We start from the raw sequence: 56,403 nt of genomic DNA, 5'->3' as shown, positions 1-56,403 counted from the left end.
ACGCTGACGCTCGGGAGCATGGCGAGTAGCAGGGAGGCAAGCAGCGGATTCTTCATGCGGCGGTGGGTCTGAGGCATGACGTCGACTCTCTGTTTCATGGGCGGGATGTCGGTACTGCCGCCGCACGCATCCATGCACCGTGCGGGAGTCGACGACTTTCGCGTCGGCGGCAGCGTTCGGAGAAAGGGGTCCCTGCCGGGAGCGGGGCGTTCCGGGGCCTCGACATCGTCGGTGCAAGACTACGCCGATGTCGATGGGTGGAGCTATGAAAGCCCGGACCTGGAGCGATTGAAAGAGGTCGGCAGATGAAGGTTTTTCATGTCGACAGAAGCCATGGTTATAAGCCGTGCAGGGTCTGGCTTACCGGGCATCTCGCGCGCAAAAAAAAGCCCGGCCCTGCGAGCCGTGAGGGGAGCGGCTGCGCGGGACCGGGCGTTGGAGCGACGTTGTCAGGCGGCGACGGTTTCCTGTTCCGGCTCATCTACCGGCAGGCGAATCAGGTAGTCGAAGGCGCTTAGCGATGCCTTGGCGCCTTCACCCATCGCGATGACGATCTGCTTATAGGGCACCGTGGTGACGTCGCCGGCAGCGAACACGCCCGGCACCGACGTCTCGCCACGTGCGTCCACTTCAATTTCGTGACGCGGCGACAGCTTGATGGTGCCCTTCAGCCAATCAGTGTTGGGCAGCAGGCCGATCTGCACGAATACGCCTTCGAGCGCCACGTGATGATTCTGGCCGCCGGCACGATCGGCGTAGTTGAGGCCTGTCACCTTCTGGCCATCACCCGTCACTTCGGTGGTCTGCGCGCTGACGATGATGTCCACGTTCGGCAGGCTGCGCAGTTTGCGCTGCAGAACGTCGTCCGCACGCAGCTTGCCGTCGAATTCGAGCAGCGTGACATGGCCCACGATGCCGGCCAGGTCGATGGCCGCTTCTACGCCGGAATTGCCGCCGCCGATCACCGCCACGCGCTTGCCCTTGAACAGCGGGCCGTCGCAATGCGGGCAGTAGGTCACGCCCTTGTTGCGGTATTCCTGTTCGCCCGGCACGTTCATGTTGCGCCAGCGGGCACCGGTGGAAAGGATCACCGTCCTCGCCTTCAGCGTGGCGCCGTTGGTCAGGCGCACTTCATGCAGGCCGCCTTCGGTGGTGGCGGGTATCAGTTGTTCGGCGCGCTGCAGGTTCATCACGTCCACGTCGTATTCGTGCACGTGCTGCTCCAGCGAGGCCGCGAGTTTCGGGCCTTCGGTGTAGGACACGGAAATGAAGTTTTCGATGGCCATGGTGTCCAGCACCTGTCCACCGAAGCGTTCGGCTGCCACGCCAGTACGGATGCCTTTGCGCGCCGCGTAGATAGCTGCCGCTGCGCCTGCCGGGCCGCCGCCGACCACAAGCACCTCGAACGGTGCCTTGGCGTTCAGTCGCTCAGCGATGCGCTCATGCGCATTCGTATCCAGGCGTGCAGCGATCTGCTCGATCTCCATGCGGCCAGTGTCGAAGAACTCGCCGTTGAGGAACACGGTGGGAACGGCCATCACCTGGCGCTCGTTCACTTCGTCCTGGAACAGCGCGCCGTCGACGGCGACGTGCGAGATGTTCGGGTTGAGCACGCTCATCAGGTTCAGTGCCTGCACGGTGTCCGGGCAGCTGTGGCAGGACAGCGACATGAACGTCTCGAAGCGGTATTCGCCGTCGAGGTTGCGCACCTGCTCGATGACGTCCTGCGAGGCCTTGGACGGATGGCCGCCGACCTGCAGCAGTGCCAGCACCAGCGAGGTGAACTCATGGCCCATCGGAATGCCGGCGAAGCTCACGCCCACATCGGTACCGACGCGATTGATGGCGAACGACGGCTTGCGTGCCGCCGTGCCGCCAAGGCGCAGCGAGATCTTGTCCGACAGCGGGGCGATATCTTCCAGCAGGGCCTTGAGCTCCTGCGCCTTCTCGCTGTGGTCGAGGGAGGCCAGAAGCTCGATCGGGTGTACGACCTTCTCGAGGTAGGCCTGCAGTTGGGACTTCAGATCGGCATCCAGCATGGTGACTCCGTCGTTTATTCAGGGTGAGCGTTGCCTGCACCCTGGGTTTGCCGGGGTGTTGCGCGTGCTTTCGTATTCGGAAGAGGGACCCGGCAGAACGCCGGGTCCGGTGCGGCCCGATGCAGCGGGCCGCAACACAGTGCTACAGGGTCTAACTTAGATCTTGCCGACAAGGCTGAGCGACGGCTTCAGGGTCTTGTCGCCTTCCTGCCACTTGGCCGGGCACACTTCACCCGGGTGGGAAGCGACGTACTGAGCGGCCTTCACCTTGCGCAGCAGTTCGGCAGCCGAGCGGCCGATGCCGTTGTCGTGGATTTCGCACAGCTTGATCTGGCCTTCCGGGTTGATCAGGAAGGTGCCGCGCAGCGCCAAGCCTTCTTCTTCGATCATGACGTCGAAGTTGCGGGTGATGGTGCCGGTCGGATCGCCGATCAGGGTGTACTTGACCTTCTTGATCGCATCCGAGGTGTCGTGCCATGCCTTGTGTGCGAAGTGCGTGTCGGTCGACACGCCGTAGATCTCAACGCCCAGCTTCTGGAACTGCTCGTAATGATCAGCAAGGTCTTCCAGCTCGGTCGGGCAGACGAAGGTGAAGTCGGCGGGGTAGAACACCACCACAGACCACTTACCCTTCAGCGTGGCATCGGTCACATCGATGAACTGGCCGTCCTTGAAAGCACTGGCCTTGAACGCTTTGATTTCGGTATTGATCAACGACATCGTTGTTTTTCCGTTGGTTGTGGTGAATTGGCAGACAAGAATACGGGAAGGATGGCGATAGGTCTAATTGATAGTTGGCATGATGGTCATTGATGGCGGCTATGGGTGAGCGTCTCCAAGCCGGCCTGCCTTCCCCGTTGGGGTGGCAGGCGCCCATCACACCCCAAGATCTGGTGGCGCCGTGGCGAGGGTGCAACCCGGCGCGACGTTCCGTCCTGGTCTCTCGAGCGCGATTTGCTCCGCGCAGCGATGTGCATGTGCGCATGCAAACGGGCGCGCATTGCACCCGTGCGACAACCGTGCGGAACACGTGTCGGCTAGCAGGCAGAACGTGATCGATGCGTGACGATTTGCGTGTTTGCGCAAGGACGTTGCGCGGATTGTGCAATAGACGAAAGAGATCAGGGTGCAGGATTGACTTCGACCGGTCCGTACTTGTACCTAGATACTTACGGTCAAGCCATGCGACGCCAGCCAGACCTGTGATGCGCGTCGGATGGTCTGGTCGCTTGCAAGCAACTATTCACTTGGCAACGGTGGCTGTGATGGTGGCATTGGCGACGGAATACGTGATCGACGTTCATCACTGGAACGATAGCCTTTTCAGTTTCCGGACCACGCGTGATCCGGGCTTCCGGTTCGATAGCGGCCATTTCGTGATGCTTGGGCTGGAAGTGGAGGGCAAGCCGCTGCTGCGTGCGTACTCGATCGCCAGCGCCAACCACGAAGAACACCTCGAATTCGTCAGCATCAAAGTGCCCGATGGGCCGCTGACGTCGCGCTTGCAGCACCTCAAACCCGGCGACCCGCTCATCGTCAGTCGCAAGCCGACCGGCACGCTGGTGCTCAACGACCTTCGCACCGGCAAGCACCTTTACCTGCTCGGTACGGGGACGGGGCTGGCGCCTTTCCTGAGCATTGTGCGTGACCCGGAAACTTACGAGCGTTTCGACAAGATCGTGCTGGCGCACGGCGTGCGCCGGATCAGCGACCTGGTGTTCGCGGAATACCTGGAGCACGAACTTCCGGGTCACCCCTACCTTGGCGACCTGGTGCGCGAGAAGCTGGTCTATTACCCCAGCGTCACCCGTGAACCATTTCACCATCGCGGGCGTCTTACGGATGCGATTGTCGACGGACGCATGAGCGATGCCGCTGGCCTGCCGTCGCTGAATCCGGAAACGGATCGGGTGATGTTGTGCGGCAGCCAGGCGATGCTGGATGACACGAGTGCCTTGTTGGACGGTCGCGGTTTTCAGGTTTCGCCGCGCACGCGCGAGCCGGGTGACTATGTGATCGAGCGTGCTTTCGTCGAAAGGTGAATGCAGGTGAGCAGGATGCAGTATGGCGTGGCGGTGCCGTCGCAGGCATCGCCCGATGGTGTTCCAGCGGTGCTGTTGCCGGTGACGGCAAGCACATTTGCTTGGCTAAAAACGTCTAGTAAAAACGTCTAGATAGAGACTCCGAAAGCCCCGAGGAGAGTCCGTCGTGTACGATCTGCTACGAACCGTCGATTCACCGGCGCAGTTGCGCGAGCTGGACATGCCGGCGCTGCATCAGTTGGCGAGCGAGTTGCGCGCATTCATTTTGGAGAGCGTCTCCCACACGGGTGGGCACCTGTCCTCCAACCTCGGCAGCGTCGAGCTGACCATTGCGCTGCATTATGTGTTCGATACGCCAGGTGATCGGCTGGTATGGGACGTCGGTCACCAGTCGTATCCGCACAAAATTCTCACCGGCCGTCGCGAGGCGATGGGCGGCATTCGACAGCTTGAAGGCATCTCCGGTTTCCCGCGGCGCAGCGAGTCGGAATACGACACCTTCGGTACGGCGCATTCCAGCACGTCGATTTCGGCGGCGCTGGGTATGGCACATGCCGCGCGCATCCTTGGCGACGCGCGCCACAGCATCGCGGTGATCGGTGACGGTGCACTCAGCGCGGGCATGGCGTTCGAGGCGATGAACAATGCCGGCGTGGCGGAAGACTTGCCCCTGCTGGTGGTGCTCAACGACAATGACATGTCCATTTCGCCCCCTGTGGGTGCGTTGCGGTATTGCTTCGGCCGGCTGATTTCCGGCCGCTTCTACCAGCACGCGCGCAGGGGTGTGCATTACGCGTTGCGGCCCATTCCGCCGATCAGCCATCTGGCATCGCGGCTGGAGTCGCAGATGAAAGGCTTGGTGGTGCCGTCACCCTTGTTCGAGGAGTTCGGCTTCAACTACACCGGGCCGATCGATGGTCATGATCTGGACGTGCTGATTCCGGCGCTGCAGAACATCAAGACGTTGCGCGGCCCGCAGTTCCTGCACGTCATTACGCAAAAAGGGCACGGCTACAAACTGGCCGAGGCCGATCCCATCCAATACCACGGCCCAGGCAAGTTCGATCCCAAGATCGGCTTGGTCTCGTCTGCCAAGGCCGCGCGCAAGAGCTACACGCAAGTGTTCTCCGAGTGGCTGTGCGACGAGGCGGCGCAGGATCCGCGCATCGTCGGCATTACGCCCGCCATGCGCGAAGGCTCAGGGTTGGTCGAGTTTGAGAAGCGCTTTCCTGATCGCTATTTCGACGTTGCCATCGCCGAGCAGCATGCGGTGACGTTCGCGGCCGGCCTGGCGACGGAAGGGCTGCGACCGGTGGTGGCGATCTATTCCACCTTCCTGCAACGTGGCTACGACCAGTTGATCCATGACGTCGCGTTGCAGAATTTGCCGGTGGCCTTTGCGATCGATCGTGCTGGCATTGTTGGCGCGGATGGCGCTACGCATATGGGCGCCTTTGACCTGGCCTACCTGCGCTGCATTCCGAACATGGTGGTGATGGCTGCCTCGGACGAAAACGAGTGCCGCCAGATGCTGCACACGGCCGTGAACCATGATGCGCCATGCGCGGTGCGTTATCCGCGCGGCACCGGGCCGGGCGTGGCTACCGAAGCGGTCATGAGCGTGTTGCCTGTCGGCAAGGGCGAGTTGCGGCGGCACAGTGGAAAAGCACCGGGTCAGCGCGTGGCTATCCTCGCGTTCGGTTCGATGGTGGCGCCCAGCCTTGCCGCCGCCGAAGCGCTGGATGCGACCGTGGCCAATATGCGTTTCGTGAAGCCGCTGGACGAGGCGTTGGTGCGGCAGCTAGCCCAGACGCACGATGCGGTGGTGACCGTGGAAGAAGGCTGCCTACAGGGTGGCGCCGGATCGGCCTGCGTCGAATGCTTGTCCGACACGGGTACGGTGGTGCCGGTACTTCGCCTGGGTCTGCCGGATGAATTCGTCGAACATGGCGATCCGGCCACGCTGCTCAATCACTACGGGCTGGATGCGGAGGGCATTCGTGCTTCCATCCAGCGTTTCACCGACCGGGTGCTGTCTGCCAAGCCAAGCTGCGCCGTCGCGCGGGAGGCTCGTTCTCCATGAAAGTGATTCTTGCCCAGCCACGCGGTTTCTGCGCAGGCGTGGTTCGCGCCATTGAAATTGTCGAGCGCGCCTTGCAGCGTTATGGCGCTCCCGTATACGTGCATCACGAGATCGTGCACAACCGGCACGTGGTCGACGATTTGCGCTCCAAGGGCGCGATCTTTGTTGACGACCTGGCCGACGTGCCGGAAGGTGCACACGCCATTTTCAGTGCGCACGGCGTCGGCCGTTCCGTCGAAGCGTTGGCCGAGCGACGCAGTCTGCAAGTGCTGGACGCGACGTGTCCGCTGGTAACCAAGGTGCATAACCAGGGTCAGCGCTACGCACAGGAAGGGCGCACGGTGGTGTTGATCGGCCACGCCGGTCATCCCGAAGTGGTTGGTACGCTCGACCAGATTCCCGGGCCGGTGGTGTTGGTGCAGGACGTGGGGGAGGCCGAAACGCTCGACTTTCCTGCGGACGCACCGCTTGCCTATGTCTCGCAGACCACGTTGAGTGTCGATGACACGCGGCGCATCATCGACGTGCTGCGCCGGCGCTTCATCAACTTGTCCGGCCCGAGCAAGGGCGACATTTGCTACGCCACGCAGAATCGTCAGAGCGCGGTGCGCGAGCTGGCGGGGCAGGTGGAAGTGATGCTAGTGGTCGGCTCGCCGAACAGCTCGAATTCGCGTCGCTTGCAGGAAATCGCCGAAGAGCTGGGCGTGCCTAGCTACTTGCTTGCCGACGGTGGCGAACTGCGGCAGGCGTGGGTGGCCGATGCGCGTATCGTCGGACTCACGGCGGGCGCGTCGGCACCGGAAGCGTCTGTTGATGATGTACTTCGTGCCTTGCGGCAACTGGCTCCGGTGGAGCTGGTCACCATGGACGGACGCCGCGAGCGCGCGGTGTTTCCTCTCCCGGTGGTGTTGGAGGCCGTGTCATGAACGTGCAGCGCTTGAGCATTCTTGGTTCCACTGGCTCCATCGGCACCAGCACATTGGATGTGGTCGCGCGCCATCCGGATCGCTTCCGCGTGTTTGCGCTCACGGCGCACCGCCAGATCGATCGGTTGTTTGACCAGTGTCGTGCGTTTCTGCCGGAGGTCGTGGTGGTGGGCGATGCCGAGGGCGCCGCGGAACTGAAGCAGAAGCTGCGCGCGGCGCGTTTGTCCACCGAAGTGGCTTACGGTCCGCAGGCGTTGAGCGCGGCGGCTAGCGCGGCGGGTTGCGATACCGTGGTGGCTGCTATTGTCGGCGCGGCGGGGCTTGCCTCGTCGCTGGCCGCGGCACGCGCCGGCAAGAAGATCCTGCTGGCGAACAAGGAGGCCCTGGTGATGTCAGGGGCTCTGTTCATGCGCACCGTGGCTGAGCATGGCGCCACGCTGTTGCCACTCGACAGCGAACACAACGCCATCTTCCAGTGCCTTGGTACGGGCTCGTGTACGGGGGCGGGTGTCGAGCGTCTGATCCTCACTGCCTCGGGTGGCCCGTTCCTGCAGCGTGAGCTGGATACGCTGGATGCCGTGACGCCCGACCAGGCCTGCAAGCATCCGAACTGGGTGATGGGGCGCAAGATTTCGGTCGACTCGGCCACCATGATGAACAAGGGGCTCGAGGTCATCGAGGCACGCTGGCTGTTCGATATGCCGGCGGAGCGTATCGAGGTGCTGATCCATCCGCAGAGCGTGATTCATTCGATGGTCGCTTACGCCGACCAGTCCGTGCTTGCGCAACTGGGCAACCCCGACATGCGCACGCCGATTGCGCATGCCATGGCGCATCCGGATCGTATCGACTCGGGCGTGGCGCCATTGGACCTCACGCGCATGTCCAACCTGAGCTTTTATGCGCCGGATCTGGCGAGGTTTCCGTGCCTGCGGCTCGGCCTGCAGGTATTGCGTGACGGTTGCCGCGCTAGCGTGACCTTGAACGCCGCCAATGAAATTGCAGTGGACGCGTTTCTGCGGGAGCAGATTCGTTTCACCGATATCGCGCGGGTGGTGGAGCGCACGCTCGATCAGCTACCGGCGCTGGCTGCCACCGCGCAGCTGGACGATATCCTTGCCGCCGACGAGCGGGCGCGTGCGACAGCTCACCAAATTATTGCCAAGCTATCAGCGCCGCGCGCTGTCGTAGCAACCATTCATTGATGTGATGCGGAGACGAGTGCGTGAGTGAAGCGATTCAACTGTGGCCTGCTTCGTCCGGTGCGCCGGCACACGCCGAGCCGCTGGAAACCTGGATGCCACGGATCCTGCAGCGCACCGAGCGGGCACTGGAGCATTATCTGCCGTCGGACGATACCGTACCGGCGACGCTGCATGACGGCATGCGCTACGCCACGCTCGGAGGCGGAAAGCGCCTGCGTGCGCTGCTTTGCCATGCGTCGGGTGAACTGGTGGACGCGGACCCTGCGACCCTCGATGGCGCTGCCAGTGCGATCGAAATGATCCACGCGTATTCGCTAGTGCACGACGATCTTCCAGCGATGGACAACGATCTGCTCCGCCGCGGTCAGCCGACCGTGCACGTGCGCTATGGCGAAGCGATGGCGATCCTTGTTGGTGATGGTTTGCAAGCCCAGGCTTTCGCCGTGATCGGTGACATACCGGCCAGCGCGACACAGCGCGTGGCACTGCTGAAAGAGCTCGCGGCCGCAAGCAGCTCACAGGGCATGGTGGGCGGGCAGGCGATCGACCTGGAAAGCGTGGGGCATGTGCTGTCGCGCGATCAGCTCGAACAGATGCATCGGCTGAAGACGGGCGCCTTGTTGCGGGCGGCGGTATTCATGGGTGCGCATTGCGGTGCGTTGGCTATGTCGCCGGAACTCCACTCAGCGCTCGATGGCTACCAGCGCGCCGTCGGGCTCGCGTTCCAGGTGGTCGATGACATTCTGGACGTGACCACCGACGCGGCCACGCTGGGCAAGACGCCCGGCAAGGACGCACAGGACAACAAGCCGACCTACGTGTCGCTGCTTGGGTTGGATGCCTCGCGCAAGTTGGCGGAGGACCTGGGCGAGCGTGCGCGCGCCGCGCTGGCCCCGCTGGGTGAGCGCGCCGCGCACCTCCACGGCCTTGCCGATATGGTGGTGCATCGCATTCGCTGAGCGGGTATCGCGGGGCGCCTCACGCCTCGCGATACCACAGCAGGATCACGCCGATCAGCATGAAGCACGCCGGCCACACGTAGCCGGCAATACGCCCGCCGCGTCCGGGTAGGCGCAACTCCAGCCAGCGCGACCAACCCGCGGCCACGCCGGCCAGCGCCAGCGGTGTGTGGGTTAGTTCAATCAGCATCTGATCTTTCACGTTGGAAATCTGATGACTGTGTGTGAGCAACATGGCGCCGCCCACGGCAACCAGCAGCGGAAAGACCAGCGCCGCGCGCTCACTTTTCAGGCGGCCGGTACGCACCGACCATTCGAACGTGCCAAACAGGATGATCAGCAGTACGAAGAATCGGTGCTGCGCCACTTCCACATCACGCCACGCCACCCACCATCCCTCCTGACCCAGTGGCCATACCTCAGGGTCGGATCGGAGCAGCAAAAAGGCCGCCATAAGCAGGAACAGTAGTGGCCAATGGCGCGCCCATCGCATGCCCGCGCGACTGAGCAAGGCGAGGAAGCCGATCAACAGGACGAAGATACCGGCCCAGTGATGGTTGTATTCGGACCACGCGATATCTTCGGCATTGCGCGGCGGCAGGATGCCGGAACCAGGCGTCGTGGCCGACTGCGTTACTTGGTGATCACGCGCGGCGTCCTGATCCAGTTGGGTCTGCAATTGCGAAATGGCCAGCGTGTCGTGATCGGGTGAACTCAGGCGCGGCCATGCCGGCGCATTGCGTACGGCGATTTCGTGCAGTGTCACGCGATCGGTGGTCAGGTCGACGGCAGGTGGTACGGACGTCAGCGAGGCCGCCGCGAAGAAGATGGTGAAGCCGATGCCGATCTCCACTTCGGCAAAGCGACGCATGCGCGTCACGGAGGCATCGCCTCCCTTGCGCAGGCGTTCGGTGACCAAGAAGTTGCCGAGCCCCAGGCCCAGCAGGCCGATGAACATCGCCACCTTGGCGCCAACCATGACGCCGTAGGCCGTGCCGTAGAAACCCTGCGCGTCGCCCACGTAGAAGATCCACATGGTGATGCCGGACAGCAGGATGCAGGCCACGCCGATCATCGACATACGGGAGAAGCGCGAACCGACCAACCTTATGCCATCCGCGTCCTGCAGGTGGCGTAGTACAACCACAAAGCAGGGAATGGCACCGATCCAGATCGCGGCGCCGAACTGGTGCAGGCCTTCCACGAGCATCAGCAGGGTGTTGTCGTCCAGGCGCGCATAGGCATGCGTAGTGGCCGTGGCGGCGGCCAGTTCGATGAGGCCGACCAACAGCAGTAGCGTGCGCGGAATCGACCGCGCCATGGTGCGTTGGCCCAGGCAAAAGGCGATGGCGAGCGCACAGAGGATCTTGACGCTGGCCGCCACGGCGAACGACGCCTGCATGACGTTGGAGAAGGGCAGGTCGACGGTCGACATCAACACGGATACCTGCAGTGCGGTCGTCGCCAGTTCGGCGAGCACCAGTCCCCAGGCGCTCCAGCGGGTCAGGCGCACGATGCGTTGTTCCAGCGCGTCGCCCTGTACCAGTCGTGAGCTCAGCGGGTGCAGCAGGAACACAAGGAAAAGCAGGCCGCCCAGCGTCATGGACTGGGCGACGATCACCAGTCCATGCAGGATGACGCTCAGGTAGCCAAAGATGTCGACGAGCAGTGCCACGGTACCCCCGTTGGTCAGCGGTGCCTAACGATTGCGATCACGTTGATTGCGGCGCTCAGGGCGCGGGCGTCACGGTGAACGGCAGGTCGCCGCGCGTGATGTGTCCGTCCAGAGCTAGCGCCTGCCAGCGGATGACATAAGCGCCGGGCTTCAGGTCCGTCGCGCTGTCCAGCTCGTTGGGCTTGTCTGCATTGGCGGTAATGGCGAGCGGCGTTTCACTCTTGTCGGCGGCGACGAGTAGCAGTCGTGAGCGCCCCTGGTCGATCTTGCTGTTGTACTTGAGTGTCAGTGCCACGTGACCGGCCGCGACGCTACCGTTGGCCTTGGGCGTGCTGTCGGTGAGGATGGCGTGGGCGCTGACGTTGAGGCTGGCGAGCAGAGCGAGAGTGGCGAACGCGACGCGACGATTGAGTTGCATGCGGTGGCTCCAAAGCGACGGGGATCAAGTGTGGCTGAAGGGTTGTTTGCACAGCCCGATCGAGTAAAGCATGGCGGGCAGGAAGGCGAAGGTGGACAGCAGCACGGCCACCAGACTGAGCAACAGCACGCTGCCCATGCTCGCCGTGCCTGGGTGACGCGCGATGGCCAGGCTGCCGAAAGCCGTTCCCGTAGTGAGCGCAGAGAACAGAATGGCGCGTGCCGTGGGCGAGCCTAGGAACAACTGCATGCCGTGGCGCCAGTTCATTACGAAGTAGACATTGAACGACACGCCCACGCCCAATAGCAGGGGTAGCGCGATGATGTTGGCGAAGTTGATGGCAATGCCGAACAAGCGTGCCAGCAGCGCGGTGAGCAGGACAGACATCAGCAGCGTTGCCAGCACCAGGCCGGCGTCGCGTGCGCGGCGCAACACCAGTATCAGCACAATGGCGATGGCCGCGGTGGCATAGATCGCCGCCTCACGGAACGCAATGAGAATGGTGTCGGCCGCCCTGATGGTATCGACGGCGGAACCTGCGGCATCCGGGGCTTCCTTCTGCACGGCCTGGACGAAATCGCGCAGGCCGGCAGTGCTCTGTGCCTTGGTGGTGGGCGTTACCTGCACGCGGACGCGCCCATCCGGTGCAAACCAATCGCGGCGCAGGTCGTCCGGCAGATTCTGCATGGTGATGGGTGTGGCCGATAGCGAGTCGGCCAACTGGTTGAGTGTGTAGGGCAGGTACTTCGTCAGCGCGTCGTTCGCTGTCGCCATTTGTTGGTCGTTGCCATGGGCCAGTGCAGCCAGTGCCTTGCCGATGCGTCGCAGCGGCGAGTTGGCTGGCAGCTTGTCGGCAACACTGGCGATGCCGTCGCTGGTGTCCTTGGCGGCGTCACGCATCTCGTCGGCGGTAGGTGCTGCGACTTTCTCGCCAGGATTCAGTACGGCATACATCAGGTCGGATGCCTGCTGCAGCTGTTCGAGTTTTTCATCCTGCCCGGTCGGCACAAAGTCGACGCCCGATACCACCTGGGCCACTTCCGGCAACTTGCCCAGCTTCTCACTCAAAGCCTTGGCCTGGGGGAGGTCCTTTGCGAGCACGTCCATGGTGAACGGGTTGGTGTTTGGGTCGTCCATCAGCGAGGTGAGCGTTCGCATTGCCTCGGTATCCGCGCGCTTGGTGTGCAGCGGATTGGCGTCGAACGGGATGGTGGCCGCGCACCAGATGCCGATGACGCCAAGCACGACAAAGACCGTCAGCACGGCTTTGCGGTTGCGGTTTAACCACTTATCCGCAGCGATGCTGCCGGGTAGTGCGACCTCAGCGTGCGGAGAGCCTTTTGCCAGCAGGCGCAGCAGCGCAGGCAGTACGGTGAGTGTGCAGACGAGTGCTAGCAGCATGCCGACGCCGGCGATGATGCCGAGCTCCGCGACGCCGGTGAAGTCGGTCGGTGCGAAGGCGAGGAAGCCGCAGGCCGTGGCGAGCGCGGCAAGCCCGACCTGGCTGACCACGCGATTGGCCGTTTCATGCAGGGAGTCGTCAAACGTACGGTCGCTGTACTGGCGGGCGTGCAGGCGCACGCCGAACTGGATGCCGAAGTCCACCGCGAGGCCGACAAACAGCACGGCAAATGCCACGGAAACCAGGTTGAGTCGGCCGACGGAAAGCGCGGCAAAGCCCAGCGTGTAAATCAGGCCAACCACCAATGTGATGACCACCGGAACGATCAGTCGCCAGGTGCCTAGCGCCAGCACCAGCCAGAACACCAACAGCAGGCTGCTACCGATAGCGATTGGCCCGGCGCGATCGGTCAGCGAGGCGAACTCTTCATCGGCCAACGGCACTGAGCCGGTGTAGTTGATGTGCACGCGGCCCGATTTCACCTCAGGCAGTTCATGGGCCAGTTGCAGCATTGCTTGTGTGGCGGCCTGTCCCGGCTCCAGCGCCGTGTGGTCGAGCACGGGGTGGATCAGGATGAACTCTTGCCCGCCGTTGCTGTTGACCAGATCGGGCGTCAGTAGCGCCTGCCAGGAGAGCGGTGCGTTCTTGCCTGCCACAGCGTCTTCCATGGTTTGCGCGACGTTGCCGAGCGCCGGATCGTACGAGGACAGGTCATCCGCCATGCCGCGACGCACGCCTTCAACCATCAGGTTGATGCCGTTGAACAGGCCGCGTGCGGACGGGTCCTTGGCCAGCGGGCCGAGCAGAGGCTGTGCCTGGAGCATGCTGTCGAGCGTACTTTCCAGTTCATCCTGGGGAAGCAGTAGCAGGCCTTCGCGATTGAAGAAGGGGCTGATGCCCGGCGTGGACGATGAGCGGAAATGTTCCTTGTCAGCCACCAGTTTGGCGTTGAGCGCCTGCGCGGCAATGCGAGCTTCTTCGGGCGTAGGTGCGCGCACCACCGCGGTCAGCGTGTCGCTGAATTGGGGAAACTGGCGCGCAAAGGCGGCGCTCTGTTGCCGCCACGGCAGCTTGTCTGAAAAGAGATGGTCCGAGTCGGTGTCGATGCTCAGGTGCCGCGATGCACCCCAAAGACTCAGCATGACAAACAGAGCGGTCAGCAGCAGGACGACATAGTGATGCCGACCACTGCGGTCCACCGTCCAAACCAGGCCTTTATGAATCGCTTTGAACACGCCGTCGGACCTCCAGGCTACGATGCCGCCGGCCGTACGTCGAGGCCAAGCCTGACATCCGAAAACAATGGTTGAAGATTAGCAGGACCGGGCCGCGTCGCGCGCCAGACCCGCACCTGCCGCTTGTGCCGCCGCGCGCAAGGCGCGTGTCGCCTTGCTCATGCGTGCAGCCAGGGTTGGCAGCTCCATCAGTAGATAAGGGTGACGCAGTAAGGTGGCCAACATGCGCAGGCTGCGAGGGCGGCCCCAGGCATCGATGCTGCTCTGCAGTTCGGCGGGTACGTTGTCCTCGCGCTCGTCGACGATCGCACGCAACACTATGAAGGGTATTCGGTGCTCTGCCGCAACGATCGCGATGGCGGCGCTCTCCATGTCTACAGCAAGCGACTGGTGGCGCTCACGCATCAAACCTTTCGCCTCAACGGAAAGCAATGGCTCGGGCAGGCTCAACAAACTGCCTTGCTCCACCAGCGGAAGATTGGCCGCCGTCAGGCAGCGGATGAGCGATACGCGCCACGCCGGATCGGGCTGGTAGTCATGGCTGCGTTCGTCGAGTACGCAGGACGGGCAGAACAAGGTGCCGCTCCGCAGGCCAGGGGCAAGGCTCCCGGCTACGCCAAACGAGACGAGTGCGCTGGCGCCCGCCTCGATCAGCGCCTGTGCTCCTTCGCGTGCGGCCTGTTGGCCCATGCCGGTGAGGTAGAGGAACTCCCCTGTATCGAGCGTCGACGTTGTGCGCACCGGCACGAATCGGCGCGTCAAGGTGCGCGCTTCGGCGGCCAGCGCTGTCACGATGCCCACGGTATTCGGCGTCACTGGCTCGGCCGCGAGCGCGCCATCAATTGGCGATAACGGGTAAGTGCCCATAGCGGGAAATAAGCGGTGTAGCCGTGATACTTCAGAAAGAACACCCGGGGGAATCCGGGTGCGTTGAAACTGGGGTGATACCAGAGGTCCGCCTCTTGCTCGCCCTGCGGTTGCTGATGGTCGAGCAGCCACTCGATGCCGCGCCGCGCCGCGTCGGATGCATGCTCACCCGCAGCGAACAGGCCGAGCAACGCCCACGCGGTGCTGTGAGGCGTGCTTACGCCGCCGTTGGTGCCGCGCAATTCAGGGTCGAAGAAGCTGTCGTTGGTTTCGCCCCAGCCGCCGTCGGCATGCTGCTTCGCGAGTAACCAGTCAACGGATCGACGAATCCACGGCTGCTGCATGTCTTCGCCGACCAGCGCAAGGCCGGCCAGCACGGACCACGTGCCGTAGATGTAATTGGTGCCCCAGCGCCCCCAGTACGAGCCATCCGGCAATTGTGCGCCACGGAGATACGTCAGGCAGCGTTCGATGGCGGGTTTGTCTTGCGGGCGGCCGAGCACGCCGAGAAATGCCAACACGCGTCCGGAGACATCTTCCGTCGGCGGATCGAGCATGGCGCCATGATCAGCGAAGGGTATTTCGTTGATGTGATAGTGCGTGTTGTTGCGGTCGAATGCCGCGAAGCCGCCGTTGTCGGACTGCATGCCGATAAGCCAATCCGCGGCGCGCTCGATGCGTTCGCGATACACGCCTTCGCGCGGGGTTCCTCGCACGGCGACGTGCAGCAGGCCGGCGACAACGGCGGTGTCGTCGAGGTCAGGGTAGTACGCATTGGCGTACTGGAAGGCCCAGCCGCCCGGCGCGAGATCCGGTGCCTGTTCGGCCCAGTCGCCCTTGAGTTCGAGTTCCTGCAAGGGCGCAAGCCACTCCATGGCGCGGGTCACCGCATCTTGCGTGGCCTCATCGGGCGAGGCGCGCAACAAAGCGAAGGCGGCCCAGCCGGTGTCCCACACGGGTGACACGCAGGGTTGGCAGAACGCGGTGCCATCGTCACGATGCACGATCAGCTTCTGCAACGACTTCAGGCAGGTGGCACGCGCGGGGTGATCTTTGGCGTAGCCCAGCAGATCCATCGCCTCCAGTGCGTTCACCATCGGCGGGAAGATGCCGCCGAGGCCGTCCTCGCCATTCATGCGCGGCAGGAACCATGCTTCGGCGCGCTTAATGGCCTTGCGGCGCAACGAGGACGGTATCAGCGGGTCGCAAGCTCGCCCGAGCTTGTCCAGTACGAGAAACAGCTTGCTGGTGAAGGTAGTCGTGCCGAAGTAGTGGCGCTCCTGGTCGGGCGGCGTCACGAACAATTCGGCAATGCCGATGTTGCGCGGGTTTTTTGCCTTCGCCTTCATCGAGCACAGGATGAACAACGGCACCATCGTGCTGCGCGCCCAGTACGACACCTTGTCGAGGTGGAATGGCGCCCAGCGCGGGAACAGCATGATCTCCACTGGTACGTATGGCGCGGCACGCCACGGCACCTGCCCAAACATGGCGAGCAGGATACGTGTGAAGACGTTGCTCTTCGCCGCGCCGCCTTGGGCCAGGATGGCCTCGCGAGCGCGCCGCATGTGCGGCGCATCGGGCGAATCGCCGGCGGCCTTGAGGGCGTAATACGCTTTGACGGTGCATGATATGTCGAGCTTGCCGTCGTGATACAGCGGCCAGCCGCCATGCGTATCGAGTCGTTGCTTGAGGCGGATGTATCGCGCCAGCTTTTCTTGCAGCACGTCATCGATCTCGTCGATGAAGTGCATCATCAGGATGTATTCGGAGGAAATGGTGCAGTCGGTTTCGAACTCGAAACACCAGTGGCCGTCGGGCCGCTGCCGGGCCATGAGCGCGTGGCGCGCGCGGTCGATGGCCTGGTCGATGCGATCTTTTTTGTGTTGCGGTTGACGCGAGGGGGCTAGGGTAGGAGGCGCCATGGTGGCTGGCGTATCCGTCATAACGATCGTGCGTTCTTGAAGTCCGACGCTCGTCGCCACGGCCACGCTACGTTCCTTGCCTGAGGCACATCCCATTCTGGCCCCAGTGGTGTGAGTGGCAACTTGCGGGCCGCCGCGCCGAACAGGAAGCGGACCGCCGGATCGTACTTGTCGCTGAGGCGCGTCAAGCCGATGGTCTGGGCAACCGCGGCGCGCGAAACCTTGACCTCGGTGCCCGACGAAAAATCCAGGCGATCCTGCAGATTGCGCAGCGTAAGCACGGCAAGGCCGATGCTCCACAGGCAGAACCGACGGAACCCGGCGTGGCGCGCGGGCACGAGCAGGGTGTACTCCACAGCGCGGCAGAGGTGAGAGTGCGCAACGCCGATCAGTTCAATCATGGCGTTGGCGTAGCGGGCATCTTGCTGGCCGGCCGTGAGGTCGCGGAGTTCCACGCCGTGACGCGCAAAGACATCACGCGGAAGCCAGCACACGCCGTGGCTGCGATCTTCCCATTGGTCCTTGAGGATGTTGGTCATCTGCAGGCCCTGGCCGAACGAAATGGCCAAGCGCATCAGCGTGCGTGTCTGCGGAACCAATTCGGGTTCGAAGTCGATAAGCAGCTTGGTGAGCATTTCACCGACCACGCCGGCGACGTGGTAGCAGTAACGATCCATGTCACGCAGCGTCTCCAGGCCTTGCGGGCCGACGACACGCTGGAAGTCGTGCATGCCTTGCGACATCACGCGCAGGCATTCCACGATGGCTTCATGCTGCGTGGGGTTGAAGGTATCGGTGACTTCCAACACCAATGGCAGCCTGAACACCAGATCGCGTTCGCTTTCCGAGGTGGCGCTGGATAGACGTGGCGCGATGTCGGCGGCAAATCCGCGTGCGTCCACGTGCCCGGTGACGGCGCTGACGAAGGCGTTTTCGTAGCGACCCTTTTCTTCCGCGGTGAAAGCGGGCTCGTCTTCGATGGTGTCGGCAATGCGACAAAGCAGGTACGCGTTGGCAACGACGTCGCGCAGTGCCGGCGGCAGCTGCGGGATCGTCAGCGCAAACGTCCGTGAAACCTTTGGAAGAATCGCTTCCTGGTAAGCGCTGGCGTTGCTCGGGGCGACCTCAGCGGCTTGTTTTGCATCGAACATTGGCATGCCTGGGCCTTCTTAGTATTCACATACAGAGAAACCAGCAACGTCGGCATGGTATCACCCTGTCCCTGTGAGACGTAGCCATCTGACCAGAGCAAATGTCTTCGGTTTGTCGAGACGTTCACGCACGTTGAATAGATCACAGCATCCCCAGGGAAAGCGGGTGGGGTAGACGCCTGGCACTGGTGCTGCGCGCCGAGAAATGGCTACGGTGACGGGATGCGATGCCGCCGTGCGCGCTGTTCGTCCATAATGAACCGCAACTCCTCCCCGAGTTCAGGGATAAGCACACTTATGTGTCCAGAGTTTGTGCTGGCGATGGTCGGGCATACCTCGGTATCCAGCCGGTGAGGTCACTGGTTACTGGCGCCACGGGATTTGTCGGCTCTGCCGTCGTGCGGCGCTTGTTGCGCGAAGATCATCGCGTGCGCGTGTTGGCGCGGCGGGGTTCCGACCGGCGCAACCTGCAGGGTTTGGATGTGGAGGTGGTGGAGGCCGATCTTGCCGACGCCGCTTCGCTGGCAGGAGTTTGCGACGGTTGCGATGCCCTGTTTCACGTGGCCGCCGATTACCGCCTGTGGGCACCCAGGCCGCAGGAGTTGTATCAGACCAACGTCGAAGGAACGCGCGCCTTGCTGGAAGTCGCGCGGCGTGCCGGTGTGCCGCGTGTGGTCTACACCAGCAGTGTGGCAACACTGGGCATTCCCAAAGACGGCACGCCCGGCGACGAGGCGACCTCGGTGTCCCTGGCCGACATGGTGGGCCATTACAAACGTTCCAAATTCCTGGCGGAGCAACTCGTCAGCGAGTACGTGGCGCAGGGCTTGCCGGTGGTGATCGTGAATCCGTCCACGCCCATTGGCCCGCGGGATATCAAGCCGACGCCCACCGGGCGCATCGTGCGCGACGCCATGGCGGGCCGCATGCCGGCGTATGTGGATACCGGGCTCAATGTCGTGCACGTCGATGACGTGGCTGACGGGCATTGGCTGGCCTTCCGGAGCGGTACGGTCGGTGCACGTTACGTGCTTGGCGGCACCAACCTTAGCCTGCGCGAGTTGTTGTTTGAGATCGCCGATATTGTTGGCCGCCCGCCACCGCGTTGGCGTTTGCCGCATGGTGCGGTCATGCCGGTGGCCTACGTGGCGGAGGCGTGGGCGAGGCTCACGGGCAAGCCGCCGATCGCCACGGTGGAAGAGGTGCGCATGTCCCGCAAGCGCATGTTTTTCAGCAGTGCCAAGGCCGAGCGGGAGTTGGGTTACGCCGCGGGGCCCGTGCGCTTAGCGCTGGAAGATGCGGTGGCCTGGTTCAGTCTGCACCGCTGACTTTTGCAGCGGTTTATTTCACAAACCGCCTCGCCAGGCGTGCCATGCGCGGGACGAAGGTTGGGCGTAGCAGGCGTTCGTCATAGCCGCCCATGCGGTAGCTGTCCTGCGCCAGGCAAAGGTCGATCAGCTCACCGACCTTCAGATCCAGGCCGATCTGCTCATGCCCGGTCAGGGTGAAGTTGGCGTCCTGCATTTCGCCATTGCCATCCAGCCCCTTGGCGATGCCGATGCGCTCCCAGATCAGGAACAGCCATACGCGCATCACTTTGAGTTCGAAGGCTGGGCGTCGCCACCACGGCAGTCGCTTGCGATACCACGCCACCCAGTTGGCGAAGAACAGAATGTGGCGGGCTTCTTCCTGCATGACCGGTTCGAAGGTTTCCACCAGTTCGGCAGGAAAGTATCCCGTTTGCTTGGCGGACTCGAACAGGCCGAACGCGAAAAAGCTGTCGATGCACTCGCTGTAGCCGGTGACCAGCCAGCCCCACTCGGGGTCTTTCGGCACCTCGTACTCCGGTTCGGGCGCCAACTCGATGCCGTAGGCTGCGACCATCTTGCTGAGCACCACCTTGTGGCGTGCCTCTTCGTCGCCGTCCATGGTGAGGGCTTCGTGCAGCAGTGGGTCGGTCACCGTGTTTGTGTAGGTAGCGACGCGCAGCTTTGCCTTGCCCTCGGTCTGCACGGCGATGTCCCAGATCGGCAGCGAGGTAATGCGGTGCAGGGCATCGGCGCTTAGCGTGGGCCAGTCGATCACAGCCGGCTTGTAGGGGTTGTGCGTGTCCAGCAGCATCCGGCAGAACAGACGCTTGTGGGCATCGGAACCGATCTTGATGCGCCCCGGCTCATTGCCTGCCCAGTGGCGCATGATGTGGTCGGCGGCGGCTACGGCGTCATGGGGCATGCTCACCTCAGTCGATTCACGGTGTCTCGGAAAGCTTTGGCTTGCGGCGCGAGAGCCAACGGCGATGCATGCGATGCGCTTCCGCCCACTGCCACGACAGCAGGGCGGGCACGCCAAAGCCTACTTCGCGGGCACGCTTGACCAGCGACAGTGCAATGGCGGCATCGGCGGGCAAGCCGATGATGTTGCCGAACAGCACCAGCCCGCCTTCCTGCACGCCCAGGCCCGCGGGTACGAAGAAGATGATGTGGCGCACGGCCTGGGTGGTCGCCTCGATGGCAATCGCGTCCCACACGGAAATGGGAAAACCCAGCAACTGCAAAGCCAGCCAGCTTTCGAAGCTGCCCACCACGAAACCACCTACCTGCCATGCGCAGGCTACGGCCAGTCGCGCGGGCTTGCCGTAGAGCTTGCGGACCTCCTCGTCCAGGCGGGCGCCATCCAGCAGCTCGGTGAAACGCGAGGGGCCGCCGAGCAGCTTCTCCGCAAACGTTTCCAGTCGCGAGAACATTTGGCCATGCCGCAGTATCCAGATCAGGCCGATGGGTAGCGGAAGCGTGGCCACCACCGCCCAGATCACTGAATTGAGTGTGCCGATATGGCCCGCCATGCCGATCAGCAGCAACAGGCCCAGGGCAACGAAGACGTATTGGCTGACCAGGGTCAGTAGCACTTCCATGACGACGCTGGCCGCTACGGGCGCACCGTCTAGCCCTCGCCATTTGACCAGGCGGATACCGACGATTTCGCCGCCGATATTGGCAACCGGAAGCAGGCGATTGCACGCCTCGCGCACCGTGGCAACCCAGAACAGGAAGGGCGCGCCGGCACGCCGCTGCGGGTCGCTTGGGGCCAGTAGTGCGCGCCAGCCGAATACGTCCAGCAACAAGGGCAGGGCGTGGAAAGGTAGCAGCCAGAGCAAGGCCCAGCCTGCATGGTCGAAGGCGCCCTCAATGGCTGACCAGTTTTGGTGCGTGACCAGGATGATCGCGGCAACCAACCCGAGCAGTCCGGCGATATAGACGAAGTACTTCATGCGGCCGCCGGATCGCTGAAGCCGGCGCAAAGTTGGCAGTGTTCCGCCACGGCTTGTCGTACGCGTGGCGAAAGCAGGGCGGCCAGTTCGTCGGCATGCCGGTAGTCGGCCATGGCAGGCGTGAGCTCTCCATGGGTAGCCGGATGCAGGTAGATCTCGTTCAATCCGTCGGGTAGTCGTTGCACCACGTCCAGCAGCACCTTTTCGTCCATGGCGCCCGTGTGCTGGATGCCAAATACATGATCGTTGGAGCGTACACCGGCACGGCGCAGCCGGTGGCGCATGAGTGTCAGCCAGGGTTTGAGCCAGGGGCTGGCGTTGGGTTCGGCCGGCCAGCGCACGGCGCGCAGGCCGTAGCTGCGTCCGATGGAAAGCATCAGGGTCAGCACAGTGGGATGAAGATGAAAGTGTTTGTGGGCGTTGACGTGGTCGAGCGGCAAGCCCGTGGCGGCGAACGCTTGGAACTGGGCGCGGATCTCGGCTGCCAGTTGCTCGCGCACATGCGGCAGGAAGAAGAAGCGAAATCCGTCGCGCACCATGTTATCGCCGAAGTTTCCTCGTGCATCGACCAGATCGGGTATGCGTGATGGCGGCAAGGCCGATTGTCCATCCGCGAGCACCAAATGCAGACCCACGGCGAGGCCCGGCATCTGTCTGGCGCGCGCCACGGCATCGGCCACGGCCGGTGCCGTCACCATCAGGCTGGCCGCGCGCAGCACGCCTTCGCGATAGCCACGCTCGACCGCCTGGTTGACGGCGGTGTGCAGGCCGAAATCGTCGGCCGTCACGATCAATCGTGGGCGCGCGGGTGCGGGTGGAGCAGTCATCGGTACAGCGCAGGCCTTGCGGTCATGCCTCGTGTGCGCGCAGGAATCGGAAGAACTCCACGCCTTCGCGCAATCGTCGCTTGGTCATCTCCCAGCTGCCAGCCATTTCCTTCACGATCTCCCAGATCTTGGAGGGCCGGAAATAGAAGCTGCGGTAGAACGTTTCCACGCCGTGGAAAATATCTTCCTTGGAGAGGTGCGGATAGCTGATCATCGCCAGCTGCACGCCCTTCTCGTTGACCAAGTGAGCGGAGTTATTGGGTTCCAGCCAACCGTTCTCGATGGCCTGTTTGTACAGCGAGGTGCCCGGGTAGGGCGCGGCCAGCGATACCTGGATGGTGTGCGGGTTGATTTCCTTGGCGTACTGGATGGTGCGCGCGATGGTTTCCTTGGTTTCACCCGGCAGACCGAGAATAAACGTGCCATGCACGACGATGCCGAGCTTGCGGCAGTTCTCGGTAAAGGTGCGCGCGATGTCGGTGCGCAGGCCTTTCTTGATGTTGTGCAGGATCTGGTCGTCGCCCGACTCGTAGCCCACCAGCAGCAGGCGCAGGCCGTTCTCTTTCATGATCTTCAGCGACTCGTACGGTACGTTGGCCTTGGCGTTGCAGCTCCATGTCCAGCCCATGGCGTGCAGTCCGCGCGCGATGTCGTGCACGCGATCCATGTTGGAGCTGTCGGTGAAGGTGTCGTCGTCGAACATGAGTTCGCGGACTTCGGGCATGTTCTCCTTGATCCACTTCGCCTCGGCCAGCACGTTGGCGGCCGAGCGCACACGGTAGCGATGGCCGCCCACCGTCTGTGGCCACAGGCAGAATGTGCACTTGGATCGGCAGCCGCGCCCGGTGTAGATCGACACGTACGGGTGCATCAGGTAGCCGATGAAGTAGCGTTCGATCTTCAGGTCGCGCTGGTAGATCGGCGCCACGAAGGGCAGATCGTCCATGTTCTCGATGGTGGCGCGCGACGGATTGTGCTGCACGCTGCCGTCGGTCAGCTTGTAGCTGATGCCGGCGATGTCTTTGAAGGCGCGGCCTTCGGCCACTTCCTTGCAGGTGTAGTCAAACTCCTCGCGTGCCACGAAATCGATGGCCTGCGACGCGAGCAGCGAAGCATCCGGTTCCACCGCCACCTTGGCGCCCACCATGCCGATAAGGATGTTGGGGTGACGATCCTTGAGCAGCTCCGCGAATTTCGCGTCGGTGGGGAAGGATGGCGTGCTGGTGTGGATGATCACCAGGTCGTAGGTGCCGGCGATGCCGAGGGTGTCTTCCACCGACAGTTCTTCCACCGGGGCGTCGAGCACGCGCGATCCGGGGACGAGTGCGGCCGGTTGAGCTAGCCAGGTGGGATACCAGAAACTCTTGATCTCGCGTTTGGCTTGGTAACGGGAACCGGCTCCGCCGTCGAAACCATCAAACGAAGGGGCTTGTAGAAAAAGCGTCTTCATGGGATTGCCAAGCTCCTGCAGCAGTTTGTTCTGCGTTTGCAACGAGTGGTTCATCGCACTTTTCGGCCTTGCGTTCATTAAGGATACCGCGATGGCGCGTGGTCGCGCGCATGCAATACCTGTCCTCGCCAATCCACCCGCCAGTGGATCAGCGCACCCGCCCATTCCACCAGCAATAGCGCGTCGCGGAAAGGGGTGAGCCAAAAGTCATGCCACCGGGAAGGTCTTGCGGTGCTCCGCCATGATGCGAGATAGCGCGCCGTGCGCGCCATTCCACCAAAGACTGCAATGACGAGGCAGGGCGCGGATGGCGACAGCAGCAGGGCGAGCAGCAGCACGGGCCAAGTAAAGCAAATGAAACTGAAGATGAATCCCAGCGGGGAGATGGCGCGTATGGTGCGCAGCCAGCGCAATTCATGATGCCAAAGGCTGGCGAGCCGCGTTTCGCTGACATCGGTGCCCACGACCAGGTCACTCAGCACCGTATGCATGCCCAGTTGGCGCGTGCGTTCACCCAGCCAGAAGTCATCCGCAAGGGTGTCCTTCAACGCGTCGAAACCGCCAATCGCCTCTAACGCATCGCGGCGCAGGGCAATGGTGGAGCCAAACGCAAAACGGGTAGAGCCGAAAGCGTGCGCCAGCCTCACGGAAGGTGCGAACCAGTCATCGATGAACAGCTGGCCCAGCCGGGAGCTCAAGGCTGCATGCGATACGCCGTGATAGAGGCACGTCACGATGCCTGCACGCGGATCGTTCAGCGGCGCGGTGACCCGCGAAAGGTAGTCCGGCGTCACGCTGATGTCGCTGTCCGCCAGCACCAGCCAGTCGTGCCGTGCCTGCGCGAGCACGTTCATCAGGTTGCTGACCTTGTGGTTGGCACCGTGCACCATCGGATCGATCACCAGCGCCATGGGCAACTGGGGGAATTCACGTTGCAGTCGCTGCACTACGGCGATAGCCGGATCCTCCGGATCTCGCACGCCAAAGAGAAGTTCATAGTGTGCGTAATGTTGCTCGCAGAAGCCGCGCAGGTTCTCGTAAAGCCTTGGCTCGGCGCCATGCAGCGGCTTGAGAACGCTGACCGGTCGGCTTGCCTGATCGTTCACATTCGCTCGCCGATGCTTGTTCGCACGTTCGCACCGGAACCAGGCCCACAAGCTCAGGCCAGCGTATGCCGTAGCGGACAGGGCGAGTGCGATGCCCAGCCATGACAGCGGTGTTGTAACGGAGGCATAGAACGGCATGAAGTCAGCTCGGACGCGATCTACCATTCCTTCCAAAGTTAATGCATGCACTTTGTGAAAACCTATCTTTCCCGATGGCAGTGGGCTGTTCGGTTTCTCCTGGTATGCGGTCTGTCATGTGGCGCGGCGTTTGCCCAGGCGCCCTCCGGCGACGGCTCCGCTGCTGCGGCCATCACGGGCGACTGGTTGGTGGATAGTCGTGACGCCATCATCCGCATCGAGCCGCAGGGTGATGCCTTTGTCGGCACCATCGTCTGGCAACTGCATGACACCTACGGTCCCGAGGATGGATCGGAGCTCAATGGCAAGACGGTCACGGATCGGCACAACCCCGATCCTGCGTTGCGCTCCCGTCCGTTGACGGGGCTGCGCCTGTTGTGGGGCTTGCGTTATGACGCCGATGCGCATGCCTGGGTGGATGGTCATGTCTATAACTCGGACAACGGCAAGGAATACCACTGCGAGGTTCATGTGCCATCACCCGATCGTCTCGTACTGCGTGGCTACATCGGCATACCGCTGCTGGGCGGAAGCACCACGTGGACGCGCACGCACGAGCCCTTTCCTGCACCGGCAAGCAGCGTTCATTCGACGAATTGACGACGGGCGATGCGGCGCAAATGTTTGCGAGGGACTACTCGGCTTCGCTCATCCTTGCTAGCCTGAGTGGGCATTCGTTTGACGGTCGGAAGCGCGTTACGCCATTTGTGACGAAGATGTGATGACCGGGCGTGTATCGCTGTCCACCGGAAGAGAGAGGTTTGAGCCTTGGCTAGCCGCGAGTTGGACTACAACGAAAGAGTCTGGTCAAGGGACGTGGTTTCCTTCCAGGATGAGCCGCTGGTGCTGGTCGATGAACACGACCGCGAAACTGGCTTCCTCGACAAAGCTGCCGCACACCACGGGCAGGGCATCCTGCATCGTGCGTTCTCGTTATTCGTGTTCAACACGGATGGCGAGTTGTTGCTCCAGCAGCGCGCCGAAGGCAAGCGATTGTGGCCGGGGTATTGGTCCAATACCTGCTGTAGCCATCCGCGTCGCGGCGAGACTATGGAGACGGCTATCCACCGCCGGCTCGGCGAAGAGCTGGGCATGCAGTGCGAGTTCCAGTTTCAGTTCAAGTTTCAGTATCAGGCGCAATTCGATGCGGAAGGTGCGGAACATGAACTCTGCTGGGTGTATGCCGGTCGAACGGATGTGGCGCCTGTCGCCAATATCCATGAGATCGCGGCATGGCGCTATGTGGCGCCGGATGCACTCGATCGCGAGATCGTTGCCCATCCGGAACGTTTCACGCCGTGGTTCAAGATCGAGTGGGATCGATTGCGGCGAGAGCATGCGCATGTGTTCGCGCCGCCGGCGACGCTGGCGTCCTGAGCGCCTATACTTTGGTTCAACGATGTAAACGTCTGGAATTTTGTGGCTCGCGCCGGTGGCGCGGCTCGTAACGATCCATCGATCATCGATGAGGAGATTCCGTTGGGCATTCCTCTTATTCAGCAAACCAAGATCGCGCGTTACATCATCAGCAAGAAGCTGAGCGGACAGAAGCGGTATCCGCTGGCGATGATGTTGGAGCCTTTGTTTCAGTGCAATCTGGCCTGTGCAGGTTGCGGCAAGATCGATCATCCGAAGGAAATTCTGCAGAAACGCATGAGTGTGGAAGACGCCCTGCGTGCTGTGGACGAGTGCGATGCACCGGTAGTGTCGATTCCCGGTGGCGAGCCGTTGATCCACAAGGAGATGCCGCAGATCGTGCAGGGACTGATCGCGCGCGAGAAGTTCATCTACCTGTGCACCAATGCGCTCCTGTTGACCAAGCACATCGACGAGTACACGCCGTCGCCGTACTTCACCTGGTCCGTTCACCTGGATGGGCTGAAGGAGCGGCACGATCAATCCGTGTGCATGGAGGGCGTGTTCGACAAGGCGGTGGCGGCGATCAAGCTGGCGTTGTCCCGCGGTTTCCGCGTCACCATCAACTGCACGCTATTCAATAACGAGAAACCGGAAGAGATCGCCGAGTTCTTCGACTTCGCCATGTCACTGGGCATCGAGGGCATCACGGTGTCGCCGGGTTACAGCTACCAGCATGCGCCGCGACAGGATGTGTTCCTTGGGCGCACGGAAAGCAAGAATCTTTTCCGCGACGTGTTCCGTGTTGGCAAGGAACGCAAGAGCAAGTGGGTGTTCAATCAATCGTCGATGTTCCTGGACTTTATCGCGGGCAACCAGAGCTATCAGTGCACGCCGTGGTCCAATCCCACCTACAACATCTTCGGCTGGCAGCGGCCGTGCTATCTGCTGGTTGATGAGGGCTATGCCAGCTCGTACAAAGAGTTGATGGAAGACACCGCGTGGGACAAGTACGGCGTCGGCATCAACCCCAAGTGCGACAACTGCATGGCGCACTGCGGTTTCGAAGGCACGGCAGTGGATGACACCTTTGCGCATCCGTTGAAGGCCGCGCGCGTGGCGACGTTTGGTCCGCGCACGGATGGCGCGATGGCGCCAGATCTGCCGGTGCTGTACGGCGATCGCAACGACGCAACGGCCATCCATATTCCCATCAGTGCCATCCAGCGTCGGAACCCTTCGCAGGGAGCGGACGCCGGCCACTGATCGATGTGGACGCTTGTCTGCGCCATCGTCCCAGTCCTTATGTGGCTGGGACTGTTGCTCGTGCCGTGGCGACCTTGGAGCACGCGCGAGCATCTTGAGGCCGGTTCACCGTCGGGCTTAAGGCTCGACGGCATCACGGTGCTGATTCCCGCACGCAACGAGGCCGACGTGATCGGTACGACGCTGCGTGGTCTGCAGGCGCAAGGCGATGGCTTGCAGGTCATCGTGATCGACGATCAGTCGACCGATGCCACGGCGGCAGTGGCGAGCGCCTTCTCGAATGTTCGCGTGGTTTCCGGTGCACCCTTACCAGATGGCTGGGCGGGCAAGCTGTGGGCACTGGAGCAGGGCCGGCAACACGTGCGTACGCCGCTGACTTTGCTGCTGGATGCGGACATCGAGTTGCGCCCCGGCATGCTGGCGACCCTGCTGTCACACAAGCAACGCGAGCAGCGACAGTTCGTCTCGATCATGGCGGATCTGCGCCGCACCAGTTTCTGGGATCGCCTGCTGCTGCCCGCGTTCGTCTATTACTTCAAGCTGCTTTATCCGTTCGCCATTTCCAATTCGCGCTCCACGCTGGTGGCAGCGGGGGCGGGCGGCTGCATCCTGGTGGATACGGACATGCTGGAGCGCATCGGCGCCTTTGCCAGCCTGCGTGATGCACTGATCGACGATTGCACGCTCGCGCGTCAGATAAAACGGGCGGGTGGGCGTACCTGGATCGGCTTGAGCCGCGACGTGGTGAGCCTGCGGCCGTACGGCAGTTTCGACTCCATCCACCGCATGGTGGCGCGCTCGGCGTTTACCCAATTGGGATATTCGACCGCGTTGCTGCTGGTGGTGACGTTCCTGTTCCTGCTGGCTTACGGTGTGCCGCTGGCCTTGCTCGGGGTGGCGCATGTCTGGCCGTTGGCCTGGGTGGCTTGGCTGGCCATGATGTTGGGCTATCTGCCCATGCTCCGGTATTACCGGATGCCTCTGTGGTGGGCATTGCTGCTGCCGCTTGGGGCGGGCCTGTATCTGGGCATGACCTGGAGCTCAGCGATCCGCTACTGGCGTGGCGTGCGTTCCCAATGGAAGGGGCGGGTCTATGGCGCGGTGTATGATTTTCTTTTTAATCAATGATTTATATTTTATTCGCGACCCGCTGAATCTCGATCCATGAGAATGCCGTCGTGGTATCTTGATTGCCGTCCCGGTAATCAAGTTATTCCATGCCTCCTTCAGAACACGGTGGACGCCGCTCCGGCGCCGGTCGCCCTGCCGGCGAACCGAGCCAGCGCATTCGCGTGCCTGACAGTCAGGTGCCGGCGGTGCTGGCGTATCTGGATGCTTACCGCAGTCCCGCCTCGTTGGAGGCGCCGCGCCCCGTTTCGCTGGATCCGTCAACGGTCGCGCTGACGGCCTTCCTCAGTCGTGTGCCGGCCGGTGTGCCCTCGCTGGCCGATGACGACATCGACGAAGTGGTCGATCTCAACCAGCATCTGGTGCTGCCTGGGCATGAGCCGAGCACCTTCATTATTCGCGTGTCGGGCTGGTCGATGATCGGCGCGGGCATCTTCGATGGCGATGAAGTGCTGGTGGATCGTGCGCTTGCGCCGCGCCAGGGCGACATCGTGGTGGCGGTGGTCAATAACGAGCTGACCATCAAACGCCTGGGCAAGGTGGATGGGCACGTGGCGTTGCTGCCGGAGAACGCGCACTTCAAGCCCATTGTGTTCCGTGAGGGCGAGACGCTCAGCGTGTGGGGCGTCGTTACGCGTTGCCTGCGAACCTTGCGGTAACCGTGTCATGGGTCAGGTCGTCGCGCTCGATTCGCTCCTCCATAGCCGCCAGGTCTGGCAAGGGCGTGCCGCTCCAGCGCCGTCCAGCACCCAGCCCACTGGCTGGCCGATGCTTGATGCGGCGTTGCCGAGCGGTGGCTGGCCCGAGCATGCGATGACCGAGATCCTGCTGCCTGCCGATGGCGTGGGCGAATTACAGTTGGTGCTTCCCACGCTGGCGCGACTGACGCGCGAGCAGCGCACGGTGATGGTGATCGCGCCACCCTATGTGCCTTATGTGGCGGGATGGGAGGCGCGTGGTGTGGTGATGTCGCGCGTAGATATCGTGCAGGCGGACGAGCGCGATGTGCTGTGGGCTGCCGAGCAATGTCTGCGCTCGGCCAGTTGCGCCGCCGTGCTGGCATGGCCCATGAAAGCGGACGATCGTTCGTTGCGCCGCCTGCAGGTAGCCGCCGATACCGGCAAAGCATTGGCCTTTGTATTTCGTGATCGCCACCATGCGGTGCAGGCTTCGCCGGCCGCCCTGCGCCTGGAATTGGAAAGCACACCTGAGTGGCAGGTGCGCGTACGCAAATGCCGTGGCGGAAACCCGCCGATGCAGGCGGTATCGCTGGCGTTGGCTTCTGGCTGGTCGTGACGGGCCGCTATCGTGCTCTGGGCCTGCATACTGCTGCCGCAACTGGCGCTGGACGGTGTCCTCCGGCGACGGCCACCCTCGGACGAGCCGCTGGTGTTGGTGAGTGGCCCCGCGCAGGCGCGCATCGTGCATGCAGCCAATGCATCAGCACGTGCGGCGGGCATGTATCGCGGGCAGAAGCTCGTCGCGGCACAGGCGCTGCTGCAACAGTTCGTGATGATCGAGCACGACGCGGAAGACGAGGCACGCTGGCATCGTCTGTTGGCTGCCTGGGCGTACCGTTATAGCGCCGAGGTCGGCCTGTATGCGCATGCTGTGGTGCTGGAGGTCAGTCGCAGCCTCAACCTGTTCGGGCCATGGCCGCGTTTTGAGTCGTTGCTGCGCGATGACTTGCAGGGGCTGGGTTTCCGTCACCGCGTTGCACTCGCGCCGACGCCGCACGCCGCCTATGTGCTGGCGGGTGTGCACGATGGTCTGGCCGTCACCTCGCCGGAGGTCCTTCGGGATGCGCTGTCTCCCGTGCCTATTGCGCGTGCGCGTTTGCCGGCGGAGGCCACGCAAGGCTTGCCGTCGATGGGCATCCGCACGCTGGGGCAAGTGTTCAAGCTGCCGCGTGCCGGGTTGCAGCGGCGCTTTGGTGAGGCCTTGGTTGCCCAGCTCGATCGCCTGACCGGCGATGAGCCGACACCCATGGAAAGCTACCGTCCGCCCGATGCGTTCGAGCAACGCATGGAGTGGACGCACGAGATCGAGCACGTCGAGGCATTGATGTTTCCGTTGCGCCGCCTGACGGGTGACCTGGCGGCGTATCTCGCCGGTCGCGACGGCGGCGTGCAGCGCTTCGAGCTTGAGTTGGAGCATCGCAGCGGCGCGCCGACACACGTCGCGGTGGGCATGCTCACGGCCGCGCGTGATGCCGCGCTACTGTTTGATTGCGCGCGCGGTCGCCTCGAGCGACTTGAACTGCCGCAACCGGTCATGGCCATGCGGCTTGTAGCGCGAGAATTGCCGCCGTTCGTACCGGCGGGCCGCGATCTGTTCGATACGCGTCCAGTGAATGCGGTGCCATTGGAGCAGCTGCGCGAACGCTTGCGCGCACGGTTGGGCGAGCAGGCCATTCAACACCTGCGCCGCACGGTGGATCCGCGGCCGGAGAAAGCGCAAAGCACGTCCGCGGCGTCCACCTGGGCAACGTCGCCGGAAACCTTGCCGCGTCCCACCTGGTTGCTGGATACGCCGCGCCCCTTTCGCGGCCCTCCGCCCGAAGTGCTGGCCGGCCCTGAGCGCCTTGAAACCGGCTGGTGGGATGGCGGCGACATACGGCGTGATTACTACGTGGTCCGCACCTCACAGGGGCAATGCGCATGGGTGTTCTGCGCGCAGGGCGAGCAAGGGAACTGGATGCTGCACGGGTGGTTCGCATGAACGACTACGCCGAGCTGCATTGCCTGTCGAATTTTTCGTTCCAGCGTGGTGCGTCCAGCGCGCGCGAATTGTTCGATCGGGCAAAGGAGTGCGGCTATCGTGCGCTGGCGATCACTGATGAATGTTCGTTGGCCGGTATCGTGCGCGCTTACGAGGCGTCGCGCGATACGGGTCTGAAGCTGATCGTCGGCGCCGAGTTCCAGATCGAAAGTGGCCCGAAACTGGTGCTGCTATGCGAGAACCTGCAAGGCTACACGGCGTTGTGCGCCCTCATCACGCGCGGGCGTCGTGTGGCGGAGAAGGGCACGTATCGCGTGACGCGCGATGATTTTTCCAGCGGCCTGCCGGGTACGTTGGCCTTGTGGTTGCCGCAGGGTGATTCACGACAGGAACACGGAGCATGGCTGAAGACCTTGTTCGACGGGCGCCTGTGGTTGGCCGTCGAACTGCATCACGGGTCGGATGATGCGCGCCGCTTCGAAGAACTGCGCACGCTGGCCGAGGCGCTGGCATTGCCGATGGTGGCGACGGGCGACGTGCATATGCACGTGCGCCGCCGTCGCGCTCTGCAGGACGTGATGACGGCGATCCGTCATCACCGCACCGTGGCCGAAGCAGGCGACCTGTTATTTCCCAATGGCGAGCGGCATCTGCGTACACGCGAAGCCTTGTCGGCGATCTACCCCGCGGAGCTGATGGCCGAAAGCGTGCGCATCGCCGAGCGCTGCCATTTCGTGATGACGGATATCAACTATCGCTATCCCGCCGAGTTGGTGCCGGAGGGCGAGACGCCGACCACATGGCTGCGGCATTTGACGGAGGAAGGCCTGAAGTGGCGCTGGCCGCAGGGTGAGCCGAAGAAGGTGAGGGATCAGGTTGAGTACGAGCTAAAGCTGGTCAAGCAACTCAAGTACGAGTCGTACTTCCTCACCGTTCACGAGATCGTGGCGTTTGCGCGCAGCAAGGACATTCTTTGCCAGGGGCGCGGGTCGGCGGCGAACTCAGCTGTCTGCTACGCGCTGGGTGTGACGGCGGTGGACCCGGCCACGACCACGCTGCTGGTCGAGCGCTTCATTTCGGCCGAGCGCAACGAGCCACCGGATATCGATATCGACTTTGAGCATGAGCGGCGCGAAGAGGTCATCCAGCACATCTACGAAAAGTACGGCCGGGAGCGTGCCGCGCTGGCCGCCACGGTAATCAGCTATCGCGGCCGCAGCGCCGTGCGCGACGTGGCGCGTGCCCTCGGTTTGCCCTCGGACCAGATCGATCTGTTGTCGCGCACCTTTGCGTGGCAGGATGGCGACGACCCCATGGATGGCCGCCTGCGCGAGCGCGGTTTCGACCCTGATAGTCCACTGTTACGCCGCGTGCTCGTGCTTACGGCGGAATTGATGGGTTTTCCGCGCCACCTGTCCCAGCACGTGGGTGGCTTCGTCATCTCCGATCAGCCGCTGTCGAATCTGGTGCCGGTGGAGAACGCCTCCATGCCCGATCGCACCATCATCCAATGGGACAAGGATGATCTGGACACCATGCGCCTGCTGAAGGTGGATTGTCTGGCACTGGGCATGCTTACCTGCATCCGCAAGTGTCTGGCCTTGTTGCAGCATCACCATGGTCGCGTGGAAACGCTGGCGTCGATTCCTCCGGATGACCAGGCGACCTATGACCTGATCCAGCGTGCCGACACCATTGGCGTGTTCCAGATCGAATCGCGTGCACAGATGGCCATGCTGCCGAGGCACCGGCCGGAGAATTTCTACGACCTGGTGATCCAGGTGGCCATCGTTCGTCCTGGACCTATCCAGGGCGACATGGTGCATCCGTATTTGCGCCGCAAGCGTGGCGAGGAGGAAGTCACCTATCCCTCGGAAAAGCTGCGCAGCGTTTTTGAGCGCACCCTGGGCGTGCCGCTATTCCAGGAGCAAGTGATGAAGCTGGCCATCGAGGCGGCCGAATACTCGCCCGGCGAAGCGGATCAGCTACGCCGCTCGATGGCTGCATGGCGACGCAACGGCGACATGGAAATTCATCGCCAGCGGCTGATGGCCGGCATGTTGAAAAATGGATTCACGGAAGAGTTTGCAGCGCGCCTGTTCGAGCAGATCAAGGGTTTTGGCTCCTATGGCTTCCCCGAGAGCCATGCGGCGAGCTTTGCCTTGCTGGTGTATGCCAGCTGCTGGCTCAAATGCCATTACCGCGCGGCTTTCATGTGCGCCTTGCTCAATGCGCAGCCGATGGGGTTCTACGACGCTAGCCAGATCGTGCAGGACACGCAGCGTCACGGTATCAAGGTGCGGCCGGTGGACGTGCGTCATAGCGACTGGGACAACATGCTCGAGGATGACCCTTCGTCGAAGGGTGGTTTTGCGCTTCGGCTGGGCTTCCGGCAGGTGCGCGGATGCCGCCAGGAAGTGATGGAGAAGTTGATGATCGCGCGGGCACGTCGGCCATTCGACGACGTGGCCGATCTATGCGCCCGAGCCGGGCTTAATCGCCATCAGCAGGAGGCGCTGGCCGAGGCGGATGCATTGCGTGGCCTGGCAGGTCACCGTCATCGCGCACGTTGGGCGATGGCGGGCATCGAGGCGCAATTGCCGCTGTTCGGCAACACCAGTCCGCAGGAGGACGACGTGGCCTTGCCGCCACCGTCACAGGGTGAAAGCACGCTGGCCGATTACGCGCGCATGGGGCTCAGCCTGGGGCCGCATCCTCTGCGGCAGATTCGCGCGCGTCTTCGCGCCGCCAAGTGCGTGGATTCACGTAGTTTGCAGGGCTGTCTTCACGCCAGTCACGTGCGTGCCGCGGGTCTGGTCACGCAGCGGCAGCGCCCGCAGACCGCCAGCGGCGTCACCTTCATCACCCTGGAAGACGAGTACGGTCCCATCAATGTCGTGGTGTGGAGCCAGGTGGCCGAACGTCAGCGGCGTATTTTTCTGGAGTCGCGCTTGCTCGGCGTGGACGGTCGCTGGGAGCACGTGGATGGCGTGAGTCACCTTATCGCGCATCGCCTGCATGACCTGAGCGAGCTGCTGGGTTCGCTGGACAGTCGTTCGCGTGACTTCCATTGAGTGCACGGTTTCAGTGTATCGCTGGGGAAATGCCGAGCTCGCCAAGCAGTGGCCGGTGATCAACGCCAAGATTCCGGCCAAGCCCGGCGCCGCCGACTGGGGCGGTCGCCCGCACAAGCGGGCTTTCTTGATTCGCTGAGCGTGGCTGCTCAGGCGCTACGTGCTCGCCAACGATTGACTGCGAAACCGAAGGCGAGCATCAGCGCTACGGCCAGTTGTGCCAGCAAGGATTGCCACGTGGGGTAGATGCCCAACAGGTCAATGGATGGTGCTGGCGCCACGGTGACGGCTGTCCATCCCGCCTCCTGCAAGGCGGCTACGCCCTTGCCTGTAAGCACGATGGCGAGCACGGCGATCACCAGCGAACTGACGGAGAAGAACAACCCCAGTGGCAGGCGCTGGCTGGTACGCAGCAGCACCCAGGCGATGACGCCGAGCATGACTGCGCCGGCAGCCAGTCCAGCGAGCAGCCACACATCCTGACCCTCGTTCCACAGCGCCGTGTAGAACAGGATGGTTTCAAACACCTCGCGATAGACCGAGATAAAGGTGAGGCCGAACACGAACCAGGCCGAACGCCGGTTCAAGGCCGTCGCCATCTTTGCTTTCAGGTAGGACTGCCAGCGGCCGCCTATGCTCTTTTGGTGCATCCACAGGCCCACGCCCAGCAACACGGCGGCGGCGAACAGCGACGATAGGCCCTCGGTCAGTTCGCGGCTGGCGCCGCTGATCGAAATCGCATAACTGGCCGCCGCCCAGGTGATGGCGCCGGCCAACAAGGCGAGTGTCCAACCCCAATGCACGTAACGTGTCGCGTCATGCCTATCCGCTTTGCGCAGGAAGGCGAGCAGGGCGACGACGACCAGGAGGGCTTCCAGGCCTTCGCGCACCAGGATGGTGAACGCACCGATGAACGTCGTCATGGGGCTGGCTGCCGTTTCGGACAGCACGGTCTGCGCCTGCCCGAGCAGGCCATCGACCTCGTGCGCTTGCTTGGTCGCGGCATCATCGTTCGGCGATTGCGACAGCGTCGTGCGGTACGCGCCCATCGCTGTTTCGATGCGTGCACGCAACGAGGCATTGCGCGTATCCAGTTGCGCTTCGACTGGCTCGACGCCGTCCAGATAGGCCGACAGCGCGAGCTGCCTGGCTTCTTCACTTTTACCGTTGCGATGCGCTTCCAGGCTGTCCGCCAGTCGAGCACGCGCCAGCGGTATGCCCGCGAGTGCCTCATGCACGGCCTCGGGGTGGGCACGCAAGTAACCGATGATGAGGTGCGCCTGTGCAACGCCCAGTGTGTCGGCCAAGCCCGCCGCGCGAGCACGGGCCAATTCGCTCGGCGAGGCGATGGCGCCTCGGGCGCGTGCATCGTTCCGCCACGCCTGCTCGCCCTGCGTCGCAGTCACGGGATAGGCGAGCGTGCCCACGTAATAGGCCAGAGACCAGCGGTCGTCGCTGGAAAGCGCTTGGGCGTAGCTCACCATCGGCGTGCCGGCGACGCCCTGGGTAATCACCTCGTACAACGACAGCGGGCTGCGCTGGTCGGCGCGACTCACCTCGGTGAAATCGATCGGGCGAGGCGAGAGCTGGAGTCCTGCAGGGCCGTCGCCATGCCCGGTGGCGCCGTGGCACGCCGCGCACTGCGCCTGATAAAGCAATGCGCCACGTGTCAGGTCGGGTGTTTTCGTCGGCGCCGTGGGAATGGGGTAGGCCTGCAGTAGCGTGTCCGTGAGCGCATGCGCCTGCCGCGCCACATCGGCCTCGGGTGCCTTGGCATCGATCAGCGACACCAGCTGGTCAGCTTGCTGTCGCAGTGCCGGTGTAGCCGGTGATGCCGGCAGGGCCAGTACGCGCGCGCGCGCGTGGCGCGCAAACTCGCGCATCTCGGCGTATTCCGAGGCGCTCACGACTTCACCGTGGTTGACTGCGCCGGCGTAGTCCGCCGCGAGGTAATCGAGCATCTGCCAGGTCTGCGGCACGCTAGCCGTGGGGTCGTCGGTGGCTTGTTGCGCCAACGCAGGTGATGCGCCGAGTCCGAAGGCAAGGAGCAGGATTGCGAGCTTCCGGGCCACTTTACAAATGCGATCTATTCTCATTTGTAAAGTGTACTCTCGTTACGGCGTGATATGCAGTGGTCCCAGGATCCGGGACGGGTGCTCCAGTGCCAGCCGGCCATGGCCGATGCCCTGGCTGATGCTTTGGGCAATACGCTCGGCCGTGCTGATGAAAAGCTCGGCCGTGGGCGGGTCGAAGACCTCGCGGGCAGTTTCACCCCACAACGCCAGCCAACGGTGAAACAGCGACTGTGGAAACGCAGGCAGTGCGCGATGCACGCCCATCGGATTGCCGTGGTAACGCCCGGTGCGCAAAATGACGGACGACCAGAAGTCGCACAGCGTGTGCTTGTGCGTGGTCCAGTCGTGAATGGCGGTGTTGAACACCGGGCCCAGTTCCTCGTCTGCGCGGACCTTGTCGTAGAAGCGGTCGACCAGCGTCGCGATGCCGACCTCGTTTGCAGCAGGGAAAAGTGCCATGAGTGAACGTCGTCTAGTGAAGCGTGCTAGCCCGGTGCGCCATCGCGCCCTGGCGTGAGGTACATCCATAACGATCGCGCCACCCGGGGCGTGAGTGCAAGCAGCCAGAGCGCTGCCGCGGCGATGTACCACGGCCACGGTGGTGACATGTATTCGCCGGCTATGCGAATCAAGGCGACCAGCTGCAGGGCGATGTAGCACCAACAGCAGTCCTGGCCGTCGCGCCTTGATCTGCGTCAGATTCGCGCGCGGGTGCTGCCCCGGCTGTCCACGATGACTTCATGCACGGGTGCGTCCCCGCTTGCCGGGGCATGCTCTACGCCAGGGAGAGGGTCATGATTCGAAAACTACTGGCAGGTGGGCTTTTGGCCTTGGGCATAGTTGCGGTGTCGGCCCATGCCGAAGAAGCGCCAACGGCCTTGCGCGATGCGCTGGTCAAAACTACCCAGGCACTGATGGATGCGCTGCCAGTGGGCGACAAGACGCCCTGGGAGCAATGGGTCACAGACGACGCGGTAATCATCGACGAGTTCGGCCGGGTGGCGAGCAAGGCCGACACCATTGCATCGCTGCGCCATTTTCCCGCTGGCGTCACCGGCAGCATGGAGATGCGCGATCCGCATGCCTGGCTGCACGGCGACAGTGCCTTGCTTAGTGTCGAGGAGTACGAGCGCGAATCCTATTTTGGCCAGTCGTTCGTGGTGCGCTACCGGTCGCTGCTCACCTTCGTTAAACAGAGTGGTCAATGGAAACTGGCTGGCGCGCAGGACGTCACCATTCCCACGCCACCGCCGAAGCTGGACGTTCCCGGCCTCGCGCTGGATGACTACGCGGGCACCTTTCGCTATGCGCCGGGGCGTGCATGGGTCGTCTCCGTCGATCATGGCGTGCTTGGTTACGTGACGCGACCCGGCGGCCCCGTGAACACGCTGCAGCCCGTGGCGAAGGATGTCTTCATGGGCACCGACGACGAGCGCAATCTGCTGGTCTTCCAGCGCGACGAGCACGGCAAAGTCAGCGTTCTGATCGAGCGGCGGAAATTCAATGACCTGAGGCTGGGCAAGGAAGGCTGACGCATTGCCGCGCCGTTTTGTGTCCCATGGATCCATACAGACATATCGACAAGGAAGCACACGCATGGCATCTCCCGCATCTGGAAAGACAGCCCTTGAGGATTGGAAGGTTCCCGTCAAATTGAAGCTTGCCGCGCTGTGGGCAAGCCTGATGTTCTGCTACATCTACGGCGACTATTTCGGGCTCTTTCAGCCAGGCACATTGCAAAGCATGCTGGAAGGAAAAATGGGGCCGCTCGGGCCCACGACGCAGGGCGTGCTGCTGGGCACCTCCATCCTGATGGCAGTGCCCAGCGTGATGGTCTTTCTGTCGCTGGTGATGAGGCCGCTGGCAGGTCGGGTGGTGAACGTGGTGTTGGGCCTGCTCTACGCGATCATCATGGCCGTGTCGATGCCGGGTGCCTGGACGTTCTATCTGTTTCTCGGCGTCATCGAGATCGTGCTTTCCCTGTTGATCGTCTGGTACGCGTGGCGGTGGCCGCGTTCAGCTTAGTAGGGCTGTGGCCCCGGCATTGAGGTGACTCTGCTTGGGGCCAGGGTAGCGACCTGCGCGGATCGGCGGGACATTGTCGCCGTGTCCGTGCGGGTGCCCGTCAGGGGCTCGCCGGCAAAATCCTGCGACGGATAGCGTGCCTGGGCCGCATTGGGCCGGTGCTCTGGCGGGGGCGGTGCAGGGCCCATGGCTTAGCGGTTAGCATCATCGGCCAGGCTTTTGCCTTGGTCCCGGCTATTGTGGGCGCCTGCATGGCGTCCAGTGATCCATCCGGGGCCAGCATCGTTACCACACCGGGAAGGACACTGAGTGAGCAAGCGAATTCTACTTTTGAGCGTTTCCGCAGGCGCCGGTCATGTGCGCGCCGCCGAGGCGCTGCGCACCTGCGCGGATGGCTACGAAGATGTGTCGACGTTGCATCTCGACGTCATGGACTATGTGCCGGACAGTTTCCGCGCGATCTACGCCGACTCCTACATCAAGCTGGTCAACGCGCATCCGACCCTGTGGGGCATGCTCTACAAGAGCAGCTCGGACATGAAGCCGACGGCCCTGGTGCAAAAGGTCCGCCGCACGACGGAGCGCCTCAGTACGCGCGCCTTGCTCAAGGCCATCAAGGAATTTGGCCCGGATGCGATCGTCTGCACGCACTTCCTTCCCGCCGAACTCCTGATGCACGAAATCCGCCGCGATCGCCTGCATGTTCCGGTATGGGTGCAAGTGACCGATTTCGATCTGCACCGGATGTGGGTGATCCCGCTCATGACCGGCTACTTTGCGGCCAATGATGAAATCGCCTTCCGCATGCGGGCTAATGGCATCCCTGCCGAGCAGATCCACGTCACCGGCATTCCGATCATGCCTGCCTTTTCGCGACCGCTGGAGCGCGCGGCATGCGCTGCGCAGTTCGGGCTCGATCCATCGCGACAGACCCTTCTGCTTATGGGTGGTGGTGCGGGCGTGGGTGGCCTGGATGGCGTTGCAAAAGAGCTCCTGTCTGCCGAGGGCGACTTCCAGTTGATCGTGCTCGCTGGCCGCAACGCCAAGGCGCTGGCCGCGCTCAAGACGTTGGCGGAACAGTACCCGCAACGTCTGTTTCCCCAGGGATTTACGCAGGAAGTGGAGCGGCTGATGGCCTGCGCCGACGCCGTCATCACCAAGCCCGGCGGTTTGACCACCTCCGAATGCCTCGCCATGGGCTTGCCGATGATCGTCAATGCGCCCATTCCCGGGCAGGAAGAGCACAACGCGGATTACCTGCTGGAGCAGGGCGCCGCGCTGAAGGCGGTCGACGAGCTTGGTCTTGTCTATCGCGTTCGCCACTTGGTCCGGCACCCGGACAAGCTCGCCGCTATGGGGCGTAGCGCCAAGGCACTGGGTCGCCCGCAGGCCGCTGGCGCCGTGCTGGACGTGGTGTTTGCCGATCTCGCCGGGCGCGCGGGTTGATGGCCAAGGGTTTTCAGTCGCGACGGGCGCTCGTGTTTGCTGTTCTGTGGACCTTGCTGCTCTCCTTCTTCTTCGCGAAGGTGGAGGTGCAGATCGAAGGTGCTGCCGGATGGGCCGCCAATCTTCCGACCTGGCGCATCGAGCATCACTGGATGCTCGATCTTTTCTGGGGCGGGCGCCCGATGACCGGCTACCACGCCTGGGTCTTTCCCTGCATGGCGCTGTTCTTCCATTTTCCGCTGGCGTTCGACGCTCATTGGTCGTGGCGGGCGGAGGCGCGGGTGATCGGGTGCGTGATGATGTTCTGGGTCAGCGAGGATTTCCTCTGGTTCGCCTTGAACCCAGCCTTCGGCCTGGGGCACTTTTCGCCACAGTGGGTTCCTTGGCATAAGCATTGGTTGGGCCCGGCGCCGACGGATTACTGGGTGTATCTCGCTGTTGCCTTGCTGATGTTCTATCTGTCCAGCCGGCCGAAACGAAGCCGTTACCTCTGAATCACTGGCATGTGTCGGTGCGGACGCTATCCGCATGGGTGGCGTTATCTTGCCGACACGCCTATTGCACAAGACCTCTATGACTGCCGAACGCAATCCACGCTGGGCTTCCGTTGTCGATCGAAGCGGGAACCTTCACCGCATGACCGACTCGCTGTATCGCAGCGAGCAGCCGCTCAAAGGTCACATCGATCTGCTGAAATCATTGGGTGTTGCCACGGTCATCAGCTTCCGCGCGTTTCATTCGGATTGGCGGCTGCTGGAAGAGGCGGCCATGCGTCGACACAGGATTCCGATGCATACGTGGCGCATCCGTGATCGCGAAGTGGAGGAAGCCTTGCGCCACATTCGTACGGCGGAAACCTATGGCGCCGTGTTGATCCACTGTCAGCATGGTGCGGATCGCACTGGCCTGGTCTCGGCGATGTACCGCATGGTCTATCAGGGCTGGAGCAAAGAAGAAGCCCTGGACGAGCTGCTGCATGGCGGCTATGGCTTCCATTCCATCTGGAAGAACATCCCTCATTACATTGAGAGGCTGGATCTCGCTGCCTTCCGCGAGCGGCTGGCTGCCTCGCCGGCATCTTGAGGCACACCCGTCGGCTCGCGTTACCTGCGGTGACGCACGTTTAATGACACTATCGTGAGCATGGACGAGTTCCTTATGCCCAGGACGCTCGGCAAAGGGCGTACCTACGTCTACATGCTTCCCTGGCGCGAGCAGGATCTGCTGAAGGTTGGCTTCTCGCGGCAGCCGCTGGTTCGCCTGCGCACCCTGCATCGGCGGTTTTTCGATGTGTTCGATCTCGATCGCGGGTGCTTGCTGGAAACCGAGCGGTTAGCGCAGGCACGCCGGATCGAGCGCGACCTTATTCTGCGGCATGCCGAGCATCGTTCGCCGCCACCGCTGGTCGTGCCGGATGCGGCGGCCGGCTACAGTGAATGGTTTCGTGGCGTGGAGGCGGACGTGACGGCGGAGCTGCGCGCGATCGCCGATCGCGAGGGGTTCGTGCTGCATTCTCTGCGCGACTGGGTGCGGCAAGGGTTCGAGAGTCAGGGTGACGGTCTCTACGAGTGGTCCCTGCGGCTGCTCGAGGCCATCGAATACGAGGCCTTCAACGTGCCGGCGGCGCTTCAACGAGGCGACGCAGCGCACTCCTTACGCTACGTGATGGATGCCTGGGAGGCGGTTGGCTTGCCGCTTGCTCGCTTTTTCCCGGATAGCGCCTTGGCGTGGCGTGCGCTGAACTGAAACAGGCATGCCATCTCACCAGTGAAGTCGCGCCCGCGCCCGGCTCGCCCGTTCACCCAGGTGGATGCCCGCCCAGGCCACGCCGAAGGTGAGTGGCAGCGCGGCGAAGCGCAGTACCGGCGGAAACAACCCGCTGGCAAGCAGTATCAGGCAGGCCAGCACCAGTAACAGGTCCGCGCCGAGCCGGCGACGCCGGCAGTCCGCCACCTTTCGCGTATAGATCGCCACAGCCTCATCGAAGGCTGGCCGTTCGGCGAGTGAAGGGATGCTCCGTTCCCGCGTAGCCCATGGTCGCATGCGCTTTTCCCTCGCCAGCGCCGGCGTGGCGCTTGCAGGCATGGTAGCGAGGGCGACGGTGATGGCCGGATCAAGGAATCGTATGAACCGAGTTTAATGCGGGCGATACGTGATCACGCGTACGCCGTCTCACGCTGGCTTGCGCATTCGGAACGCGATGCTGATGCGCGGGCCGATCGGGTGGCTCTGCTTGGGGATGCCGTGGTCGTAGTGCAGTTGCGTATTCCAGTCCATCAGCAGCAGGCTGCCGGCTGCGAGGTCGAGATCGAGGCTTCGGGACGCTGCGCGCTTCTTGCTTCGGATATGCATCCGCCGCGTGGCGCCCAGTGAAAGCAGGGCGATCGAATGTCCCTCCTGCAGATCGTCCAGCCGATCGTTATGCATCGCCACGCTGTCGTGTTCGTTGCGATACAGACTCAGGCCGATGCTGTTGAATGATTCGCCGGTCAGGTTGCGGACGCGATCTAGTGCGGTGCCCAGTGGCCACGGCAGGTCTGGCGTGTCATCAAAAAAGTGGGCGGTCAGGCGCGGCACATCCAGCTCTCGCTCATACATCATGCGGCGTTGCTGGCGCCAGAAAGGGCTGTCGAGCAGTCGCTCGTGCCATTGGGCAGCCTCCGGCGCGTCGATGACGTCTTCTTCGTACGTGATCCGGCCGCTGGCGTCATCCAGCAGCACGAGCGGGCATTGGGCGAACAGGGAGAATTGGGACACGGAAAAGACGGGCGCAAGCTGAAACGGTTACGCCTGATTATGGAGGTGTTCCGGATCAAATTGAGAGACGTTGGGGTGAAATGTGCGCCATTGCTGCATCGAGCAGTTGGGGTAGTTCCGAGAATCGCGTGGCCAGGAAAGGCGCCTCCCTGTCAGGCGGCAACCGCCCATATCCCCAGCTAGCGAAGATGGCCGGAATACCGTGGGCGGAAGCAGCGGCGAGGTCAACGAGATTGTCGCCAATCATGACGGCAGGAAGACCGGTGAGCCCGGCGCGTTGCAGTGTGCCGTGAATATGCCCGGGGTCGGGCTTCTGTCGCTCCACCGTGTCGCCGCCGCAGACCACGTCGAAGCGATCGAGCACGTTCAGATTGTCGAGGAGGGCAAGCGCGGCGGCTTCAATCTTGTTGGTGCATACCGCCAGACGCCAGCCGCTTCGCGCCAGGTGATCCAGCGTGACGCGGACGTCCGGATACAATGCCGCGCCGCCCGGCGGATGGTTCAGATAGTCCTGCAGGAAATCGTCGATGTCGTGCGTGGATGGTGACGCCCCGCGCAAGGCGTAAGCACGGCGGCCGAATGCGGCCAGGCCATCACCAAGCAGCGGAATGGCCTCGTCGCGCTGCAATGGCGTGATGCCGTTGGCCTGAAGGCTCCGGTTGACGGCGTTCGTGATGCCATCCACGGAGTCCACGAGGGTGCCGTCGAGATCGAAGATGGCGACGCGTTCAGTGTGGATGTGGGGCTTCATGTCGTGCAAAGTCCTTATGGATCGTCTCAGCCGTTTGCCAGCGCAGCAATGCCGGCCTTGGCGATTTCTTCGTCATGCTGCGGCGTATCGGCCGAGATGCCGATGGCGCCGACGATACGGCCGTTCACCTCGATAGGCAGGCCGCCACGCATGAGCACGTAACCTCGGGCGGACAGCACGGCAGGTCGCTGGCCATTGGCGGCATCTTCCAGTGCGCCGCTCGGTCGACGGAACAGGGCGGCCGTTCGCGCCTTGCCTGGGGCCAGGTCAACGCCGGCAAGCACGGCAGCGTCGTCCATCCGCACCAGCATGATCGGCAATCCGCTGGCGTCGACGATGGAAATCACACAGGGCCAGCCTTGCGCCTTGGCTTTGGCCTGCGCGCCGTCGGCGATGCGTTTGGCCGCATCCAGCGTGAGCACAGGTTGCATGGGCAGGTTGCTGGCAACGCTTACCGCGGGCAGTAGGGCGGCTGCGCTACTCAACAAGGTGGCGGCGGCCATGGAGCAGAAGCGGACATTCATGGGTCGGTCTCGGTCGGCTTGGTCGTGCTATTCAAGCGCTCCGACGATTTCGTTTCATTGCGTCGTTCCAGGCATACAATTAGGTATCACCTAATAATGAGGCACTGGGCATGGAGCTTCGGCACCTGCGGTACTTCATAGCTGTTGCGGAAGAGCTTCATTTTGCGCGGGCGGCGGAGCGCCTGGGGATTTCGGCGCCTACCTTGACCGTGCAGATCCAGGAGCTGGAGCACACGCTGCGGGCCCGGCTGTTCACGCGGTCCAAGCGATCGGTGGCATTGACGCCGGCTGGCGAGGCGTTTCTTGGTGAAGCCCGGCTGGCGCTGGCGCAGTTTGAGCGGGCGCAAAGTGTCGGACAGCGCGCGGGGCGTGGCGAGATAGGACGGATCGAGATCGGCTACGTGGGTTCGGCTGCCTACTCCGGTGCGCTACAGGCGCAGATTCAGCGCTTTCGTGCCGCCCGGCCTGATGTCGAGATCGTGGCGACGGAACAACCTATGGACGAATTGCCCGGCATGCTGGAGCAGGGTAGGGTCGATATCGGTTTCGTTCGCATACCGATGCAGTTGCCGAGTGCGCTCATGGCGCATGCGCTTGTGCACGATGTGTTCTGCGCGGTGTTACCGTCCAGGCATGCGCTGTTGAAGGTGGCAGGCCCGCTTCACGCCAAGGCGCTGGCGGGCGAAACCTTCATCGTTCCCGAGCAACCCTTGGGTACGTATGAGATAGGGCGTCGCGGCCGCTTCACGCCTCGCATCGGTGCCGTGCCTGGCAGTTTGATCGCCGTGCTCACACAGGTGTCGGTCGGCGCGGGCGTGGCGATTGTTCCCAGTGTGCTCAAGGATGTCATCGACATGCCGGGCGTGCGCTTCAAGCCGCTTGCCGGAAAGCCGGTTACCTCCGGTGTGGCGGGTATTTTTCGTCGGCAGGAGCGTTCGGCGGCCGTTAGCGCATTTATTCAGCAGATGCGCGCTACCGCGGCATTGTCAGTGATCTATCCGCAGCGTCTCTGACGCTGCGTCCCTTGTTCGATCGGCGCGGGCCGTTGTGTCAGAGGGTTTGCGCGGGCGTGGCGGGCAGATGCAGCGCCGCACGCAGTTCGGCACGCGCCGTCTGGTAGTCCGTTTGCCAATCGGGTTGATGCAAAAGCTCCGCACCAATCACGGTTCCCGCCAGTCGGCCAGCTTCCACGTCACTCGGGAAATGCGCACCCATCACCACGCGGTGCTGCGCGTACAGGTCGGCGCGGGCGAAAATTTCCGCGCGCTTCTCCGGCACCATGTTGGCCAGCAACACCGCCGTGGTATAGCCGAAGGTAGCGTGTCCGCTCGGATAGCTCCAGTCGTCCGGCTTCTCCTTGGATAGCGGATGCACCTGGTCAGATGTTACCGAGGGGCGGGGCCGTCGCCAGTAAAGCTTGGCATCTGCCACCTCGGCTTTGTCCAACTTGGCGACACGCTCAAAGAACGCAGTGGTTTTCGGCAAGGAGGCCGGTGGCATCGTCGAATCGAGTGCATCCGCAAAGCGGAATACGGAACGATCCGTGTCCGCCTTGGCCGCCGACTGTTCGTCGGCGGATCGGGATTGCTGCACGGCAAGCACTGCTTGTAGATCCTGGTGCGCCTCCGTCGAGCTTGCGGCCGGCGGGGGCGGTAACACGGTCGACAGTGCGATGAGTGCGTGATCTGAATCACCACCGTCAGCCATCACGGACTGGCTGACCAAAAGTGTCAGCCATAGGAGTGCAGATCGTTTCATTAGAACAGGTCGGCCGAGATCGTGAAGTTGAAGTTGCGCGCAGGGATGGTCCAGTACAGGGGCGTGCCGTCCGCACCCGTGGTGCCGGCCAGGGCGTTGATGTGGGTATTGTTGAACAGATTGTTGAGCTGCACGCCGATCTTGAAGTCCTTCACGTTGGCCATGTGCGGGTCAAACTTGTAGCTGGCGGCAAAGTTGGTGATGGCATAGCCGCCAATCGGCGTGTCGTCTTCCGCGTTGGCTGTGTAGTAGGTCTTGCCGACGAACTTATCGACCAGCGATGCGTAGATGGAGCCGTTGCTATAGGTAAAGCCCATCGCGGCGGTCTTGTGGGGCGTGTTCGCGTTCCACTGGTTGTCCGAGGTCTGGATCGCACGGTTGAGTGAGCCGTTGGCGTAGATGCTGAAGCCGGCGCCAAGCATGTACGTGCCTTCCAGCTCCAGGCCTTTGTAATGCACGCCGCCGCCGTTGTAGAACTCAGTGATGCCGCCGACCTTGTGGCTCTGCACGAAATTGTTGAAGTCGATCTTGTACACGTCACCCGACAGCGTCAGGCGGTCAGTGGTCCAGGTGGTGCCAAGTTGGATGTTGGTGGTTTTTTCCGGCGCCACTGCGCTATCGGAAACCGCAGGGTTGGGCACGTACAGCAAATTCAGGTTGGGTGCCAGGTAACCCTTGGCCCACTGTGCATAAGCCGTCCAGTTGGACGTGAACGCATAGTGGAAGGAGGCGGAGGGCAGGGTGGCTTCCCACTTCTTGGAGTACGTGAGCGGTGTCCCCGTCTTCTGGTTCACGGAGGCGTCCAGATCGCGCTCGAAATTGTTGTACTTCACGCCGCCGATGACATACGCGTTGTCGGTGATGTTCCACTGATATTCGAGAAACGGCTGGATCGTGATCAGCGTGTCATTCATGCGGCGGTCTGCCGCTGCATCCTGCAGCGTGGGTGCGCCGGGGTTGACCACGGGATTGAGCTGGTTGAGCGTGTCGTCGAACTCATACAGCCAGCGAATGTCGTCCTGGTGGTCGTACCACACACCAGCGCGCAACTCGCCTGGGCCAAGTTCCTTGCCTACGCGGAAAATGTCGCCCCACGAGCGGTTCGTGTTGCGCATGTGCTGGCCGGGAACATTGTTGGCACCATAGGCCGTGCCGTTGGGCGTTTCGCCGTTCGGATCTTCGCCGTTGAAGCCGAAGTGGTTGTAACCGTAGGTGTAAGCCTTGTTGTCGATCGTCCAGCCGTCGAACTCCGAATGCAGGCCGATATAACCGAAATTGGTGTTGATCTCGTCCTTGTTGTAGGCGTAATAGGACTGGCTGGTCGGGTCGTCATTCAGGGCGTAGTTGACGCCGTGCTGCGCGATCTGCGCCTTGGTGGCGCCGGGCGGGATGTACTGGTTCAGGTAGTTCGCCATGCCGACGAAGGTCAGCGTGGTGTTGTCGCTCAGCGGCTGGACCACTTTGGCGAAAACAGTCTGGCGACGCTGGCCGGAATAGGTGAGATAGCCGTCCGATGAGCTGTTCTGCAGATTGATCACCGCGCTGGTGCCGCTGTTAGTAAAGGCGCCCGTGTTGATGGTCGCGCCTTCCACCGCCGTGTCCCAGCTTCCGTAACTGATGTACGGGTTGATGCCGAACTGCTTCTGCGGGTTGAGCGAATCCACCGAGATAGTGCCGCCGAAGGTGGCATTGCCAAGCGTGCCGGCCGTGCCCGGGCCGCGATCTACCGTGACGGAGTTGGTCTGCTGGTTCGTGAAGTACGACGTGGAGTGGTGCGTGAAGTCGTTGGAGTCCATCCACGGAATGCCATCGAACGTCACGTTGTACTGGCCGTCCTGGAAGCCGCGGATGGAGACGACTGCCGCTTCCATCAGGCCGGAGCCGTTCGGTGTCACGGTGTACACGCTCGGCGCGATGGACGCGATGTCGGTGTAGTCGCCGGTGGGCGGAACGTTTTCCTGGATGTAGGTGCGGCCGATGATCGATTGCGGCTGTGTGGCCACCATGGAGCCCTGCGACAGGGCGACATTGGTCACGGTGTCGGTGCCCGTCACTTGCACGGCATCCAGGCTCTTGGCCTGCTGCGGCGTAGCACTGGTGTCGGTGGCGGCGTTGTCACCAGCCCATGCGGGTGAGGCAATCGCGGCGGCTAGGCAGAGTGCGAGCGTGGTGCGGGAGCGCCCGAGTAGCGCCAAAGTGTGCCGTGTCATGGAGTGCCCGTTGGATGGATTAGAGGGTGTCTTAACGGGGCGACACCGTAGTCCGGGCATATGACAACTTAGCAACAAAATGATTATTCGATAATATGGTTAATAATCGTATTTATTTTCGCTAAGACGATTATAAGTTTTGTTAAATGGATTTTCTAAGAGAATTATAAGAGTTGTTAATTGTATTTCTAAGCTGGTTATAAGGTTGACTGTGCAAGCGGTGCTGCATCAGGCGCGATAGCGCAACGCGTCGATGACAACGCTCATGGCGCGCGACATCTCCCGGCGGTTCGCATAAAAGATATGCAGCCCTGGGAACGTGGGGCACCACGGCTCCAGTACCCGCACAAGTTGCCCGGCATTGGCGTGCTCCGCGACCATGTCGTCGGGTAGAAAGGCGAGTCCGACGCCGTCGATGGCGGCACGGAGCATTTGGTAAGAACCATTACAGGTGAGTTGACCATCGATCCGGACCTGCAGTTCGCGTTTTCCCTTTTTCAGCTCCCACGCGTAAACCCCGCCATGCGTTGGAAGTCTTAGGCCAATGCAGTTGTGCGCCGTCAGATCGGCGGGCGACCGGGGAGCCTCTCGGTTCGCCAGGTAGGACGGCGAGCCGACGATCGCCATTTTCATGTCGGGTGCGATGCGCACGGCAATCATGTCCTTGGCGACCTGGTCGCCAAGGCGCACACCAATGTCGAATCGTTGTTCCACGATGTCGACCAGGCCGTAGTCGATGACGATCTCCACCTTCAGGTCCGGATACTGGGTAAGCACCTTCGCCAGTCTTGACCAAAGCGCCTTGTCGGTGGCGTAATCTGTTGCCGTGATGCGGATGGTGCCTGCCGGTTTGTCACGCAGCTCGGTCAATGCGTCGAGTTCATGCTCGATGTCCTGAAAGCGTGGCCCAATGGTTTGAAGCAGCCGCTCGCCAGCTTCCGTCGGTGCGACGCTGCGCGTGGTGCGGGTCAGTAGGCGCACGCCCAATCGGCCCTCCAGTCCTTTCAGGGTGTGGCTTAGTGCCGACGGAGAAACCCCTAGTTGTGCTGCAGCGCGCGTAAAGCTGCGTTCTCGGGCAACGGCAAGAAAGGCAAGCAGATCGCTGATGTTCTGGCGCATGGCAAGGCCTGCATGGCTGAAGTCGGAGGGGCGCGGCGCGAAAGCGTGATGCATCTTGCTGCATTGATGAACTTAGCTCAAAAGCCCATGCGGTCCTTCCCGTCTAGTTCTGCGGGTTTTCGTGGCCTACATTGATGCGGGAGAGGGCGGGCCATCCCCGTGCCCGCTACGCCACGAGGTCATCGACATGAACGAAACAAATAAGGCCGGACGCGCTCGGAATGCCATAGGCGACGTCGCGCCGCAGTTAGCGGCACTTACGGACGACGTGCTGTTCGGTCGGGTGTGGGAGGACGCCGCGTTGTCAAAGCGCGATCGTAGCTTGATCACCTGCGCCGCCTTGGTGGCGACAGGCAAGGTCGAGCAACTGAGCTTTCACATACCGTTCGCCCTGGAGAACGGTGTAAGCAAGGAGGAACTCGCGGCAATGGTGACCCATCTGGCGTTCTATGCCGGTTGGCCCAGTGCGATGTCCGCCATCGCGAAGCTTCGCGAGCTGACATGATCGATATCACGTCGATGGGCTTGACACACGACGACGAGGGCTGCGCCAGTGCAGCCTGCGGATTTCGCTCGGGCTGAACATCAATTTCGGTGAGCGCTGACGGCCCTACTGCTGGTGATCAGGGATGCCGACGAGCGCTTGTGGCGATATTCTGGGAGTGTCCGCTTCCGACCCATAGCGGACATCACTTAAATTAAGAGTACGACCTTAAAGGGGAGAGGGAGCTTGTTTCCATTGCAATCTAAGAATTTGCGTCGACTCGCCCAGATCCGCTCGATTCTTTACGTCGTGATGGCGATTGTGGGTTTCGTGCTACTGGGTATCAGCGTGCTCAGGAAGCGCTGACGCCGATGCATCAGATTCCGACGTCCATTTTCATGCTCGGCATGGCGACCACTGTGTTCTTTTGGGCGCACATAGTTTTTGCTCTCACGGTTCGTTTTTCTGTGCGCCATGATCGTCGTGTGGTAAGCGCACTCTTTGCTTCTGACCAGCCTCCTGGACTGATCCTCTATAAGTCGTATCAGATGCGAGTGAAGTTGTTCTTCCCGTGGGTTGTTGCCCGCGAATTGGATGAGCAGTCGAAGTTGCTCAGAGTCCTGCTCTGGTCGGCCAGACTGGCGGGAACCGGGCTGATCGTGGCCTTCCTTCTTATGGTGGGCGACTTTGTATATCTGGCTTCGAGCGGGGCGTAACCTGAGGTCCGCTATCGACCCGAAGCGGACGTTTCGGGATGAATTTGGGGAGGAGTGGGAATGAAAGGGATGCCAGCGGCACTGCAGTTCCTACACGACGCATCACTTGTGAGCATTGAATTCAACTGGAGTTCGCGCCGTTGCGTGTTGCGTTTTAGTGGGGCGCCAAACCCAGCGCTTCAGCGGCCCTTTTCGATCGATTTTGAAGGCGTCACGATGGTGACGGCGCCCGCCGAGCACCCCTGGGAGACTTCCGGCTCCGTGCTTGAGGTGAAGTCGGATATCGCAGGCAAATATGCGTTTGTGATGCAGTCTGGCGATGAAATTGTGGTGGCTGCCGACAGAGAGCCGGTGCGCACAGTTGTAGATTGAAGGGTCCGCTTCCGACCCGAAGCGGACATGCCAGACTAAAGCGCAGGGTACGTCGTGTTTCATAAAGTTGAGCTAATTGATGGACAGAGGGACTGGCTGATAGCTACTCCCTGACCAAGGAGCAGAGGCTTATGGCAAAGACACTTTACTGCTGGAGATGCAAGCGGAACGTGCCTATGCTCGACGAGCAAGAATGGGCGGAGATTGCGCCCCTACTCTCTGCGATGGTGTCCAGGATCCAGAATTTCCGCCGAGTACAAGGCGCCTCGTTGGCCCAGGCGCTCAACCAGCGGTTCGGTGCTGACGCCCTGTTGCGCTATCAAGAATTGACTGGTGAAGAAGAGTCGGATCCTGAAGTGTTACGGCATCACCGGGTCAGCTTGCTCGGCCCATCATGCAAGGCTTGCGGAAAACCATTGCGCACGCCCAGGGCAAGCTTCTGCGCAGAGTGCGGGTCCATCCAATCTGAACCTATCGATCAGTGAATGTTTCGAACTACGGGTTGAGAGTTTCAAAGGTCCGCTTCCGACCCATAGCGGACGCTCCGGGAATCTGATCCTCCCGTCGAGTCTTTGCGGACTATGACGTCCAGTTCTGGGATCACGCCGGCCATTCCGTTGGAAGCCTGTCGCAAGTTCGTTGCCGGCGATATGCCAGTCCGTTGCCTTCCAATCCCCCTGGGCGAACAAGACCGCGCCTCCAGGGCAACCATCCCCTTGCCGGTGCTTGAAAAGACCTGCAAGCTTGAACGAACCGCTTCAGGGGCAAGCGGATATCCACTACGGCTCAAAGGGGGGCGTGGCACGGTCATCGGTTGGGTTTTATTCAAAGCTTCAGTGTCGGCCATGGCGCCATCACGCGCTGGGCATTGTCGGCATGGCCCTGTTGTTTGGCGGGCAGCTGTGCGCCGCTTCGTCTGCCGAACAGTCGGCGGCCGAGCTGGCCGCTACTCGCGGCTATGTCTATGTCTACTTTCCCAAGGACATCGGAACGATCGAGGTTCGCCCTGTTGATGGCGGCCCGAACCGAAAGCTGGCGCCTCGGACCGATGAAGGTGGCAAGGCATACGGCGCGTGGCTGACACCGGGTGACTATCGGATTTCCAAATGGAACTCGTACGACTGGGGTGACTACCCGACCTTCAAAGTCGAGGCAGGACGGGTGACCGATCTGGGCAGCCTGGTACCCGTCAACATTGGCGGCTACGAACTGGTTGTGCTTCCCGTGCGCGACGCCGAGGATGCCCATGCCATTGATGGCGCTCTCCAGCAATACGCATCGGCACTGACATCCTTGGATCCCATACGCTGGAATCCACCCTCCCCACCCAAGCCCATAGACTTGCAGCTCAAGGTCACCCCGGGGTTGGGGCTCATTCCATCTCTCGTGATGGCGCATGATCGCAAGGTCAACAAGCCTTCCACCGTTGCTGCGCTGAAGAACGCGACGAGCAACGAGGAATTCCTCCGCCTGGCGAGAAGCATTGCAAGGCCGATGTATAGCCATCCCGCGGAAGATGGCCAGGGAAATATCTACTTTGGCGCCGACCTAGGGCAGATACGTGTCCGTCACGAGGATGGCACCTGGAGTGGACTGAGTGTAGACACGCTGCACAGCGTATCGGGTGTCGCCTTCGTAGAAGGATCGCTCTACGCAGGCTCCGACAATGGCGTGCTGCGATCAAGCGACGATAGCGGAAAGCATTGGAGCGACATCCGGACCTTCGGTGACGACCAGGCCATCATCGATATCGAGCACGAAGGCAATGCCTGGATCGTGGCGACCGCCCACCAGGTACTCCAACCCTCGGGAGTCGTTGCTGCCGATCAGATCGTTGTCTATGTATCGCCGCAAGGCGGTCTGGAAAAGCTGGAAAAATCTCGGGAGTTTCCGCTGGAAAAACAGATGCCCGGGAGCTGGGGCGGTGCCATGGGTCAGCTCGTCCATGGGGCGTATTTCATCAATACGCATAAGGGCCTTTACCGTTACGACCTAGCCGGGCAGCAGTGGAAAACCATCAGCCCGCCGACAAACGTTTCAACGCATCACGTGGATCCTGCGACCGGCACCGTTTCCGTGCTGTTGAACAAAGGCGCTTTGTCAAAGGTTTTTGTATCGGAGGACAAGGGGGGCAGCTGGAAGGAAATGAAACGCCCTCCCTTTGTTACGGCAGACGTACAGTTCGACAATCCCGGGATGGGATATGCGATACGTGCGGAGCCCGGCGCGTTCAAGGTGACGTGGGAAATCTATACCTACAGCCGGGGTGCGCCGGACTGGGCCAAGCAAGTCGACGCGCCGTTTCAGTGCATCCCAATGCGTGCATCTGCTTCGATGCCGATCATCTGCATCCTGAGCGATGGCAGCATTCTCAGCCAGCGCGAGCAGGACTGGTACGTGGAGTTCTCCGCGCAATAGCGTCGACATCGGTCGTCAAGGGATGCTGTGGGACTATGTCCGTTTTCGACCCGAAGCAGACGTTGTGACAGAAGAAGTGGAAGCGATGATTTTGCTGACGTGCCGGAAGACCTGTGGAGACAGACGAACGATATGATTCAGATCATCAGGGATGTGCAGCGATGGTGGGTACTCATCGTGGTTTGGTTGTGTTTTTCTCCAATCATATTGTCCATCCCCGCTGGCCTTGAAACCGTTAGGGATGCTAGAGCGCTTGCAGATTTCCAACGAACGAGCTCAGTAACAGCAACCATAGTCGACACGCGTTTGTACCGCGGCTACGAAGTCCGTTATGCGTTTGACCTCGGTGATCGTTCTTACACAAAAGCTGACGAATTTGGCCGAGAAGATCTCTGGTCAGATGTCTCCATTCGCGCTTGGCATAGCATCCAGGCTGGAGAAAACAAGATCGCGGTCACATACCTGCGTTCCAATCCTGCAATCAGCAGGCCATCACCGGGCGTGGCTAAGAACTCCACAAGTAGCGACGTTGCGGACTCGTATGCACTTTTGATTTTGCTGGCCGTATTGACCTTCGGATGGCTGTTCGCAGGAGAGCGGTTGCGCCGCTTCATCGTGGCAAATCGACCCGCCGCGACGGTGCCTTACATTTAGAACAAGCAATTGCTGAAGTGCGTCTGTGGGTGTTCCATGTCCGCTTTCGACCCATAGCGGACATAAAGCTGCCTCGCAGAAATCGAGAGATTGGTGCAGTCATGGAGGGTGACTATGAACGCGACGGAGATAGCCGAGATACAGGCCAAGTACCGGGACTTGACCAACTACGCCGATGAAGACCCGACCGCCCCAATAGATCCGCTGACCTATGTCGCTTCCGGTGGAGATCGTCTTCTCCATATCGCTGCGTTCCGGGGAGACACCCGAACCATGGGTCTGCTTCTTGACAATGAGCAAGAACTGGACATGTTGGGCGAGATGGGTCTTACCGCGCTCCACTACGCTTACTGGGGGGAGCATCAAGACGCAGTCGAGCTTTTGATTTCGCGGGGGCGGACGTCGGTGTTCGAGACGCTTTCGGGCGACTTCCTCTCGAACTTTGTCGATGAAATTGGGGCGTCACTGAGGATATTTTCTCGACTAGACCATGTCCGCTTTCGACCCGAAGCGGACAGTTCTTGGGCTGCGACTGGATCTTTGCGGGTTGGTGAGGGGATATGAAGAAGACGACTATGCTTGTTGTACTCGCGGTACTCATCGTTATAGCTATCGTATGCGCAGCAACTGGCGGCAATTGGCATGCTGGCTGCACAAGCGTTGCTGACTGCAGTAAATAGCCACCAAGGTCTTGCAGCAACGCTGCTTGGCGTGTCGCTCTCGATTGGCGTTGCTTTGGGTCTAGTACCCCGGGATGAAGCACGTTTCAATGTCCGCTTCCGACCCAGTGCGGAAATTTAGGTTGGCGTACATATTGGCAAACGTAAGGAAGGGGCTTTCATGAACCGGATTTCCTACGTCATTTTCTTCCTTGCAACTGTCGCCTTCGTGCTTTCTTGGATCGTAGGAGCGTGGAGCATCTTGCTTTTAAGGCAGAGAATTCGTCGCGAAGGCAGGACTGGCGTTTCAGTACGGGAGCTGTTCGATACAGGAAGCCCTGGCGCGCAGGCATATCCAGAGGCAAAGCGATTCATGCAAGCCCTTTTGGTGGCCGCCTTGTGTTGGTGCGTCGGCCTGGCCGCAGGACTGGGCTCTGGGATACTTCATTAGGGGCATGGCGTCCGCTTTCGACCCGAAGAGGACGTTGCTATATTCGAGTGCACAGCACCATCTACACAAGGAAGCGTATGCGTCGTCGGTACCTTTTCGCTCGCTGTGTGCTCGCCGGTGCGGTTCTCATGTCGTCCGACGCCGGGGCCATCTCTCCAGGTCGTAGTGCTGACGATGCCAACGACGAAGCGGGTCATGAGATTGCCACGAGCGTGGCAAGGCTTGCCAAATCCGATACAGAGGTCGATGTCCAGACGCTGTCCCGGCAGCTAAAGCTCCCGGAACTGATGCCTTCCAATGATCGTCAGAGTGCACTTACGTGGGAAGGTCCGCTCTCTCAGAGCGAGAGGCATCGGTTCTTTGCTTACTATCGGCCGCCTCATTCCTCGCTGGGCATTAACGCCATCTCGCTTACATGGGAACCGGCAGTACCCAACGAAGGATGGATTCTCACCACGCTTCGTATTGGGTTAAACCCTGGCACCTGTCCCAGCGGGGCACTCCTTGCCAAGGCCATCGGCGTCGAAGCTACAACCATGCAGCCTCCGGGTGTCGACGGAGGACCTTCGATCAAGCTGACTTTTCTGAACGTCGAGCAACCCCATGGCGAGCCGGTGGTCGTCACATACGCGGCCGATGACACCTGCTCCTTGATCGTCATGCGTCGCCGGACTAGCCTCTAAATGAAGCGATGACTTTGCGTGCGATACCCGTTGTCGATTTGAGGTAACGGCTGGCTGATGTCCACTTTCGACCCAAAGGGGACATCGTCACAATGGCGAAGAGGGACGCATGGAGGCCAATGGTGAAGTATGCAGATGGTCAGCGGGTTCTCGCGGGGGATGTAGTCGAGATTGATGGCCAGTATCACGGAGTAGTGATCGCGGCCATTGATGACAAGAGCTATTTGCCCGGTGGCGAGGATTGGGAATATCTAGGCACCGGCGCCATGATCGATACAGATTTCGGTGGGCTGGTGCATTACCCAGAAGACGATGAAGAGCTGGTTCTTGTTCGTCGGGCTGATTCATAGGGCCGCTAAGGTCCGCTTCCGATCCACAGCGGGCCTGGGCGATCCAGCTAGCGGACATTCACGCATTCAACGTATCGAAGGGACAGCGAATGAAGAAGCTGCCGGTGATGATGTTGGCGGTGCTACTGGCTGGATCGGCTGTCGCCGGACAGACGCCCCAAGTTGACGCACAAATTGTCGCGAAGGCCAAGTCTTTGGCAATCGCAAAGGGCAGGAATTTGGCCGAGTACAAGCAGCCAGCGGTAAGCCGCCTGGACGACGGGACCTGGATCATTCATTTTGAGCATGTCCAGAGATACCACGACAAACAGCCGGTCTACATGGTTGACGATTGCTTTAGTGTCATGGTCGATGGCGACACGAATGAGGCTACCTTTCACCCCTGCCCATAGCTACACAGATTTCCAAGGATGTCCTCTTCCGACCCAGAGCGGACCTAATCATTTCAAGGAAAGCTGCCGAATATGCGACGTCCCCCCGCTTTCAGTAGCGGGACGAATTAGAGCCCAGTGTCACTTTAGCTGCTTCGCATAGTCGGCGGGCGTGAGCCCGCCCAAAGCCTTCTTGGGTCGTTCTTCGTTGTATTCCCGGCGCCAGGTTTCGATCTCGGTGCGTGCGTGAAGCAGGCTGGGAAACCAGTGCTCGTTGAGGCATTCATCGCGCAAGCGCCCGTTGAACGATTCGATGTAA

The 56,403-nt window shown here is 61.9% G+C and carries 56 protein-coding genes (1 of these 56 only partly in view); 32 read left to right on the top strand and 24 right to left on the bottom strand.

The features are described from left to right. The 3 genes from DyAD56_RS20270 to ahpC form a co-directional block, all read right to left on the bottom strand. Positions 1–77, bottom strand: the 5' end (the start) of a protein-coding gene (locus DyAD56_RS20270; RefSeq protein ID WP_158241407.1) for a thioredoxin family protein. It extends 1,255 nt beyond the left edge of the window; 77 of the gene's 1,332 nt are visible here — the first part of the coding sequence; it begins with the start codon at positions 75–77; the stop codon falls past the left edge of the window. Between the two features lie 372 nt (positions 78–449). After that, positions 450–2,039: an alkyl hydroperoxide reductase subunit F gene (gene ahpF, locus DyAD56_RS20265; protein WP_102304644.1), complete on the bottom strand. Its 1,590-nt coding sequence runs from the start codon at positions 2,037–2,039 to the stop codon at positions 450–452. Between the two features lie 156 nt (positions 2,040–2,195). Beyond that, positions 2,196–2,759 (bottom strand): alkyl hydroperoxide reductase subunit C, encoded by a 564-nt coding sequence (ahpC, locus tag DyAD56_RS20260; RefSeq protein ID WP_102304643.1) that lies wholly within the window; start codon positions 2,757–2,759, stop codon positions 2,196–2,198. A gap of 545 nt (positions 2,760–3,304) precedes the next feature. Here ahpC and DyAD56_RS20255 point away from each other — a divergent pair. The 5 genes from DyAD56_RS20255 (at position 3,305) to DyAD56_RS20235 (ending at position 9,254) form a co-directional block, all read left to right on the top strand. Then, positions 3,305–4,081, top strand: a complete 777-nt coding sequence (locus DyAD56_RS20255; protein ID WP_102304642.1) for a ferredoxin--NADP reductase — start codon at positions 3,305–3,307, stop codon at positions 4,079–4,081. A gap of 166 nt (positions 4,082–4,247) precedes the next feature. Beyond that, a complete protein-coding gene (gene dxs / locus DyAD56_RS20250; protein WP_102304641.1) occupies positions 4,248–6,164 on the top strand; it encodes a 1-deoxy-D-xylulose-5-phosphate synthase in 1,917 nt (638 codons plus the stop codon). Continuing rightward, positions 6,161–7,090: a 4-hydroxy-3-methylbut-2-enyl diphosphate reductase gene (gene ispH / locus DyAD56_RS20245; RefSeq protein ID WP_102304640.1), complete on the top strand. Its 930-nt coding sequence runs from the start codon at positions 6,161–6,163 to the stop codon at positions 7,088–7,090. Before dxs ends, ispH begins: the two co-directional genes overlap by 4 nt. Next, positions 7,087–8,295: a 1-deoxy-D-xylulose-5-phosphate reductoisomerase gene (gene ispC, locus DyAD56_RS20240; protein WP_102304639.1), complete on the top strand. Its 1,209-nt coding sequence runs from the start codon at positions 7,087–7,089 to the stop codon at positions 8,293–8,295. The genes ispH and ispC overlap by 4 nt, the downstream gene beginning before the upstream one ends. 20 nt (positions 8,296–8,315) lie before the next feature. Beyond that, on the top strand, positions 8,316–9,254 hold the full coding sequence (locus DyAD56_RS20235) for a farnesyl diphosphate synthase (RefSeq protein ID WP_102304638.1): 939 nt from the start codon (positions 8,316–8,318) through the stop codon (positions 9,252–9,254). 19 nt (positions 9,255–9,273) lie between these two features. On the opposite strand, the gene DyAD56_RS20230 is transcribed toward DyAD56_RS20235, so the two are convergent. The 6 genes from DyAD56_RS20230 to DyAD56_RS20205 all read right to left on the bottom strand — a co-directional run bounded on the left by DyAD56_RS20230 (position 9,274) and on the right by DyAD56_RS20205 (position 17,933). Continuing rightward, positions 9,274–10,929 carry a CopD family protein gene (locus DyAD56_RS20230; protein ID WP_102304637.1) on the bottom strand — a complete coding sequence of 552 codons (1,656 nt, stop codon included), beginning with the start codon at positions 10,927–10,929 and terminating at the stop codon, positions 9,274–9,276. A 55-nt stretch (positions 10,930–10,984) separates the two neighbouring features. Next, positions 10,985–11,347: a copper resistance protein CopC gene (locus DyAD56_RS20225; RefSeq protein ID WP_102304636.1), complete on the bottom strand. Its 363-nt coding sequence runs from the start codon at positions 11,345–11,347 to the stop codon at positions 10,985–10,987. Positions 11,348–11,371: 24 nt separating this feature from the next. After that, a complete protein-coding gene (locus DyAD56_RS20220) occupies positions 11,372–13,984 on the bottom strand; it encodes an MMPL family transporter (protein WP_199179062.1) in 2,613 nt (870 codons plus the stop codon). Positions 13,985–14,062: 78 nt separating this feature from the next. Further along, on the bottom strand, positions 14,063–14,800 hold the full coding sequence (locus tag DyAD56_RS20215) for a purine and other phosphorylase-like protein, family 1 (RefSeq protein WP_233202765.1): 738 nt from the start codon (positions 14,798–14,800) through the stop codon (positions 14,063–14,065). Beyond that, positions 14,797–16,776 (bottom strand): squalene--hopene cyclase, encoded by a 1,980-nt coding sequence (gene shc, locus DyAD56_RS20210; RefSeq protein ID WP_102304775.1) that lies wholly within the window; start codon positions 16,774–16,776, stop codon positions 14,797–14,799. The genes DyAD56_RS20215 and shc overlap by 4 nt, the downstream gene beginning before the upstream one ends. A 17-nt stretch (positions 16,777–16,793) precedes the next feature. Then, positions 16,794–17,933 carry a phytoene/squalene synthase family protein gene (locus DyAD56_RS20205; RefSeq protein ID WP_233202763.1) on the bottom strand — a complete coding sequence of 380 codons (1,140 nt, stop codon included), beginning with the start codon at positions 17,931–17,933 and terminating at the stop codon, positions 16,794–16,796. A gap of 293 nt (positions 17,934–18,226) precedes the next feature. Here DyAD56_RS20205 and hpnA point away from each other — a divergent pair, with 293 nt between their 5' ends. Beyond that, positions 18,227–19,255 (top strand): hopanoid-associated sugar epimerase, encoded by a 1,029-nt coding sequence (gene hpnA / locus DyAD56_RS20200; protein ID WP_233202761.1) that lies wholly within the window; start codon positions 18,227–18,229, stop codon positions 19,253–19,255. Between the two features lie 13 nt (positions 19,256–19,268). Here hpnA and DyAD56_RS20195 read toward each other — a convergent pair whose 3' ends face one another. The 5 genes from DyAD56_RS20195 to hpnI form a co-directional block, all read right to left on the bottom strand. Next, positions 19,269–20,159 carry an aminomethyltransferase gene (locus DyAD56_RS20195; RefSeq protein ID WP_102304632.1) on the bottom strand — a complete coding sequence of 297 codons (891 nt, stop codon included), beginning with the start codon at positions 20,157–20,159 and terminating at the stop codon, positions 19,269–19,271. 16 nt (positions 20,160–20,175) lie between these two features. Beyond that, entirely contained in the window at positions 20,176–21,195 is a 1,020-nt protein-coding gene (locus DyAD56_RS20190) for a lysylphosphatidylglycerol synthase domain-containing protein (protein ID WP_102304631.1), read from the bottom strand. Continuing rightward, complete coding sequence (gene hpnK, locus DyAD56_RS20185; RefSeq protein ID WP_233202759.1) at positions 21,192–21,983, bottom strand: hopanoid biosynthesis-associated protein HpnK; 792 nt, start codon at positions 21,981–21,983, stop codon at positions 21,192–21,194. Before hpnK ends, DyAD56_RS20190 begins: the two co-directional genes overlap by 4 nt. 61 nt (positions 21,984–22,044) lie before the next feature. Continuing rightward, on the bottom strand, positions 22,045–23,526 hold the full coding sequence (gene hpnJ, locus DyAD56_RS20180; protein WP_233202747.1) for a hopanoid biosynthesis associated radical SAM protein HpnJ: 1,482 nt from the start codon (positions 23,524–23,526) through the stop codon (positions 22,045–22,047). A gap of 23 nt (positions 23,527–23,549) precedes the next feature. After that, complete coding sequence (hpnI, locus tag DyAD56_RS20175) at positions 23,550–24,716, bottom strand: bacteriohopanetetrol glucosamine biosynthesis glycosyltransferase HpnI (protein WP_102304629.1); 1,167 nt, start codon at positions 24,714–24,716, stop codon at positions 23,550–23,552. A 45-nt stretch (positions 24,717–24,761) separates the two neighbouring features. Here hpnI and DyAD56_RS20170 point away from each other — a divergent pair, with 45 nt between their 5' ends. From DyAD56_RS20170 to DyAD56_RS20130, 9 genes are all read left to right on the top strand, one after another. Continuing rightward, on the top strand, positions 24,762–25,316 hold the full coding sequence (locus DyAD56_RS20170; RefSeq protein WP_102304628.1) for a DUF2147 domain-containing protein: 555 nt from the start codon (positions 24,762–24,764) through the stop codon (positions 25,314–25,316). A gap of 168 nt (positions 25,317–25,484) precedes the next feature. Further along, positions 25,485–26,093 carry an isopentenyl-diphosphate Delta-isomerase gene (gene idi, locus DyAD56_RS20165; RefSeq protein WP_233202737.1) on the top strand — a complete coding sequence of 203 codons (609 nt, stop codon included), beginning with the start codon at positions 25,485–25,487 and terminating at the stop codon, positions 26,091–26,093. Positions 26,094–26,135: 42 nt separating this feature from the next. Beyond that, on the top strand, positions 26,136–27,338 hold the full coding sequence (gene hpnH / locus DyAD56_RS20160; RefSeq protein ID WP_233202735.1) for an adenosyl-hopene transferase HpnH: 1,203 nt from the start codon (positions 26,136–26,138) through the stop codon (positions 27,336–27,338). Between the two features lie 60 nt (positions 27,339–27,398). Next, entirely contained in the window at positions 27,399–28,466 is a 1,068-nt protein-coding gene (locus DyAD56_RS20155; RefSeq protein ID WP_233202723.1) for a glycosyltransferase, read from the top strand. A gap of 89 nt (positions 28,467–28,555) precedes the next feature. Beyond that, positions 28,556–29,125 carry a S24 family peptidase gene (locus DyAD56_RS20150; RefSeq protein ID WP_233202714.1) on the top strand — a complete coding sequence of 190 codons (570 nt, stop codon included), beginning with the start codon at positions 28,556–28,558 and terminating at the stop codon, positions 29,123–29,125. A gap of 7 nt (positions 29,126–29,132) precedes the next feature. Then, the gene (gene imuA, locus DyAD56_RS20145; RefSeq protein ID WP_102304625.1) at positions 29,133–29,762 is read left to right on the top strand and encodes a translesion DNA synthesis-associated protein ImuA; all 630 of its coding nucleotides are present in this window, start codon (positions 29,133–29,135) and stop codon (positions 29,760–29,762) included. 12 nt (positions 29,763–29,774) lie between these two features. Next, complete coding sequence (locus DyAD56_RS20140; RefSeq protein WP_102304624.1) at positions 29,775–31,187, top strand: DNA polymerase Y family protein; 1,413 nt, start codon at positions 29,775–29,777, stop codon at positions 31,185–31,187. Further along, on the top strand, positions 31,184–34,261 hold the full coding sequence (locus tag DyAD56_RS20135; protein WP_102304623.1) for an error-prone DNA polymerase: 3,078 nt from the start codon (positions 31,184–31,186) through the stop codon (positions 34,259–34,261). Before DyAD56_RS20140 ends, DyAD56_RS20135 begins: the two co-directional genes overlap by 4 nt. Continuing rightward, positions 34,248–34,400 carry a DUF3470 domain-containing protein gene (locus tag DyAD56_RS20130; RefSeq protein WP_102304622.1) on the top strand — a complete coding sequence of 51 codons (153 nt, stop codon included), beginning with the start codon at positions 34,248–34,250 and terminating at the stop codon, positions 34,398–34,400. The genes DyAD56_RS20135 and DyAD56_RS20130 overlap by 14 nt, the downstream gene beginning before the upstream one ends. A gap of 10 nt (positions 34,401–34,410) precedes the next feature. On the opposite strand, the gene DyAD56_RS20125 is transcribed toward DyAD56_RS20130, so the two are convergent. After that, positions 34,411–36,333 (bottom strand): FTR1 family protein, encoded by a 1,923-nt coding sequence (locus tag DyAD56_RS20125; protein ID WP_343125318.1) that lies wholly within the window; start codon positions 36,331–36,333, stop codon positions 34,411–34,413. 42 nt (positions 36,334–36,375) lie between these two features. After that, positions 36,376–36,795, bottom strand: coding sequence for a group III truncated hemoglobin (locus DyAD56_RS20120; protein ID WP_102304620.1), 420 nt, complete (start codon positions 36,793–36,795; stop codon positions 36,376–36,378). Between the two features lie 335 nt (positions 36,796–37,130). Here DyAD56_RS20120 and DyAD56_RS20115 point away from each other — a divergent pair, with 335 nt between their 5' ends. From DyAD56_RS20115 to DyAD56_RS20090, 6 genes are all read left to right on the top strand, one after another. After that, positions 37,131–37,868 carry a DUF4440 domain-containing protein gene (locus tag DyAD56_RS20115; RefSeq protein ID WP_158241406.1) on the top strand — a complete coding sequence of 246 codons (738 nt, stop codon included), beginning with the start codon at positions 37,131–37,133 and terminating at the stop codon, positions 37,866–37,868. A 64-nt stretch (positions 37,869–37,932) separates the two neighbouring features. Beyond that, positions 37,933–38,361, top strand: coding sequence for a DUF6326 family protein (locus DyAD56_RS20110; protein ID WP_102304618.1), 429 nt, complete (start codon positions 37,933–37,935; stop codon positions 38,359–38,361). Positions 38,362–38,670: 309 nt separating this feature from the next. Then, positions 38,671–39,807, top strand: coding sequence for a glycosyltransferase (locus tag DyAD56_RS20105; protein WP_199179059.1), 1,137 nt, complete (start codon positions 38,671–38,673; stop codon positions 39,805–39,807). Then, a complete protein-coding gene (locus DyAD56_RS20100) occupies positions 39,807–40,301 on the top strand; it encodes a hypothetical protein (RefSeq protein WP_102304616.1) in 495 nt (164 codons plus the stop codon). Before DyAD56_RS20105 ends, DyAD56_RS20100 begins: the two co-directional genes overlap by 1 nt. A 142-nt stretch (positions 40,302–40,443) precedes the next feature. After that, complete coding sequence (locus tag DyAD56_RS20095; protein WP_158241405.1) at positions 40,444–40,890, top strand: tyrosine-protein phosphatase; 447 nt, start codon at positions 40,444–40,446, stop codon at positions 40,888–40,890. A gap of 75 nt (positions 40,891–40,965) precedes the next feature. Then, positions 40,966–41,553: a GIY-YIG nuclease family protein gene (locus tag DyAD56_RS20090; protein ID WP_146010583.1), complete on the top strand. Its 588-nt coding sequence runs from the start codon at positions 40,966–40,968 to the stop codon at positions 41,551–41,553. 15 nt (positions 41,554–41,568) lie between these two features. On the opposite strand, the gene DyAD56_RS20085 is transcribed toward DyAD56_RS20090, so the two are convergent. The 4 genes from DyAD56_RS20085 to DyAD56_RS20070 form a co-directional block, all read right to left on the bottom strand. Further along, a complete protein-coding gene (locus DyAD56_RS20085; protein WP_102304613.1) occupies positions 41,569–41,850 on the bottom strand; it encodes a hypothetical protein in 282 nt (93 codons plus the stop codon). A 129-nt stretch (positions 41,851–41,979) separates the two neighbouring features. Further along, positions 41,980–42,564 (bottom strand): alpha-ketoglutarate-dependent dioxygenase AlkB, encoded by a 585-nt coding sequence (locus DyAD56_RS20080; protein ID WP_233202713.1) that lies wholly within the window; start codon positions 42,562–42,564, stop codon positions 41,980–41,982. A gap of 55 nt (positions 42,565–42,619) precedes the next feature. Then, positions 42,620–43,315 carry an HAD hydrolase-like protein gene (locus DyAD56_RS20075; protein ID WP_102304612.1) on the bottom strand — a complete coding sequence of 232 codons (696 nt, stop codon included), beginning with the start codon at positions 43,313–43,315 and terminating at the stop codon, positions 42,620–42,622. A 26-nt stretch (positions 43,316–43,341) separates the two neighbouring features. Beyond that, positions 43,342–43,839, bottom strand: coding sequence for a heme-binding protein (locus DyAD56_RS20070; protein WP_102304611.1), 498 nt, complete (start codon positions 43,837–43,839; stop codon positions 43,342–43,344). A 110-nt stretch (positions 43,840–43,949) separates the two neighbouring features. Here DyAD56_RS20070 and DyAD56_RS20065 point away from each other — a divergent pair, with 110 nt between their 5' ends. Continuing rightward, positions 43,950–44,852: a LysR substrate-binding domain-containing protein gene (locus DyAD56_RS20065; protein WP_102304610.1), complete on the top strand. Its 903-nt coding sequence runs from the start codon at positions 43,950–43,952 to the stop codon at positions 44,850–44,852. 37 nt (positions 44,853–44,889) lie between these two features. Here DyAD56_RS20065 and DyAD56_RS20060 read toward each other — a convergent pair whose 3' ends face one another. The 3 genes from DyAD56_RS20060 to DyAD56_RS20050 all read right to left on the bottom strand — a co-directional run bounded on the left by DyAD56_RS20060 (position 44,890) and on the right by DyAD56_RS20050 (position 48,926). Continuing rightward, positions 44,890–45,597: a phosphatase PAP2 family protein gene (locus DyAD56_RS20060; protein ID WP_102304609.1), complete on the bottom strand. Its 708-nt coding sequence runs from the start codon at positions 45,595–45,597 to the stop codon at positions 44,890–44,892. Next, a complete protein-coding gene (locus DyAD56_RS20055; RefSeq protein ID WP_158241404.1) occupies positions 45,597–47,807 on the bottom strand; it encodes a TonB-dependent receptor in 2,211 nt (736 codons plus the stop codon). The genes DyAD56_RS20060 and DyAD56_RS20055 overlap by 1 nt, the downstream gene beginning before the upstream one ends. A 228-nt stretch (positions 47,808–48,035) precedes the next feature. Continuing rightward, positions 48,036–48,926: a LysR family transcriptional regulator gene (locus tag DyAD56_RS20050; protein WP_102304770.1), complete on the bottom strand. Its 891-nt coding sequence runs from the start codon at positions 48,924–48,926 to the stop codon at positions 48,036–48,038. Positions 48,927–49,113: 187 nt separating this feature from the next. On the opposite strand from DyAD56_RS20050, the gene DyAD56_RS20045 reads away from it, so the two are divergent. From DyAD56_RS20045 to DyAD56_RS19995, 10 genes are all read left to right on the top strand, one after another. Beyond that, a complete protein-coding gene (locus tag DyAD56_RS20045; protein WP_102304607.1) occupies positions 49,114–49,431 on the top strand; it encodes a carboxymuconolactone decarboxylase family protein in 318 nt (105 codons plus the stop codon). A 350-nt stretch (positions 49,432–49,781) separates the two neighbouring features. After that, positions 49,782–50,126, top strand: coding sequence for a hypothetical protein (locus tag DyAD56_RS20040; protein WP_102304606.1), 345 nt, complete (start codon positions 49,782–49,784; stop codon positions 50,124–50,126). 60 nt (positions 50,127–50,186) lie between these two features. Further along, entirely contained in the window at positions 50,187–50,498 is a 312-nt protein-coding gene (locus DyAD56_RS20035; protein ID WP_102304605.1) for a hypothetical protein, read from the top strand. A gap of 176 nt (positions 50,499–50,674) precedes the next feature. Then, complete coding sequence (locus tag DyAD56_RS20030) at positions 50,675–50,983, top strand: hypothetical protein (protein ID WP_102304769.1); 309 nt, start codon at positions 50,675–50,677, stop codon at positions 50,981–50,983. Between the two features lie 391 nt (positions 50,984–51,374). Then, positions 51,375–52,916 (top strand): hypothetical protein, encoded by a 1,542-nt coding sequence (locus DyAD56_RS20025; protein ID WP_102304604.1) that lies wholly within the window; start codon positions 51,375–51,377, stop codon positions 52,914–52,916. Positions 52,917–53,048: 132 nt separating this feature from the next. Continuing rightward, positions 53,049–53,570 carry a hypothetical protein gene (locus DyAD56_RS20020; protein ID WP_102304603.1) on the top strand — a complete coding sequence of 174 codons (522 nt, stop codon included), beginning with the start codon at positions 53,049–53,051 and terminating at the stop codon, positions 53,568–53,570. A gap of 114 nt (positions 53,571–53,684) precedes the next feature. Then, positions 53,685–54,134 carry an ankyrin repeat domain-containing protein gene (locus tag DyAD56_RS20015; protein WP_102304602.1) on the top strand — a complete coding sequence of 150 codons (450 nt, stop codon included), beginning with the start codon at positions 53,685–53,687 and terminating at the stop codon, positions 54,132–54,134. 674 nt (positions 54,135–54,808) lie between these two features. Next, positions 54,809–55,363, top strand: coding sequence for a hypothetical protein (locus DyAD56_RS20005; RefSeq protein WP_146010580.1), 555 nt, complete (start codon positions 54,809–54,811; stop codon positions 55,361–55,363). A 119-nt stretch (positions 55,364–55,482) separates the two neighbouring features. Further along, positions 55,483–55,713 carry a hypothetical protein gene (locus DyAD56_RS20000; protein WP_102304599.1) on the top strand — a complete coding sequence of 77 codons (231 nt, stop codon included), beginning with the start codon at positions 55,483–55,485 and terminating at the stop codon, positions 55,711–55,713. An 89-nt stretch (positions 55,714–55,802) separates the two neighbouring features. Continuing rightward, on the top strand, positions 55,803–56,105 hold the full coding sequence (locus DyAD56_RS19995; RefSeq protein ID WP_102304598.1) for a hypothetical protein: 303 nt from the start codon (positions 55,803–55,805) through the stop codon (positions 56,103–56,105). A 120-nt stretch (positions 56,106–56,225) separates the two neighbouring features. Here DyAD56_RS19995 and DyAD56_RS19990 read toward each other — a convergent pair. Further along, positions 56,226–56,403 (bottom strand): integrase core domain-containing protein (locus DyAD56_RS19990; protein ID WP_146010579.1); only part of this gene is annotated, 178 nt, incomplete at its 5' end.

The organism is Dyella sp. AD56 (assembly GCF_002878475.1).
GTDB lineage: Bacteria > Pseudomonadota > Gammaproteobacteria > Xanthomonadales > Rhodanobacteraceae > Dyella.
Note: the sequence above shows the minus strand (reverse complement) of the source record. Positions and strands in the feature narration are given on the sequence as shown.

What these genes read in the sequence shown, in the direction of transcription:
- ahpF (WP_102304644.1), bottom strand. Translation starts at nt 2,039, where the DNA reads ATGCTGGATGCCGATCTGAAGTCCCAACTGCAGGCCTACCTCGAGAAG.
- ahpC (WP_102304643.1), bottom strand. Translation starts at nt 2,759, where the DNA reads ATGTCGTTGATCAATACCGAAATCAAAGCGTTCAAGGCCAGTGCTTTC.
- DyAD56_RS20255 (WP_102304642.1), top strand. Translation starts at nt 3,305, where the DNA reads ATGGTGGCATTGGCGACGGAATACGTGATCGACGTTCATCACTGGAAC.
- ispH (WP_102304640.1), top strand. Translation starts at nt 6,161, where the DNA reads ATGAAAGTGATTCTTGCCCAGCCACGCGGTTTCTGCGCAGGCGTGGTT.
- ispC (WP_102304639.1), top strand. Translation starts at nt 7,087, where the DNA reads ATGAACGTGCAGCGCTTGAGCATTCTTGGTTCCACTGGCTCCATCGGC.
- DyAD56_RS20225 (WP_102304636.1), bottom strand. Translation starts at nt 11,347, where the DNA reads ATGCAACTCAATCGTCGCGTCGCGTTCGCCACTCTCGCTCTGCTCGCC.
- shc (WP_102304775.1), bottom strand. Translation starts at nt 16,776, where the DNA reads ATGGCGCCTCCTACCCTAGCCCCCTCGCGTCAACCGCAACACAAAAAA.
- DyAD56_RS20205 (WP_233202763.1), bottom strand. Translation starts at nt 17,933, where the DNA reads ATGCCAATGTTCGATGCAAAACAAGCCGCTGAGGTCGCCCCGAGCAAC.
- DyAD56_RS20195 (WP_102304632.1), bottom strand. Translation starts at nt 20,159, where the DNA reads ATGCCCCATGACGCCGTAGCCGCCGCCGACCACATCATGCGCCACTGG.
- DyAD56_RS20190 (WP_102304631.1), bottom strand. Translation starts at nt 21,195, where the DNA reads ATGAAGTACTTCGTCTATATCGCCGGACTGCTCGGGTTGGTTGCCGCG.
- hpnJ (WP_233202747.1), bottom strand. Translation starts at nt 23,526, where the DNA reads ATGAACCACTCGTTGCAAACGCAGAACAAACTGCTGCAGGAGCTTGGC.
- hpnI (WP_102304629.1), bottom strand. Translation starts at nt 24,716, where the DNA reads ATGCCGTTCTATGCCTCCGTTACAACACCGCTGTCATGGCTGGGCATC.
- DyAD56_RS20170 (WP_102304628.1), top strand. Translation starts at nt 24,762, where the DNA reads ATGCACTTTGTGAAAACCTATCTTTCCCGATGGCAGTGGGCTGTTCGG.
- DyAD56_RS20150 (WP_233202714.1), top strand. Translation starts at nt 28,556, where the DNA reads ATGCCTCCTTCAGAACACGGTGGACGCCGCTCCGGCGCCGGTCGCCCT.
- imuA (WP_102304625.1), top strand. Translation starts at nt 29,133, where the DNA reads ATGGGTCAGGTCGTCGCGCTCGATTCGCTCCTCCATAGCCGCCAGGTC.
- DyAD56_RS20135 (WP_102304623.1), top strand. Translation starts at nt 31,184, where the DNA reads ATGAACGACTACGCCGAGCTGCATTGCCTGTCGAATTTTTCGTTCCAG.
- DyAD56_RS20120 (WP_102304620.1), bottom strand. Translation starts at nt 36,795, where the DNA reads ATGGCACTTTTCCCTGCTGCAAACGAGGTCGGCATCGCGACGCTGGTC.
- DyAD56_RS20115 (WP_158241406.1), top strand. Translation starts at nt 37,131, where the DNA reads ATGATTCGAAAACTACTGGCAGGTGGGCTTTTGGCCTTGGGCATAGTT.
- DyAD56_RS20110 (WP_102304618.1), top strand. Translation starts at nt 37,933, where the DNA reads ATGGCATCTCCCGCATCTGGAAAGACAGCCCTTGAGGATTGGAAGGTT.
- DyAD56_RS20100 (WP_102304616.1), top strand. Translation starts at nt 39,807, where the DNA reads ATGGCCAAGGGTTTTCAGTCGCGACGGGCGCTCGTGTTTGCTGTTCTG.
- DyAD56_RS20095 (WP_158241405.1), top strand. Translation starts at nt 40,444, where the DNA reads ATGACCGACTCGCTGTATCGCAGCGAGCAGCCGCTCAAAGGTCACATC.
- DyAD56_RS20090 (WP_146010583.1), top strand. Translation starts at nt 40,966, where the DNA reads ATGCCCAGGACGCTCGGCAAAGGGCGTACCTACGTCTACATGCTTCCC.
- DyAD56_RS20085 (WP_102304613.1), bottom strand. Translation starts at nt 41,850, where the DNA reads ATGCGACCATGGGCTACGCGGGAACGGAGCATCCCTTCACTCGCCGAA.
- DyAD56_RS20075 (WP_102304612.1), bottom strand. Translation starts at nt 43,315, where the DNA reads ATGAAGCCCCACATCCACACTGAACGCGTCGCCATCTTCGATCTCGAC.
- DyAD56_RS20070 (WP_102304611.1), bottom strand. Translation starts at nt 43,839, where the DNA reads ATGAATGTCCGCTTCTGCTCCATGGCCGCCGCCACCTTGTTGAGTAGC.
- DyAD56_RS20065 (WP_102304610.1), top strand. Translation starts at nt 43,950, where the DNA reads ATGGAGCTTCGGCACCTGCGGTACTTCATAGCTGTTGCGGAAGAGCTT.
- DyAD56_RS20060 (WP_102304609.1), bottom strand. Translation starts at nt 45,597, where the DNA reads ATGAAACGATCTGCACTCCTATGGCTGACACTTTTGGTCAGCCAGTCC.
- DyAD56_RS20055 (WP_158241404.1), bottom strand. Translation starts at nt 47,807, where the DNA reads ATGACACGGCACACTTTGGCGCTACTCGGGCGCTCCCGCACCACGCTC.
- DyAD56_RS20050 (WP_102304770.1), bottom strand. Translation starts at nt 48,926, where the DNA reads ATGCGCCAGAACATCAGCGATCTGCTTGCCTTTCTTGCCGTTGCCCGA.
- DyAD56_RS20045 (WP_102304607.1), top strand. Translation starts at nt 49,114, where the DNA reads ATGAACGAAACAAATAAGGCCGGACGCGCTCGGAATGCCATAGGCGAC.
- DyAD56_RS20040 (WP_102304606.1), top strand. Translation starts at nt 49,782, where the DNA reads ATGCATCAGATTCCGACGTCCATTTTCATGCTCGGCATGGCGACCACT.
- DyAD56_RS20035 (WP_102304605.1), top strand. Translation starts at nt 50,187, where the DNA reads ATGAAAGGGATGCCAGCGGCACTGCAGTTCCTACACGACGCATCACTT.
- DyAD56_RS20030 (WP_102304769.1), top strand. Translation starts at nt 50,675, where the DNA reads ATGCTCGACGAGCAAGAATGGGCGGAGATTGCGCCCCTACTCTCTGCG.
- DyAD56_RS20025 (WP_102304604.1), top strand. Translation starts at nt 51,375, where the DNA reads ATGGCCCTGTTGTTTGGCGGGCAGCTGTGCGCCGCTTCGTCTGCCGAA.
- DyAD56_RS20020 (WP_102304603.1), top strand. Translation starts at nt 53,049, where the DNA reads ATGATTCAGATCATCAGGGATGTGCAGCGATGGTGGGTACTCATCGTG.
- DyAD56_RS20015 (WP_102304602.1), top strand. Translation starts at nt 53,685, where the DNA reads ATGAACGCGACGGAGATAGCCGAGATACAGGCCAAGTACCGGGACTTG.
- DyAD56_RS20005 (WP_146010580.1), top strand. Translation starts at nt 54,809, where the DNA reads ATGTCGTCCGACGCCGGGGCCATCTCTCCAGGTCGTAGTGCTGACGAT.
- DyAD56_RS20000 (WP_102304599.1), top strand. Translation starts at nt 55,483, where the DNA reads ATGGTGAAGTATGCAGATGGTCAGCGGGTTCTCGCGGGGGATGTAGTC.
- DyAD56_RS19995 (WP_102304598.1), top strand. Translation starts at nt 55,803, where the DNA reads ATGAAGAAGCTGCCGGTGATGATGTTGGCGGTGCTACTGGCTGGATCG.